Here is a 41,705-nt window from a genome sequence, read left to right on the forward strand (position 1 = left end):
TAAAAAACTGTCACGGGCCGTTGCCCGCCTGCGCGCGGTAGAAACAGCCCGTGCTATCCTCGTATCTCGGAGGGTAGCGGCCGTCAGCTTATTGGAGGCACTAGTCCCCGTTAAAAAACGTGGTCCATGGGTGCATGCGAACTTGAGAGTGGTGACGCCGTTCCTGCGGCGATCCCGATTAGGAAGATGACGATTGGCATAGCCCAGACCCTCCTGCCCACAATCGGATGGAGGATTTGCGATGCCCAAGAGGACGACCGGTGACCGCCCGGAATTGAATCCCGTCAATGTTGGCGCAGCCGCCATCGACATTGGATCAAAAATACACATGGCAGCGGTCGACCCGATCTGCACCGACACTCCGGTACGTGCGTTCGGCACATTTACGCAGGACCTGCATGATTTGGCAGACTGGTTCAAAGCCTGCGGCGTGACTAGCGTCGCGATGGAATCCACCGGGGTCTATTGGATCCCAGCCTACGAGATTCTCGAGCAGCGCGGGTTCGAGGTCATTTTGGTCAATGCGCGTTACGCCAAGAACGTGCCTGGGCGCAAGACAGACGTCAGCGATGCCGCATGGCTGCGCCAGCTCCATTCCTATGGTCTGTTGCGCGGGAGCTTCCGCCCTGATGCCGAGATCGCAACCCTGCGGGCTTATTTGCGTCAGCGCGAGCGGCTAGTGGAATACGCTGCCGCTCACATCCAGCACATGCAAAAGGCCCTGATGGAAATGAATCTGCAACTTCATCACGTTGTCTCTGACATCACCGGTGCGACCGGGATGCGAATTATCCGAGCGATTGTCGCGGGCGAACGCAATCCCGACGTGTTGGCGACCTACCGTGATGTACGCTGCCATTCCTCGATTGAGACGATCCGCGCCGCACTGGTGGGCAATGATCGGGATGAACACGTCTTCGCGCTCACCCAGTCGCTGGAACTCTATGACACCTACCAGGCCAAGATGCTCGACTGCGATCGCAAGCTGGAATCCTTGATAACGGCGCTGACGGACAAAGGGGCCAAGCCAGTCGGCAAGCTCCCCAGACCGCGGGTAAAGACCAAGCAGGTCAATACACCATCGTTCGATGTGAGGGCCGCTCTATACGGCGTCCTCGGCGTCGATCTGACCGAGATCCATGGGCTAGGTCCATCACTTGCATTGAAGCTCATTGGCGAGTGCGGCACCGATTTGAGGGCTTGGCCGACCGCCAAGCACTTCACCTCCTGGCTGTGCCTGGCACCGGGCAACAAAATCTCGGGCGGCAAGGTGCTCTCTTCGCGTACTCGGAGATCATCCAGTCGGGCAGCTGCGCTGTTGCGGCTGGCGGCCACCACCATCGGACGGAGCGATACGGCGCTCGGCGCATTTTATCGTCGGTTGTCCTCTCGTGCGGGTAAAGCGAAGGCCGTGACGGCGACCGCTCGCAAAATTGCGGTCCTGTTCTACAACACCGTCCGGCATGGCATATCCTACAGAGATCCGGGTGCCGACCACTATGAGGAACAATATCGTAGCCGCGTCCTCGCCAATCTGAAGCGGCGCGCCAAATCGCTGGGCTTCGTTTTGCAAGCTGTTCCCTGCGGCCCTGAGGTGGCTGTTTCTTAGGAAGGCCGCAGCCTTCTTCGCGAAGGAAGCGACATGAAGTTCGCCTTCATCGCGAAGCACCGGGCGATCTGGCCGGTGGCATGGCTATGCGATGCGCTTGGGGTTTCGCGGTCGGGCTTCCATGCCTGGCTGAACCGCTCTCCCAGCGCCAGATCCCGCAGCGACGAAGAGCTCGGCGGCAAGGTCAAGGCCAGCTTCATGGCGAGTGATCGCACCTATGGGGCGCGCCGAGTATGGCGTGATCTGCTTGCCGATGGGGCGGACTGTGGCCTCCATCAAATCGAACGGCTGATGCGCCTGCAAGGCTTGCGGGCGCGGCCGCGACGCCGGCGCTTGCCAAAGGACAGCGGCGATCGGCAGCTCGAGACCGTGCCGGCGAACCTCCTTGACCGGCAGTTCGCCGCAGCGCGGCCGAACCAGAAGTGGATCGCCGATTTTACGTATCTCTGGACGGCCGAGGGTTGGCTCTATGTCGCAGCGGTGATCGACCTGTTCTCACGCCGGGTGGTGGGCTGGTCGATGAGCGCCGCCATGACGGCACAGCTCGTAACAGACGCACTTCTGATGGCAGTCTGGCGGCGGGGTAAGCCGGATGCGCTGTTGCACCACTCGGACCAGGGCAGCCAGTACACAAGCGAGCAGTTCCAGCGCCTAATGGCCGACCACGGCATCGTCTGCAGCATGAGCCGTTCCGGCAACGTCTGGGACAATGCGGCGATGGAGAGCTTCTTCTCGTCGCTCAAGACCGAACGGACGGAGAGCAAAACCTACAGGACCAGAGATGAGGCGCGAGCCGATGTGTTCGACTACATCGAGAGATTTTACAACACGACCCGCAGGCATTCGACCATCGGCTATCTCAGCCCGGTTGAGTTCGAGCGCAAGGTGGGATTAGCTTAACTGGGTGTCCATCAAACCGGCAGCAGCTCATTCGTCGCGTGGCTCGAAGAGGCGTGCGAGACGGGGCGGATCAAGCTTCCGAAGGGTGCGCCCGCGTTTTGGGAGGCGACGGACGCGTACAGCAACGCGGTCTGGCGTGGCGAGGGCAAGCCGGTTGCCGATCCGCTCAAGGCCGCACAGGCTGACATACTCGAAATCGAGAACGGGCTCTCAACGCTCGAAGCGAAGCTGGGGGAACGCGGGTACGATTGGCCCGTACGTCGCACGCGGCTACCGCTATTGCCGCTAATCTAAGGAACGATCCAATGAACGACAAAACGGCCATCCCCCACAAGCATGATCACGACATGGAGTTGACCACAGACAGGGGCTCTATGTCCCGCGTCAAGGCGCGACAATTGGGCTACCGCATTACTGATGACGCTGACAGCTCGGAAGGTGCGTCCTGTACGTTATGGGGATCAACTATGCCGACTATGCCCCCCAGGGCAATGTCAGCCCGGACGCAATCGATGCATCGCTCCGTCGTCGATATGGCAAGGGCCTCTCTGAGGCGGGCAAGACGCGGCTAACTGAGACGTTCGGGGATGAGAGCCGGAACGTGCTCGGCAACCGGGAGGACTTCACGGCGGCCGTTCGCGAGGCCGTTGAAGCGAGCGGCGAGAAGCTGTCAAAGATGGACCAAAAGCATTTGGTCGACACGGCGCTCCGTCAATACGACCTAGCTAAAGGTTCGTTGAACGGCGGTGCTCTCTTTGACGCAATCCTGCAACGTGCCAGCGCACGGGATATCCAAGCTATCCTGGGAGACAAGCAGGGCGGCAGGGCGTCGCTGTTGCTGGGGGCCAAGGATCAATACGCCGAATACCTCGAAAAGCTCAACCACGGCGAAGGCTTCGCGCAGAAGATTGCCGAAGAGCGCATGCAGGGCTTAGCGGCGGCGGTTGACAGGCTCAGCGCTTCAATCGACAGCGCCGAAAAGCAAATGGTCAAGGCCAACGAAGGTTGGCTGACGCCGCTCGCCGATGCAGGCGCGAAGCTGGCAGGCTTCGCTGCTGGTCTCTCAGACGCTCAGAAGCAGGCTGTCAGCGTCTCAGCGGGGCTTGCCTCTCTGTCCGGCCTAGCGGCAGCGGGCGCAACCATCGCCTCCGTTATATCGAGCTTCACGGGCCTCGCAGCAAGCGCCAACGTGGCGTCTGCGGCTTTGACCCGGATGGCTGCCGGGGGCGCGGTGGGAACGGCTGCCAGCGCGGCAGGAGGCGTTGCCGCTGGTGCGGCGGGCTCCCGTGCTGCCTCGGTACTGGGAGCCGCATCCAAGGGGCTCGGTTGGCTCTCGCTGGGGGCGCTATTCGGTCCCACGCTGTGGGACGAGATCGGCAAAGAGGCTGCCGGTACTGACGATGCCAAGGGCGGGGGCGCCGCGAACTATCGGCGAAACCTAGCCCGGCTCCGCGCATCACGAGGAGGCGAGTTTGAAGACCTTATCGCCGACGACTCAGGGCCGTTTGATCGCTATCAGCCTGCAAGCCCGTGGAAGCGGCAGCGCGGGGCAACTAGCGAGTACCTTCGCCAGCTTGGCGCGTCGGACGATGGGGCGGGCAGTTCGTCCGGTTGGCAGGATTCAATTCGCAACGTCGGTCAGTCGTCCGGCTTCAAGGATGTCAGCGTGTCGGGCACGATGACGGGTTCGGCCGAAGTGCATAGCAATGTGCAGGTCGAGCTCAACCCGTCCGCATACTTTCAACGGCTCGTTCAGCGCGCCGAGAACGTGGCGAACATGGGCCTCAATGGCAAGCTTGGTACTAGCATGCAAGGCCCCGGCGACAACAATACAAAGCCGTCTCAGGCACTACCGGTGCGCGACAACCACTAGACGGAACAATGGCCCATTCGATATGCTGTCCGGTTGTTAGTTGAACACTCCAATACTTAAAGGAGAAAAGCCAAATGACAGATTCGACAATTGATCTCGGCCAGATCACGACCAGGGCCAAGACACTATGGGCGGTCGGCACCGCTGCCGTAAGCATCATTACCGCGCTCGTCTCGACCGCGATCTACGTTCACGATCTCATTGGAAGGATCGATAGCCTGGAAAAGAAAGTCGATCGTATGGCGCAACAACTTTCAGTCGTCAGCCCCGTGACATCAAGACCGGTAGACCATTGGAATGGAACAGAAGATCAAAAATGCGAGCCCGGCAGCGTCATGGTCGGCGCGCGTATCGGCTCGGGACTAAACGGAACGATCTTCTGCACCAAGGTGCAACCCGCGGTCACTCCATAGCCGCTAGAATACAACAGGAAACTGATGCTTTTTCCAAATACGAACACCTGGCGCGCGGGCATGCAGGACGTGTCCGCCGCAATTGACGAGAGCATGGGGGAGTTGGTGGAGGTGACGCCTTACGTCGGAACGCCGCTGCCCAACTTCCCCGCGGTGCCTGATCCGTCCAAGGCGGTGACGGTCACCGCGGTTTTCACGAACAGAGCAAAGTCAATTATCATGGGCGAGAACAGTGGGCGGATCTCTTCCGGTCACTCTGTCTGCCCAATCGTCAGCACGTCCGAGCCGATCTTCACATTTGGCTATGGGGTCCTCACGTTCCCACTTAGGCAGGGCTACCGAATTAGGCGGCTTTGCAATCAGGCTTTGTATGAGGTCAAGGACGTGCAGCCCGATGGCGTCTCGCGGATCGAAGTGACGGTCGTGCAACTCGGCAGGGCGAGGGAAGATCAATGATAGAGCGCATCCAATACGCGCCTCGCCAAGGCGCGACTTATGAGCCGTCGCTAGACATCTTGGTCCCCGCGCTCGCGAAGCTCCGCGAGTGCGAGGGTACCTTGAGCGCGCTTGTCCTTCTCGACGGCCTACCCGAAATGATCTTGCCCGGCCTTGCCTATGTGGCGTCGCGGCGACGGTATGTGCCGCATGCAGCTGTGCAGGCGGTGGTCACTTACTGCGGTCCACTATTCTTAGAGCGTTGCTTGGGACGGTCGCGGGCAAGAGCGCTGTTGAAGTGCTATCCCAAGAGGGCTGCGCTTTCAGGGCTCGTGAGGTACGACGCCTAACCGTTGAGCGCGCGGACTAACCGCCGCGCGACCTCTTCAACACCGAGAGACCATTGAGCGGCGACGCGATCTGCCAAGATCATAGAATAGCGGTACACATCATCTCGACTGACATCGTGCCATACAGGTAAAATAAGCTTCTGCTTTTCAACGACTTCTCTGGTGAAGACGGAATCGTATTCGCGCTTCGTCCAGCCTTCATTGCTTAAAAAATTGGGCGTCAATATCAAGACGCACTTTGGACACTCTTTAAGGCCCGCTTCGATGCTTTCGCGAAGGCTATCACCCACTTTCAGCGAGAAGTCATCGTACCAAACGGGGCACATAAACTTCTGAAGCTGAATCGCGAGCCGTCCCGCGATGAGGTCCTTGTCTCTGCTGTCGTGAGAGTTGAAAGCCAGTGGCTTTTCGAGTTTGTTGCGCATGTCCCTATAATCGATGCTTCGAAACGTTAGGTGATGGCCGACGCGCTGAGCCTCACGGATCATTTGCTCCTTCCATTCGGGGCGAACTGGCTTTTCCGAATAAAAGGTGATCCTGCCCGTAAACGTCAGGTCAGTGCCGTGGGTCTGCTCACCTTCGAAACCACCGATCACGCCCACCTTCGTACGCGGCCAATCCAATATCTCTTCGATCTTGTTGAGCAGTAGCATCTCCGAGCAATCAACGCCCGTTATGTCGGGTACATAAAACCAAACAAACTTGGCATTTGTCTCGAAGTCCATGCACAGAGTTGCTGTGATCTCCGGAGCCAAAACGGTCCCATCAGCATGTTTCAAGGACCATTGTTCGTTGGTTCGCAAATAGTTCGATCCATCCTTCAAGAAGTACTCGTGCAAAGATGCCATGTTACGAGCCGGGTCTTAGCCGGAATACGTGTTGAATCGCCCGTGCTTCACGCCTCGAACATACCCGCGCGAGACGCGCTCTTCCATCTCGCGCTCTAAGAACTCGGTTGCAATCAACAGCGCCTTCACGGCTTCGCGCGCGTCGCCGCCGCAAGCTGCTATGGCCTGATCGGCCGCGGCATCCAGCGCCTCAGCGTTGGATTGCAGCTTGAGCGGGGGTGGCTTCTGGGCGGCACTGGTCATATGGAATGCGATGCGCGGAAAGAGGCCAACCGCGGTTCCCTATTGACCGAATCTTAACTTGTTCGTAGTTTGTTCCGAACCGAAAAGGTGCCGGTGGGGTGATGACACTGTGAATACGGGGGAAAGCCGTCTTTCGTCTCGAAGCGGCCTCGGCGTATGGTCGCTCGATGTCCAAGGAACTTTTAAACCCCCAGAACGCGTTCATTTTTCGGATTTGCCATAAGAGCAACGTCGAAAAGGTTTTGAACGATGGCGGGTGCATATGCGCGAACGACGCCCAGAACTCGAAATATGCGGAGATAGGCAACCAAGAGCTTATCTCCAAGCGGAAGGCGCACCCGGTGCCGTGCGGGCCGGGTGGAACCCTTGGCGACTACGTGCCGTTCTACTTCACGCCCTACAGCCCGATGCTTTACAACATCAAGACAGGGTACAACGGCATTCCGAAGAAGCCCATCGAGGACATCGTAATCCTGATCACGTCACTTCACTATCTGACGCAGAAGGGTGTTCCATTCGTCTTCACTGACAGACACGCATACCTGAAGCTGGCTCAGTTCTCGAACGATCTAAGCAACCTGAGTTGGATAATTTGGCCAGTCTTGCAAGTGAGAGACTTCAAGAAGGACGATATGGACAAGTTCGAGAAATACCAAGCGGAGGCTTTGGTGCATAAAAAATTGCCCCTGAACGCGCTTATGGGCATCGCTTGCTTTAACGACGCGGTAAAGACCGAAGTCGAGCAGTTGTGCGATTCGAAAGGTCACAAGTTGCAGATCGTCACTCGCCGCAATTGGTTCCTTTGACATGATCCGCTTTACGCAAGGCAATCTTCTAGATGCGGACGCCGAGGCGCTCGTCAACACCGTCAACACGGTGGGCGTCATGGGCAAGGGTGTCGCTTTGATGTTCAAGGAAGCTTATCCGGAGAATTTCAACGCGTACGAAGCGGCGTGTCGGTCGGAGGAAGTACAGATCGGCAAAGTGTTCGTTACCGAACGGCGTGAAATGTTCGGACCCAAATGGATTGTGAACTTTCCAACGAAAGCCCATTGGCGCTTCCCGTCAAGAATTGAGTGGATCGTCCAGGGGCTGGAAGACCTAAAGCGTGTCATCAAGGAAAAGGGCATCAAGTCGGTTGCTCTGCCGCCCTTGGGTGCAGGCAATGGCGGATTGGCTTGGAATGATGTCCGCCCCAAGATCGAAGCCGCTCTCGGTGAGCTGAACGATGTAGACGTGATCGTGTACGAGCCGACAGCCAAGTACCAAAATGTGGCGAAGAGAACGGGCGTTGAGAAGCTGACCGCCACCCGTGCGCTTATTGCTGAGTTGGTTCGGCGATATTCGATCTTGGGATTCGACTGCACTCTTCTCGAAATACAGAAGCTTGGTTATTTCCTAGAGCGCTTTGTGGTGAAGTTGAATCTCGACAACCAGATGAACTTCAAGTTCGCTGCGAACAAGTTTGGGCCGTACTCGGAAAATCTCAAGCATCTTTTGAACGGGCTGGACGGAAGCTACTTGCACTGTGACAAGCGCTTAGGTGACGCGGGTCCTTTCGACGTTATTCACTTCGATGACTCGAAGAAGGACAAGGTGGCTGCTTACCTTACATCTCCCGATGTCAAAGCGTTTCGTACCGCGCTTGAAAAGACCTCGGAGCTGATTGACGGATTCGAATCTCCCCTGGGCATGGAGCTTCTTGCGACAGTTGATTGGCTCGTCAATGAAGGTGCGGTCGAACCGAACGTGCGTGCGATCCGCGAGAGGCTCGCAACTTGGCCCGGAGGAAAGGCTGCGGGTGAACGAAAACTTAGACTGTTCGAAGATCGTACAATTGAGATTGCACTGTCATCGCTTGCGGACGTTGGGCTAATACCGGCTCCCCCGAAGTAAGCGCGTCTTTTTCTCGATTGAAGTGCCTTCGATGAACGAGGTCTACGACCCGCGCTGCATCGCGAATCTGATGCTTGATGAGAGTGCTCGGATTGGTCAGCCTTTGACCAATTTGGCGCTTCAGAAACTTTTGTATTTCGCGCATGCGATGTTTCTAATCGAGCAAGGTAGGCCGTTGGTCTCCGGCTACTTCGAGGCGTGGGAGTTTGGACCCGTTCATCCGGCCGCCTATCAGTCTTTCAAGAGCGCAGGCGCAGCGCCGATCACGTTTAGGGCTACGAAGCTAAATGTGGTCAAGGGTACGCGCGAACCGATTGCGTCGCCCACTGATCCAGAGATCGTTCGGCACATTAGTCGCATCATCCAGTCGTACGGCCGAATGACGCCGGGAAGACTGGTGGATATCTCGCACGCGAAGGGGGCTCCTTGGCACTTTGTGGTGGACAAAGGTAGAACATCTTTGGCATTTGGGATGCGGATTCCCGATGAGGTGATTCGGGAGCGTTTCAAACACCACAAGGTATCAGTCGGTAGCCAACCTTCCGCCGGAGAGCCCAGTGAAGATGCGCCCTTTGCCTGAAATTGATCTCGCCCGTATTGCGCCTCTGTCGAGAGACGAAAAGCGGCGAGCACTACAGCAAGTCAAGCTAGGCCGTCCGCCTTATTCGTATGCTCCCATTCGAGCGACGATATCCGATGTCTTGAATGTACAGTCCGATCTCATTGGGCCAATGCCTGCCACGCCCTGGGAAAAGATCAAGCAGACGATTGAGAAAAAGTCGCGGTCCGACGCGGAAGAACAAGCCAACCTTCGCGTAGCAGAGGGCTTGTTCGATTTCGTGCAAGCCCGGCAGATCGTCGGGCGGCGCCTAGATGTCTTCCCGCTTCAGTTGGGAATTGGCACGAAGGTTGTCTACTGGCAGTCGGTGGTACTGACCCTGAACGACCGTGCGATCATTCCGTTTTTGGACCCGCGGCGAGCAAAGGGTCTTACCGCTAATGGCCGCCGCTTCGTTTTCTCGGTGATGCACGAGCGCATTAGAGCGGCTGACCCAGACTACGCCGACGTAGCGTTAGCTGTTGTGCAGTTCACCCGCACAGACGAGGGGCCACGTACGCCCGTGGTCTTCACGGATGAGAAGATCGAATTGTTCACCTTCGAAGAACTCGATCAAATGGTCCGCGAAACCTACGAGCTGTGGACGGAAATTCTCGAAGAGCGCACAGCGGATAACCGTCGTCGTAGTGCCGATGGCGGCGGGCTTTTCTCCTAGTCCCGTCAGCTCGGCCATAACCTCGAAAGCTCGCGGTTATTCGTGCTCTAAACCCAAACTGGAGGCTCCGTGGTGGGCTGGCTGCCGCGCGAAAGATGCTTCTGCGGGCGGCATAGATTGACCGCACGTTCGCTCAAAAGCGCAAGCACATAGTGTTTTCGTGCCCACCAATAGGGCGTTTCCCACGCATCTTTGTCAGTACCGCGATTCATTTGCTCGAATTCGATCCATAGTTTCTTGAAGAGCGGACGGACCATCCTCAAATATATGCCTCGTTTTAGTCTCCTGTTCAAAAATCTGCCCTTCACGCTAACTTCCCAATAGAAGGTGAACGCAAATGCGTCGTCTGGATTGAGGAACGTCGCACAGTACTGCTTCAGTCCTTGATCAATATTGTCGAGCCCGCGTATTACGACGTAAATGGCCGCCACTAATGCCAGAAGCGTTTTTGTATCGCTCATAACGCCCGTGTTGCTTGTAACGGCTGCACGGAACGTCTCTATGACCGTATATATGCCAATGACGACTTCGGCGAAGCCATAGATAGATCGTTGAAATACTCTCAGGACGAAGAGCGCCCATGCAGCTGGCAAAGCAAAGAGCGCGAACCAGTAAGGTTCAGTCGTCGGATAGGCATTGATGAGAAGTCGACTAGTCAAGACTACAACAATGGCAATGATCAATAGCCAGAGCAGCGGCCACAATATGTCTAGGAGTTTATCGCAGGTTGTTCGCTCCACCTTGGTCATGGCCTGCCACCGTAATCGGTTCAATTCGGCTGTCATTGATCCTAACACATGAAACGAAAATTGGCCGCGCACCCGCTTCCAGTTCAGACGAGTTGCCCGACTTGCACTTCAATGGCCAAGACCGCTTCTCGTTTTTCCTCGAACATGTGCCAGCGGGCGTAGACGCCCGTTACGCCCTTGTCGTTGTGGTTCAACAGCGCCTTCACATAATCTACAGGCAGACGTGCCGCCTGCACGATTGTCGCGGCCGTTCGCCGAAGGTCGTGGGGCGTGAAGGCTGCGAGTTCTTTATCTTCCAACAGGCGGCGGACGGCTTGGCTCATTGAGTGGCGCGCGAGCACTCCGACGCTTTCGAAGCGGCTGGCGAATACGGGCCTGTCGTCTTTGTCTTCTCCGTCTTCCGGCTTGCCGATCTCTAAGGCCGCTTCGATCAGTTTGACCGCGGTCGGGGAGAGGGGGACCGTATGCTCCGCCTTCTTGTTCTTCGTCCTGACAGCCGGAATGATCCAATGCGGTTTGTCGCCTTCGAGCCCGTGAAGCTCGGAACGCATCATGCCAGCTACCTCACCCGGGCGTTGGGCTGTCAGCAACACGACTTTCAGTGCCAAGCGCGTCCCTTCCGTGATGCCCGCTTCCTCATCGTTGAGGATCGCAAAGAACGCCTTCAGTTCGTCGAGCGTTAGGACGCGGTCCTTCTCGACTTCCTTGCCGCCGACTTTTTTCATGCCGTGTAGGAAGTTCTCAGTCAGAATCTCGCGGTCGTTGGCGTAGGTCATTCCTCAGCGAGCTTTCCGCGCGCGAGAAAGATGTCCCGATCTAAGTTCAAGTCGTGATGCAGCGCGCCAGTATGGTGTTACAGCTGGCGTGAGCCGCGTCGATCCGTCGCGGCTAGGATCGGACCAAATCGTCTGGATCCGAAGCGCTTTTCAATCTGGCTGTGGTTTCGGTTAGAGCAGAGAGCGCGGCTTGCATTTGATTGGGCTGCGAACTGAGCGTCGTTCGAAAATACTGTCGCTGCTGCTCTGTGGCGCGATCGAGCGACGATCCATAGATCGCTGCAATAGCAATTTCCTTTGCTAGGCGCGTATAGCTCTGCCACATGAGATAGAACATCAGCGGGGGGACTTGGCGGTTCGCGAGCATCTCGTAGCAGCGCGGTCCCGCATTTTCGATCGCCCACCACTGCTGCGCGAGCACCACGAAATGGCGGAAGTCTCGGCCCGTTCGCCTGAACTTGTCAGGGTCGACGCCGGCGAGGAATGCGCAGTGATCGAGCCAATTTAGGCCGGCAATGATCGCGGTCGGATAATCGTCAAAAGGAACGCCCCTGAAGTCGACGACAGTTTCCTCGTGCGGAAGCTGCCTGAGAAAGGCATCCATCATTTCGGCCTGGCGCACGGCGCTAACCAAAAGCTCTACGTCGCGCCTCGGCACCATCATGACGTAGCGGCAGGCCTCAAGCCGAGTGTGCTCCCAAATTGCCCGAACATTTCCATCGGCATCGTTCAGCGTGCGGTTACACGCCGGATAGACTAGCCGCCCTTCATCCGTCTCTTTCAGGTACCATGGAAGCAGCTTATCGAGAGCTGACAGCAGCGCCAGAGGTTCGAAGAGGTTGCCTAGAGCCCCTTCGGCCGAAGGCAAGGCCGGCTTCTTTGATCGTCCCCATCCCAACATCGTAGGCGCCCCCGGTCACGCTCCATCGACGCCGATTACAGCGGAGCTTGCCGGAGGACGCAAGGCCGCCGATTTCTAGCCGCTGATTGGTCTAGGGGCGGCCCGAATTGGTTAGCGGATTGTTAACTGGTGTTCGGCAGGCTTGCGGTCACTGGAGCGCATCGCTGCCTAATTCGTCGCGCGATGGTCGCTTACCCGCCACACCCTTGTCGTTGTGGTTTAGAAGGGCCTTGACGTAGTCGACCGGCAGACGTGCTGATTGCACGATTGTCGCTGCCGTTCGCCGAAGGCCCTGAGGCGTGAAGGCCGCCAGTTCTATGTTTTCCAGTAGGTGGCGGACGGGTGCGAGGTCTTGCCAAGCTCTTGGTGTCACGCCAGCGCGTCGGCGGCGAAGGCGTCGGCGTCGTCCTAGTTATTGAACGTGTCCTCGGTGACGGTGCCCCACTTTTGTTCAATCCGTTTCAGTTTCCACAGACATTGTTCGCGATTCCTCGCTGAGGCTAGCCAACGGACCAGTCCCAATGCCGAATGAATGAGCCCGTTCGTTTGGCCGAATTCCTCGAAAAGTCCGCTGGCTAACAGGCAAAAGCTGAGATCAAAAAGGAATTGGAAAAAACGAAGCCTTCCCGCCGCGATGAGTGTTACCGATCTCGACGCGTGAATCCGGCGCAATAGCGCCTAAGATCGCGTAATTTAGGCGCGGGCTGCCGCCTGCGCCGCGAGTCTGCAGCGCCAGGGGCATGATATGCTGATATCGTAACCAGTCTTTCGACTGTCGATGATCGGCGAGTAGGCCGATAGACCGCGCAGAGCAAGCCGAAGGACAAAGAACGCAAACAACCGCCTGCCCGCGCTTGTCACGGCATGCCCATCGAGCCCAGTCTCTCCGTCAATCTCGTGTAACAAACCCAAATTAGAGGCTACGAATGGTCAGCATCTCGCCGAGCCATCGTTTCGATCGTGCTGATCAGAAATGCCGAAATGACAACGGATTGATTGGCAATCTGATGCTTGCTCCAGTCGTTGCGCTGCGGCTCATGTTGCCAATTTTTGGTCGGCTTCGGCCAAGCCTGCGAACCAAGATTGCCATGCTTGGAATAGGGGGCGTGCTCGTCACAGGGACGACTTGCATTCTTGGGCTCAATTATGTTGCAGAGGTTCAGCGGGAGGCAGACCAGAGCATTCACCTTCGGGCTCACTTGGCGGCGATTTCAGAAGCGTTTCTTGAGTCACAGCAGCTTGCACTGGAGTTTTTGCGCAGCCACGATGAAGCGTTGATCGCGCGCCAATCAGGCGGCATGAGGAAGGAGCTGGCCAGCCTAGACCAGATCGAGGCGTATGTTGCTTCCTTGTTGGAGAGCGATCCTCTGAAAGATGTGTCTTTCCTGCGTGCCGGAATCGGCCTTTATGAAACACGTTTCAACAATATCGTTTCGGCGCAGCGCGTGCTCGGGTTCACTGAGAATGATGGCTTGCAGGGCAAGCTGCGAAATGCCGTGCATCACGTTGAATCCTACCTTACGCAGATCAATCAGCCGCAGCTAACTGTGTTGATGCTGATGATGCGACGACACGAAAAGGATTTCATGCTGCGGCGTGATGAGAAGTACGGGGCTGAGCTGGATAAGCGCGCCGCCGAGTTCGAGACCGCCCTTGCTGCTTTGGAGTTGGCGTCAGCCGCCAAATCAGAACTGAACAAGCTTATCGAGTCCTACCGATCGAGCTTCGTGGCGTTCCTGGTCGCGCAACAAGCATTGGACGAGCAGGTCGATGATCTCGGACAGATCTACGGTCGAAATCGTCCCCTGCTGTTGAAAGCGATTGCGGCGGCTGATGCCAGCGCTGCCGCTGCGGAAGAGCGCGCGTCGCGAATCCGCCATATGCTGGCTTGGGGAATTGGGCTTGCCACGCTCGTCATCGGGTTCGTTGCCATCGTTGTCGGGCAGACAATGGCCGGGCTGATCACACGCATGACCAAAGCGATGCGCCAACTGGCGGCCGGCCAGTTCGAGGTGACTCTACCCGGACTTAGCCGTTCTGACGAGATCGGCGAAATGGCGCAGGCCATGGAATCGTTCAAGCTCAAATTGAGTGAGAAGGCTCAGGCCGAGTTTGCAGCGAATCTGGAACAGGACCGCTTGGCGGGGATGCGGCGGAAGGCGGAGCTTGAGAAGCTTGCCAGGACATTTGAAGATGCGGTAAGCGGCGTCCTCGACACACTCTCATCCGCCTCGACCGAGCTGGAGGCTTCCGCTCGCAGCCTGGCGGATACGGCGCACGATACACAGGAAGTCTCTGACAAGGTAGCTTTAGCCTCGGAGGAAAGCTCAGGCGGAGTTCGGGTTGTCGCTGCACGTACCGCCGAGTTGATGGCGTCTGCAATGGAAGTTGGACGCCAGGTCGAGCAATCTGCAGAAATCGCCAGGGGAGCGGAGCGTCAAGCCGAAGAAACAGACCGAAGGGTAAAACACCTATCCGCCACGGTGCTAAAGGTTGGTGGCGTGGTCGAGTTGATCGCCGCAATTGCCAGGCAAACAAACCTTTTGGCTCTTAACGCAACGATCGAGGCTGCGCGTGCGGGCAAGGCCGGCAGCGGCTTTGCCGTTGTGGCGTACGAGGTAAAGTCGCTGGCAAGGCAGACTACCAAGGCGACCTCGGACATCGCAGGACAAATCGCAGATATTCAGGCGGCCACCGAGGAGTCGGTTACTGCGATCGCGGAGATCGGCAGCAACATCAGTAGGATCTCGCAAATCGCGTCCACGATTGCTGCTGCCATAGAAGAGCAGGGTACAGCAACTCGGCACATTGCGGAGAATATTCAACATGCGGCAGAAATGTCGTCGCAGGTAGCAACCAACATCCGGCAGGTTGCAGGGAGCGCCTCGAGTACAGGGGCCTCATCCTCCCACATGCTGACATCTGCGAATGCGCTGGCCCAAAGCAGCCACCGTCTCAAACTCGAGGTCGATGGCTTTCTCGCTGGAGTCAGGTCGTGACCATCTAAATTTCCTAAGGAAAATTAGATGATGTGGTGTAATTATTTGCTCTGATTGAGGGTCTGAGAATGCCTGCCTATGTTGCGTCGTATGATTTGAAGGAGACCAAGCCTGATCCACACCCAACCTTTTTGAAGCAAGCAGCGGCGCAGGGCTGGAAACTGTGGATCCTTAGCTCAAACAACGTTCGGTATCGGCTTCCAAACACAACGCTGATCGGCACATTTGATAATTTGGCCGTTGCCGAGGCCAGGCTCGAAGCAGCCCGCTTGGCAACAGAGAACGAAATGGGCCGCAACGTCACGACGAGCAAGTGGATTGTTGCGGAATACGGACCCACCCGATTCAATTCAGACGAGCGGCAAAGCGCGTAAGATCGTCGGAGCGTACATCCAATCCTCGCACTTTGCTTCGTCGGCCTGGAGCTTGCGTCAGGGCCGGGATGTGAGAATAGCGTGGGGTTTAAGCGAGTTCGCTAACCACCTGCGGCGATGACGGCGCGGGGAAGGCAGCATTGTGGAGCGGCCGAATCGGCCTGCTCTGGATGCACCTTTCGACAACGCATCTTATCTTCTCTTGGTCTGTCGCGAAGAGCTTGGTGAGGTGTCGCAACGTTCCTTGCTCATCTCCTCTCTCCTTTGTGTGGCCCAGCGGCCGTTCCGGCGAGCGGGACACAGGCACCGCGCCCGTTAGGTTAGCGCCGGCGCGAGGGCTGCCCTTTCGACGGACGGAAATCCGCGTCAGATGAGCCGATTGCATGGCCAGCGGATGTTTAGGAGAGATCAACGCACACATGAGCAGACAGAAGCACTGACTTAGAGAATAGGGATCCCTCCGTCGGCCATGCTTGTCCCGCGCTCGGGCTCTATTTCAGTCAGCTTCTCGAAAGTTAACCCTGGTAGTTCGATCCTTTTCGACGATCTCGTGAAGGTAAGGCTAGCGTGGACACAAACAACGTTGATCCATTCGATGTGTCAGGCCGGCTGGAGGCTCATCACGCCGTGTTGCAGCATGAGCAAGCGCGACAGGCCGGGCAAGATGACTTTGAGCAGCGCTTGGCCGAGGGGCGCCAGGCCAATGCCGCTCTGGCCGTGGGCGCAACTCAAGACCCCCGCTATCCTCATCTAACAGAAAAAGACCGAACCCTCATCGACGCGGCCGCCGAGCACTTTGCGAGGAACTTACAATCAAACACGGTCGGCACTTATACTTGGGCTCTTCGCGTACTTGGAAATCATCTTGGGTCTCGCAGCCAGACGATTGACGCGCTGGATCACGAATCGTTGGTCTGGCACGCTAATGCGTTCTTTCCGGCTGATGGATCAATGGTTACCGCATTGAATGCGCTTCGCAAGTACCGTGAGCCCAGGGCTTCAGACGGCTGTCGACGTTATATTCCTTCTGTAGAGGATGCTAGCCTGATCGAGGCAGCCATCCGCGCAGCTGCTGGACGTCGAAGATGGACGCCTATTACCGCCGAGAACAATGAGAAGCTTCTTCGCAGATTGGCGAAAAGTCTCGAGTCTCGGGGGCGAGCAATTGCTGCGTGCGATCACAATTCGCTGGTCGCTTACGTGAAAGAGTACTTCGGGGATGACGTGAAAATGCCCTCCGTGTTGGAGGTGCTTCGCGAGTACCGTGAGCCCGATATTTTAGCTGCTCGTGTCCCTCGTCGAGAGGATGAATATATTCCATCAACGGAGGACAAGAATCTCATCGATACTGCGATTCTTGCCAGCGGGCGACCCGAGCATACCGTCAAACACTATACCGACAAACTTTACAGGTTCGCTGGAGTGCTCAAAGATGAGGGCCAAGGAATTGCTAAGTTAGATCACGAGTCTCTGATCAGGCGGGCGAAACGCCTATCCTCAAAAAACAAGAATCTAATCACCGGGTTGAACATCATCCGCGATTACCGCAACGCGCAAGGCTCCGCCGCGGACAGCTATCAACACGCGGAGGCTCTGACCGTGCAGTCACCGGTGCCAAGTGTCAACTCAGAGGAGCTTCTGCGGCGGCTGGATGATCAACCCATCCCCTCACGGTCAATTTGCGTTTCTGCGGAACTTCGGACTACCTCGGATCAAACTGGCCTGCTGCCAGCCGAAAGTTTGGACACAGCAGAGCTTTTGGAGATTCTTGCTTCACCCACGCATTCGCGGGCGGACAGCGTTGATCAGCCAAGCCCAGCGTTACCCTTATCGGTCCAGGCTGTCTCTCCCGAGGAGATTTGGCGGATAGCGGATAAAGCAAATCAGCTACCAACTGAAAGTTTAGACACAGCGGAACTCTTGGAAATATTGGCTTCACCCACCCATTCGCCGGCGGACAGTGTTAATCAAGTAAATCCTTCTCCGCTGTGGGACATCGGGGCATCGACCTCCGATCCGGCATATCTCCCGGTTCACGCGCCGCTTGCGGTGCCGAATCTAAATTTGTACCTTCCCCAGGGCTGGCAGCACGGCGACCAGTGGGCGACGGAGGATTTCATTCACGGGATGCGCTTGCATAACGTGCTGCCGAGCGTGGCTGAGCCGCAGACAAATCTCACCATTCAAGGCGTGAACTACACGGCCACTATCGGGAGTCCAGGAAGAGAGCGTGCGATTTTCCTCCGCCGAAGCTGAATAGGGCACAGCCATCGTTGACGTTCATGCTACCGTTTCCATGGCTCGTATCGATAAGGACTCCAATTCCGCAGCCGCGAATGGTTATAGCTGCGTAGGTGTCGCGATCGTAACAGTTCAGCTGGTACTCTCTATCTCGCCTTGACCAGCGCCAATAATCCCGATTACTGCCGGACAGGACTTTCGCGGTGTACCCCTGCCAGGCTCAAGGTCATTGATGTCGAGCTTGCCCTCATTACGGCTGCGTTTCCACAAACATGGCTCTTGAGCTCGTCATTGGTCATATTCACCACGAAAAATTGGTGCCTTCGCCCGTCATCGCTCCCTTTTTGCCTCCTTCTCTTTTCGCATCATCAAACCTCTGGCTCTCCTCCGCGTGTACGGCTACGCCAGATTCGTCGGAGTTTGCTGGCAAGATGCTGTAGTCTCAACTCTCTGATTTGGTGGGCTAACAGTCACACCCATCGCGCACTCCGCTGATAGATTTCGCACATCTCATAACGGCGACATTACTTCGTGGCGACGTGAGCGGCATTTGTGATGGGGACAATGCGTATGGCTGTGCATGGGCGCAGAATGCGAGATGCGAAAGTGTTTCGGCGGCTGGAGCAGAGTTACTTGCTACAGGCTGAGCACTCGACGGGAGAGCTCGAACGAGACAGCTTACTCAATCTCGCGCGAAGTTTCGGATATGCGGCCGAGCAAATCGAGAGACGCGCACTGGTTAGCAAGGCATTGGTGTTCTGCGCTCTTGCCGCGATCGTACTATTTGCAGTCTTCTATATTCCTTAATTGCGCCGCCGCTGCCGTGCCGAAGGCTCGCCCTATTGCAGGCGCCAGGTGGGGCGCTGCTCAGTGGTGAGGACGGAACGCTTTTGCGTAACTTACCGGGCGTTGCTTTGACGCGATAGTGGTCGCGGCTGCGAAGCCAGTAGCGGCGGACAAAAATTGCGCGCAGATAGGTTCCTGTGTCTACGGATGTGTTCTGCGGCACACCAGGCGCGGCATATCTTCTGGCAAGCTCGGTAAATTTCCGGCTCTTGTGGATGCGGCCCGAGCCGGAATGCATCAACGTAGTCCGGATCATGAAGAGTTCCCAGGACTGACACCACCATGTCTGGGACGTTTTCAGTGGGCAAGATAAACTGGTTATCGGGTGCGCTCTCCAATCCGGTCCGGATCTCGTTGAGCCTATCCTCCACCTTCCTTGAGGGCTTAATCATTCCGGCCGCATTTGCGATAAGAGCCCCAGGGTTGGATAAGGCCGGTGTCATGTGTAAGGTTAGCCAGGTCGCGGAAGCCTCCTTCGTCGCCGCTCTCCAGCCGATGTGAAGCCCATGCTTTCATAGAATGCGACCAGCCTCTCAGCGTCGGGACGGTCGGCGATTGGAAGAGATACCTCGATCATGGGCCAGCCCCGCGCCCGCGCCTCGCGGTCCACCGCAGAGAGAAGCCGTCTCCCATTTTGAGCCGAGCGATAGCGCGAATCGACCCAGAGCTCCTGCAGGATGCCATAGTGGCCGGACGCCCTTACCGCGGTGACCTGCGAGACGACCGCAATGCCAATCACTTCGGCGGTCAGCACATCCTCCATGATCAAGGCGAAGCCAAGCCGTGAATCCGTCGCGATTTGCCCAGCGACGCTGACCGCTGCTTGCGGATCGAATTGCGGCCCCGGTCCTCGGAGCTCCGTGAGAAGCGTATCGACACATTGTGCGATCGTGTTCCGGTCCTCGAATGTCGCCAAGCGGAGACGATGTACCGAATCGGGTACCGCCTCGTCGGCAACATCGTCACCCGCTCCATGGATCTCGACGCTATGATCCGGGTTGCCGGTGATAGCCTCGACAATCGCACGGATCGGCTGGCCTGCCTTGAGGAGAATCTCTTCAAGGCAACGGATGCCCCATGAAAATGGGCGATGGATTGATGTCTTAAGCACACGCCCAAGACGAATTTCGCTCTGGCACTGTGTTACACAAGACAATGGCTTCCCTACCATTCACCTCTCCGACCATCTGGGCAATGTTGAATGTAAAGGAGTCGAAGTTGTCGATCAGGATCACCGATCTCTCAAAGCCTCTCTCGGTTGCTGCCATCTTCATTGCCTGTTACGGGCTAATCCCATCGAAAGGAGAACTCTCAGCTGCGCTGAGGGGCAGCGGAATGACCGAGCGTTGCTGTAGATGCCGTGCTTTTCTGGGCTTCTCTGGGATTTTCCATCGGTCGAGAAGGGCGCGAGCTCTTACTCGGCAGGATCGAGCCTGAGGACGCTCTATTTCTGCCGAGGGCACGTCAGCGCATCGTCCGCTTTTCGAGAGCGGACTTTGGTTGCTGCGAGATTCTTTGCACAGAGGTTGGGTCAGCCCAACATTCGTGAACCGATTGTCCCCCTATCTTTCATCTCGATCAATCACTAGCGTTGGTAGTTGACGGCGGCGCAAAGTTACCGGCCTAAGATTCCGCCATGTTGAACAGGCAGCCATCGGCACCCTCGTCGTGTCCGGCGAATTACAATCTCATTCGGCGGGAATGTTGGTGGAGAGTTCTCCTCGATCGCCTCCCTGCGCGGACGGTCTCGACGATATCCGCACCTGCCCAATCGGCGTGCGATTTCGCCGATCCGGAAGATTTCCCACAGGGCACCCGCCACTCCGACGACTATGATCTAGTCGTAAACGAAGATCAGGCAACGGTCGTGTGCGTCTTCCGAAATTCCGTCACTGATGAGGAACGGCTGCGTAACCTCGTCTTGCTTGTATTGCAAGAATGATATGGGCCATCGACGCAGCATGAAGAGGATATTTCGTGCGGACTGGCTCCGCGTCCGACATTTCGCAGAGCACAGGATCGCAAAGAAAATGCGCTCTTGACCCCGTGATCGCGATTAGGTTGGCGCCTCAAGCGGGCGAGTGCTGGGGGCTTTTGCCAGCGGGCGCCGCCGCGCTGGGTTGGATGCGTTCGGCAGGCTTGGTTTGCTCTGCTTTCGGCAACCGTTTGATCTTGATTGCCAGCGCTCTCAGCTGGCTGTTGATGTGCGAGGCGTGAGCCCGATACCCTGGGGTCGACGGTCACCGCGTTGCCGGGATCTTCCCGGTAATGGCAGGATGAGAAAGGTCGTCCAGCCGGCAGACCGGCGCGCACCCGCCGCGCGATTGGTCCGTATGTCGCTGACGAGCTGGAAGGTCTTGTTCGATGATTGCGCGATCATTGGATGTTTCTGTGCGCGCGCCGCTAACTTTGGAGAGACAGCTTTCTTTTTTCTCTTCACCGTTGACAAATTTCTCTCGCCTTCCTTAGGAAGCGACGACCCTAGGTGTGGGTAAGTCGACCGATCGGACTTTAGATGAGCCATATTTCGGACCCGCCTTTCGCGCGCGTTACCATTCCAGTGCTGCAGCGGTGGAAGGGGGAGGGGCGGCGTGTCGTAATGACCACCGCTTACGATGCGGTGACGGCACGCATCGCCGACCCCGTCGTCGACATCATCCTTGTGGGCGATAGCGTTGGCAATGTCTGCCTCGGATTCGATAATACGTTGCCCGTCAGCATGGCGATGATGAACCATCACCTCGAAGCCGTGGCGCGCACAAAGCCTCATGCCTTGCTTGTAGCCGACATGCCCTTTCTAAGCTTCCACCTCAGTCCCGAGGAGACGATCCGCAACGCGGGAGGCTTTCTGCAGCGAGGGGCCGACGCCGTGAAGCTCGAGGGCGGGGCCAAGCGCGTTGAAATCGTACGTGCTTTGGTTGATTGTGAGATTCCCGTGATGGGCCATCTCGGCCTGACGCCGCAGAGCGTCAATGTTATGGGTGGTTTCAAGGTGCAGGGCCGGAACGCCGACAATGCCTTGCGCCTGCTCGACGACGCCCACTGTCTGCAGGAGGCCGGATGCTTCGCTCTCGTCCTGGAGGGTATCCCGGCCGAGCTCGCCGCCCGAGCGACCAAGTCACTGACAATACCGACGATTGGAATCGGAGCGGGCCCCAACTGTTCCGGCCAGGTGCTTGTATTCCACGATGTGCTTGGCTTAACTGAAAGTCATCGGCCAAAATTCGTTCGCACCTATGTCGAGGGTTTTCCGCTATTGCAGGAGGCGCTGTCACGCTGGGCCGCAGATGTCCGGAACGGTGCATTCCCGACGCCACAAGAATCCTATCGACTTCCGGAAGGGTTGAGCGATGCGATCGCAAACTGGGTGCCTTCCAATCCAACCTGATGTAAAGCTTAAACATGCAAACAATTACGACGGTATCTGAGCTTCGTAGCACTCTTGCAAAAGCTCGTGACAAACGTGTCGGCTTTGTACCGACAATGGGCTATCTGCACGACGGCCACATGGCGTTGATCGAGGCGAGTCGTGCGCGATGCGACCTCACCGTCGTAAGTATCTTCGTCAATCCCACTCAGTTCGGGCCAACCGAGGACCTCAGCACTTATCCGCGCGACTTTTTACGCGATGAGAAGCTGTGCCGCGAGGCCGGTGTCGCGATCGTCTTCGCTCCAGATGCGCGCGAGGTCTATCCGGCTCAGTTTGAGACCTTCCTCGAACCCGGCGAACTCGCAAAATCATTGTGCGGGGCGTTCAGGCCCGGACACTTTCGCGGTGTCGCAACCGTCGTCTGCAAGCTGTTCAACATGGTGCAGCCGGATATCGCATTTTTCGGACAGAAGGATTTCCAGCAATGTGCCATCGTGCGTCGGATGGTAGTTGATCTCAATCTCCCGATCGAGATCGTCACCGTGCCAACAGTTCGGGAGCCGGACAGACTCGCCATGAGCAGCCGCAATCGATACCTCAATAAAGAAGAGCGCCAGCGAGCTCTTGCGATCAGTCGCGGTCTATTCGCTGCGGAGGCCGAATTTCGTGCAGGCGAGCGCCAATGCGAGAAGCTTATCGCAATCGCTAGGCAGCATTTGGATGGAGTCGACCGTCTGCAGTACATCGAGATCGTCGATTCCGACACGCTTGAGCCGGCCCTAAGTCCCTTGCGTCATCCTGCAGCCCTGTGTGCTGCGGCCTACGTCGGCTCGACGCGGCTGATCGATAACCTAATTCTTAGGCCGGAAACGAACGCGGAATACGCGATCAAGCTCTAGCGACTACATCGAGCGGGCGACGGTGCGTAGTAAAAAGGCATGACCCTCTAGGCGCGACGCTTACTGCTGAGCACGACCGCGACGTCACAAGCGCATAGAAACAACGGCCGATCGAGCGACCGCCATCCTGCCTCTGCCCGGTACGACCGGTCTCGTCGTGTGGTGGCTGTGCGTTGCCGGCCGCCCGCGCAACCCACCTTTTCTGAAGGGAGTGCGATATCGAAACGCAGATACTAAAATATCATGCGACATGCCGTCCGCCTTCTTAAAGTAACGCAGCACGTCAGCTCGCAAACGCAAAGGTCACACCTCAGCCCGCAGTGGCCATGTTGATCGAGCAGGTCGAGACGGGAACCGCTTGCCTTTTGGCAGTGCGGATCGGTGCTAACGGTCCGCAGCGCTGCCAAATGCGCGTCATCGGATCAATGCAGCCAGAGTTCGTCAGAAATTGGCGGCAGAGCGCAGGATTTAGGCTTTAGACGGTTGTTGATTGCACTAATCAAGATTGAACTAGGCTTATTGTGAGCAGCCTTGGCGAAGCCCTTTAATGGAGCGTTGCTTCGTCAAATCGGTGCACATCAAGTGATTTGCGCGGTGTCTGAACAAGCCGGACGAGCTGGACGCCGGCCGAAGTCGTACGTCGCATGCGTAGCTGCGCCGAAGGAAAAGTCAGGTGACGCCAACAGGAGGCGGGAATGCGAAACAGCTTCCATAGTTCGGAGCATGGTTCAGCAAAGTGCTGTGCGATCTGTGGTGGAAGATTCGGTCTGATCCGCTACTATTACTGGCGAACGGCTCTTTGTTCCAAGAAATGCATCGACCGGTTCAAGGCACGGCGGGAGGCCGATCAAAAATGGCTTCGCTGGTTGCGAGCCGCCTAATACCGCCGGGTATCAGACAGATCTTGAAGAAGATTGCATTGCGTTTCTTCATTTTGGATCTGTGTCTCGAGTGACCAACCGGGACATAGTCAGTTGTGACTGCGAGTCCAGATATATTCGTCGCATTCGGCCCGGCGCTTTCGCATGTGATCTGCGGTCGCCCGAGATCGGTGCCCTTTGGAAACTCGAATCGCGGGCAAAATCTTAAGGCCGGACGGAGCACATAACGGGCCTATGCTATGAAAATTCATCCTGGTGAATCACCGGACGCCGCACGGCGAGCGAACCTGCACGATTTGTTCTCGGCCGTTAGGTCCTGGCTACCTGCGAGATGTAGTAACGCGGAGAGAATATTGCGGCTACCATTGTTACCGATGCTGTCACTTAGCCAACGTCGCCTTCCTTTACCGCAACACGCGTGCCTTCCCTGGGCGCGATACGCAAGATCTCGTTCCTGTTGGGCTCGCAGCCTTGCTGACTGCCGCGTCATGCTGGCTTCAGGTTGGGGTCGCCACAATGTCGTGGGTCAACAGCGCGGCGCATTCCGGCGAGCCTTCTAGGTCTGAAAGACCTCCGTCGGCTTAAGCTCTTAAGGTTTCGTTCAGAGCGCGCTTCACGGCGGTGGTGAGCGCTGATTGAAGTGATTGGGAGCTTGCGCGATGGTGGACGGCGACCGGGCGGCAGTTAAGGCAAGACTTCCCCGGCAATACGATCCCCGTTGATTTGAGCTCGCTTTTGCGGTCTGCGTGGCATGAGCGGTCCTTCCTTTTTGAAGACATAAATTACGTGTATAAATTAGTGTTCGCAATGTAAGATAGTCCTTTCAATTCTTCAGTGAGGATTTTCCATGAAAACACGCGTCTGGATCGCGCTGGGCTGTGCAGTGCTCTTTGCGGCGCCCGCCAAGGCCTGGAATAATTTCGGACATATGGAGGCAGCTGCGCTGGCCTGGAATCAGCTAACGCCCGCCGCCAAGCAGGAAGCCACGCGCCTTTTAAAGCTCAATCCTCAATACGATGGCTGGATCCAGGGCGTGCCGGTGAGCCAGCGCGACCAAGTCGCCTTCGTCAAGGCGGCGACCTGGCCGGACCAGATCAAATCGCTCAGCGACTATCACAACGATGGTGACAGAAACGGCGATGTTGCGCCGCAGACACCCGAAGCGTCCCAAAATATCGGCTATGCCGATCACTTCCGCCACAAGTACTGGCACTTCATTGACGAACCGTTCTCGACAGATGGTACCCCATTGCAGCAGCCGCAATCGCCCAACGCGCAGACTCAAGTCGCTGTCTTCAAGAAGACGCTTACGGATAAGACGGTATCGGACGACATACGCTCATACGATATTTCCTGGCTGCTGCATCTTATAGGTGACCTGCACCAACCGCTGCATGCGACCTCCCGCTTCACGCACGCCGAGCAGGATGGCGATGCCGGCGGGAACGACGTGAAGATCAGTTGCACCAAATGTGGAAGCTCCAGAGAGCTCCATGCCTTTTGGGATGGGTTGTTGGGATCGACCAGCGCGCCACCACAAGATGCCATCGACGCCGCGGCCGATCTTCGTACCGTGGATGCCGGATCAACGGACGAGAATGACTGGATTCAGGAGAGCTTCGAGATCGCCAAGACGTCAGTGTACGCGCCGCCGATCCGCAGCGGCGACGGCCCGTACAAGCTCACGCAGGCTTATCAATCGAGGGCCCACAGGATCGCCAACCAGCGGATTGCGCTCGCCGGCGCCAGGATTGCGGCGATCCTGAACGATGCATTCAAGTGAGCGTCTGTCTGGGCTCGTCATAAGTTGTTGCGTACGATGGTCCGGCGTGAACGTTTCTAAATGCTATTCGTGTTTCACGGCTCCTTGCCGGATCATTTCGAGTAAAAACGAGCATGCCAGGACGGATCATTGTTCCATTTAGATGTGTGCCAGCGTTTTCGGAACGAAAGCCGCCAATGATACAGTGAAGGTTTTCCTGCCATTTGGCAGCTGCTCTGCATTGGTCGCCCGCGTTGGGTGGGGCCGTCGCTTCTAGGCGGGGGCCCCTTGCCGCGAAGGCCCCGGTTACGCGAAACATCGGCACCTTCGCGCCCGCTACCAGAATGGGCGCGGTTGGCGCATGGCGACAAGAAGCTTTGCTCGTTAGTGTTATCAATCAAGGTTTTTCGCCGCGCAATGCTCCGCGCGCTGTCGTGATCTGCTAGATTGATCTTTTGGGAGCGTTGTTTGTTTGGGTGATATATGTCGTATTCGGTTGAGTTGATCGTCAACGGCTATGTCAGACTAAACGATCGTGCCGCGCTGGAGAGGCTTCTTGCACATCGGCGGGAGCTGCTGAGGCAACTAACGAGTGTCACCGGCATCGATCCAAGTCGAGCCGTCGAGCAAGTCAGCCAAGAAATCGCAATCATCGAAGCTGGGCTTGCGACGATCGCGCCAGAGTGAGGAAGGTTGATCGTTCAGTGGAGCCGAGCTACTTGGTGTCGTCGTCGGTCCATGGCCTCCACGCCCAGAAGGGTCAACTCAGCAACGACTAGCGCGAGCAAAGTGGTCCAGAGACAGTCGCAGAAACCGGCGGACAGCAGCTTACGCGCACGATAACGCCTTTCGACCAAATGAAGCGCCGCGCCGAGTATATTGGCGCGACGTCTTCGCCTTGGGTGGACCCGGACAGGGCAATGTCCGGTGCGCTGAGCCTAGACGCCGCGCTGCGCCACAGCAATCAAACCCTTGCATTAAGCTTGATGTCGCTGCTGCAGGTTAATTCTGGAACCGCCATTTTGCGCAGACATTGGCTGACGTTTCAGCGAGGGCGCGACGCTGAGGCCCGGCAACAGGATCCAGAGCAATTCATTGTTGGAAAACCAGCCGCTCTACATTCAGATCGCGCAGGGCTTTAGTCTCGCGTTCTCACTTGCGAGCCTGCTTAGGTCGATCAAGAAGGTCGAGCGCAGTGTTTACCTGCTGAAGCTGACGCTCAATCTCCTGGCGCTGCTCAACGTCTTGGGTCAAATCAAGTTGCTCAATGAGCTTCTGCTTTCGGGCGAGCAGATTTTGAATGACTGTCGACATCTGACCTCCGTTACAGCTCTCAGGCCGATCGCGGGATGCTGCCTGTCACCCTGATCCAGCGCCTCTTTCGGCCGCCATAGAGCGGGTCGCGATGCTTAGGGGTAACTTCATGGGCCTCAATGCGCTCGGATCGCGACCGCCGCCAAGCGCAGCAGCCGCGCCGCAAGTAAACCGTAGGCAAGATCGGGCCGACGCCGGACGATCCCGTTTGTAGAAGAACGACACTATCTGCCTAGAGAAGGTGGCGGCGTCTCCTTTGTGCGCGTTGGCAAGATCGGATACTCGATGTTGGGTAGGCGCCCGCTCAGTGAATGTAGAAACGCAACAATATCGTTGTTCTCCGTCTCGCTGAGCCTGGCGCCGAGCTGGACTTCGCTCATAATTCCTACGGCTTCCTTGAGAGTCCAAACCTGACCCGAATGGAAGTAGGGAGCCCGCAAGGCAACATTGCGCAAGGGGGCGACACGGAACACGTATTGGTCGCTGAAGGCCTTGGTGAGCGCGAACCGTCCCTTGTCGGCCGCAGGAAGCAATTTGATATCAGGCTTTTTGATTACACCAAACGGGAACAAATCCTGTCCCCCAATATTGATTCCGCTATGGCAGGAGGCGCACCCTTTGTTCATGAACAGCCGCAATCCCGCCTTTTGTTGGTCGTTCGGAGCGTTGGCATCGCCATTCAGGTACTGGTCGAACGGAGCCGCCGGTCGTGAGAGTAGCTTCAAAAGCCTCGAGCGCCTTCGCGAAATTGTCGAAGGTGACCGGCGGTATATCACGCGGGAAGGCTTGCTTGAATTTACCGACATAATCTTCCATCGAATTCAACGTGCTCGTCACGTGATCCGGAGTCGCATTCATTTCGGCACTCGCCTGAACGGGACCCTTGGCTTGTGTTTTGTGATCCGTCGCGCGTCCGTCCCAGAACTGCGCGACATTGAACACCGCATTGTAGGCGGTTGGTGCCCGACGCGCCCCCTTTTGCCAGCCGTGACCAACGGATGTGGGACCGGCGTCGACCCCGCCGGTGCCGAGATTATGGCGCGTATTGCAGCTAATGACTCCACTCGCCGAGAGCCGAGGGTCGAAAAACAGCATCTTGCCGAGCTCGGCTTTCTCGGTCGTGACAGGATTGTCTTTTACCGCGGGAATAGCAGATGGGATCGGTTTGAAAATCTGTTTGGCTGCCACCATCAAATCATCGTTCGCGATATCATGGGATGATGAGACGAGCACGAGAATGGTAGCAATAGACAACTTGCGCATCATGTGAGACTTCCGGCTCTTTCGACGCCGCTACCGAACAATACTTCTTCAGGGCGGCACTCACTACATGATGCCTGCAACCATGCAGAAACTGAGCCAATTATCGCGCTGCAAGTTTTCCTGCTAGATGTCCGCTTCGTGACACATTGGCAGTAGCTCGACACAAGTACGTCGGCCTCGCACGAAGGATGTAGTTTTGCCGCTCTTCGAGAAGGCAGAACCGTATCTCTAACGGCACGTCAATTGCATCACACCGCGACATCACAGGCACCTGTCTCGCGAGGTCAGATGAAGGTTGCGCAATTGGATCCCAATCAATGTCACAGACGCTACAGTATGAAATGGATCCCGCTGCTTGAAGTTTTGCAGATCCGTCGCGCTGCCAAGGCGCGCTCCCAATCGCTTGGGACTCTGTCCCGTCTGGAAGGCAGGGGCTTTGCCTGTCACGCCGAGATGAGGCCTCGCGGAGCTCGATATGGCTTCGAGGCGCGCGAATAAACTTAAGCTAACCGTCGGCCTGGATGGATTGGTGGCGCGTCATGAGCTTCTGCACCACGACATCTTAGGTGACTTGCTACATTCCATGGCACGCCCTGCCCGCAAGCAGAAAGCGTAACGGGGTGCCAAGGAGAGCGGATGAAAAGGTTTCTCATGTCTAAAGCGAAACGACTTGAAATAATCAACCGGCCACCACCTTACAGCTCAGTTGGCCTGCATACGCGCCGTCATTGGAATAGCCCTGGGTATTGGAGAGAGCGAGGTGTAAGTGAGCGCTGCCTGGCAGCGGGCTGTTCGGTGGCCGCCTACGGGGCCGAGGTGCCTGATGGCAGTCACCTGGTTCGGTCTCACGGCCCTTCTTCGACCGACAATCCGACAATTGCAAGGAGAACGACGAGGCATGAATTTCGACCCTGGTCCAGTGCGCTCTTGGGCGGCGCGGCATCGCTGTTCGTCGTTGCGAGCGCGTTGGCGCAAGGTCGCCTCACCGAGCCAGCCTCACGCGTCGTGTTGTGTGCCGAACACAGGAATAAGGATTGTCCAATTGATCTGCAAAGGGCAAGCTCGATGGAGAGCGGTAAGTTCTTCCCGGCAATCAAGGGAGGGCTGTTAGACTTGACCGCGCCGACCGATGTGCAGAATGCGGCGCCACCAGAGGACGGCCACATCGCCGGCAGCAGCGTACGCGGTGATGTGCCCTTGCTCAATGAGCAGACGCCGACGCGCTGGGAGAAGATTGTTCTGCGCCCCGGCGCGAAGCAGAAGTTCAAGTGGGAATACGGGGCGGTTCACCTGACGAGGCGTTGGAACTACTTCATCACACGGATGGGGTGGAATCCGTCCTCGCCGCTCACGCGCGCGCAGTTCGAAGCGAAGCCATTCTGCACGGTTCAGAATCCCGGCCAGCCCTTTTGGGATCCGAATGCCAACCTTATTCCCCCGGAGCCCACCGAGCACATGTGCGACCTGCCAAAGCGCACGGGCTATCAGGTTATTTTGGCTGTGTGGGAAATCGCCAGTAGCCCAATGGCGTTCTATCAGATCGTCGATGCGACGTTCGAGGAACGCAAGTCGTCGAGCGCCAATGGCTCCGATTGACGGGGCGGAGTGTCGCCCGCCGAAATGAAGCGGGCACTTGGCTGACCGAGCGCTGATCCACCACAAACAGGTGGCCGACTGCGGGTCACCTTTCTGTGGGCGATGAAGTCATGTAACGTGCGCCTCAATTCAAAGTAGGGCTCTCAAGACTCGGTGCGTCGTCTGAAAGCCTTATTCACGATCTCTGGGCTGCGGGTACTGGCCGAATAGGCCACCGCGTATTCCAAAGTAGGCCGTTGGCCAGATAGTATAGCTCAAGGAGTCTTTGAATCTCGATTCCCGCCGGAAATGCTACCTTCCCAATGGCCAACGACCTCTTAGAGCGAATGACCCGGAACCTCAGGGGGGACTGGACCATTAAGGATGTGGAAACGGTTTGCGCGGAACATAACGTGTCCTGCAAGCCGCCAACGGAACGGGGCGTGGATCACACTATAAGGTGTCACACCCGCGTATTGATCACATTCAAACCCTTCCCTCTAAAAGGCCCATAAGCCTGTATATATACGCAGATTAGTGAAGTTCCTCGAAGTGGTCAGGGGGATCAAGTGAGTATCTCGACTGAATACGCTGTGACAATCCGACCGCTTCGTGTTGCCGATGGGGGCGGTTTTATCGCTCTGGTTCCCGATCTTCCCGGATGCATGTCCGACGGCCAGACGCCCGAAGAGGCGATGGCAAACGCTCAGGACGCTATCGCATGCTGGATTGAGGCCGCCCATGAAATGGGACGCCCGATTCCGCAGCCAACTCCGGAAGAACCAGTTCAGATGCTCAAATTCGGCTGATTAGCCATAGAAAAAGCCCGCCGGTTGGCGGGCTTTTTCTAGGCCAGTGCGAAATCCAATTTAGGCCACTGGGGGTTAAAACAGGCCAGTGCCCACGCTGCGCGACCGTCGGATTTCCGTCTTCCCGCGCAGAGAGGTCGAAGCGGCGCTCGCGCTACAGCTCCCGGGGCCCGATGAGATCGAGCATCCCGCGCGCGTCGGCGCGCGCGTTTCCGCAGACCTGAAGAGGCAAGCCGTCGAAGCGGGCTCGCGGCGCACTAGGTGGGAAAGCGCCTCGGGATCCACCACAAGAACGTCGCCAAATGGGTCGAACACTTCGCCAAGACCGGTCGGATCGAGCCCGCCGGCAAACTCGATCCCTACGCCGAACGCATCGCTGCGATGACCGAGGCGGATCCGGCGCGCAGCACCAACCGTCTTTGGGCGGAGTTCAAGGAGAAGGAAGGGTGCGAGGTAGCCTACAGCAGGTTCTCCCGTTTCCTCGCGGAGATCGGGTTTTCGCGCGACCCTGCGACGAAATTGCTTCAGCGGAACCGCCCACTGAGCGACGAGGGCGGATGATCGCGATCACCGCGATCGGCGTGGTCGCGATCGGCAGCGCGATCGACATCATGACCGGCACCATGATCGGCATCGGCATGGTCGGCGGGGATCATGCCGGTGCCGTGATACGCCATGCCGCCGATGCCGAGATCAGCGGCAGCAGCAGCGGCAGATCGGGACGGGAGCCGCAGCAGGCGGGCGTCGACATGTCGACGAAGCCGCTGTCACTGCGTCGGCGCGGCGGTCGGTCTCGCTATAGAGACGCGCGCGAGAAGACCATCCTTGCCGCCCGTGAGTCCGTACTCGTCTGCCGGCTCCCCGTCGAGTTTGGCCGCTTCCGCTACTCCCTTCGAGAGCATGGCGAATGTGTCGTCAGAAAGACGCAGAGCGCCAACGCCGAGGCGACGTCGCCATCTCGCTCCGCGTTCCCAAGCCTCCATCCACGCGAAACCCAGGTCGCTGTTGCGCTTGACGGCATCGAATGCCTGAATGAGTGCGCCCGCCTGGTTGATATCCTTCTTGGCCTTGTCCGCAAAGAACACGTTTCGTTTGGTGGCGACGATCAACTTGTGGATGGCGTAGCGCTCCGGCGCCGGCACAAGAACCGGCACGCCGGCGTCGTGCAAGACCACGGAGCGGATCGGCTCATGGATCAGGTAGTCCAGGAATCGCAACACCTGCGCCCCTACGGACGGCCCCAACGACGGCATCGGCGTCAGCCTGGAGGAGTAGTCCTCGTCGCCGCGGTTTGGCGTAAGGAACTCGACCTTGAAGCCGGTGGCGTTGGCGAAACCGCTGAATAGCTTGGTTTCGTCGGGAGAGAACGAGGGCGCAAACGTCGGATCCACCTTTTTCAAGATGTCTTCGATGTCCGGCATGCTTTCATCGATGGAGATCGAGATGCCGTAGAATTTTGCGATGTCCATGTCCTCGGTCGTGACGAGTTCGTCGGGGAGCCTGACGCCGAGGACGCCACTATACGTCTGATAGGCCATCGAACCGACGAGCGTGGCGCGAAGTCGAAAAAGTCCCGCGCGCGCGAGTTCATTGACGACGAGACCTTCCATGTGAGGAGGGGCGGGATAGCCAGCCCGCCTCAACTTGGCCGCGAGCTCGCGACGAGCGCGATAGCCGATTTTGGTGCGCTGAAATGCTTCGGCGCGCTTGGCGATCTCCGGATCGTCGGCTGGTCCCACGTATTTGAGGGCCGTCTTCGTTGGTCCCTCGCCGCCGGACGGCTGATAGGCCTTGTAGTAATAGTAGTCGCGATTGGCCCGCTTCTGTTTGAGAAAGGTCCCGTTCTCCGGGAAATTCTCGTCGAAGTCCGCGTCAGTCGCTTTCTGAACCAGGTCGGAGAACATCACCTGGTCGATGTTTGAAAACTGCTTCATAGGTCTTTGTTACCATTTTGGCGAAGTGGTAACAAATGTTTTGTATCCATTCTGCCGAAATGGTAACAAGGCTTGTTGCCACTTTGGCAGAATGGTAACAACAACAAATTCAACGGCTTGCGATGAAATTGTTCCGCTGGAACTGGAACCGTCTCCAGCCTGCGTTGACACCTTGCGACTTTCGGGGGCTCGACAGTGCCCGGCCCAGAAGGCTATATAAGAACATACTAAGAACCATTCCTCCGGTTGTACCCTTTCGAACTCGCTCTCAATAACCAATATTCTCCGGCACATCATGAGTATAAGGGGCCGACCCGCAGTCGGCCCGAGGAGGAGTGTCCATTGTCCTTGTTCCGTCATTTGCATGACGACGCGTTTCTGGCCTTTTCGCGTGATCACAAGCACCTGTACGCGGCGTGTCTGCTCGACCTCCACGAACGCTTCTTTTCGGGCGCACCAGCGTTCCCGACGCCGCAGCAGGTTGTCCACGCCATCTACGACGTCATGCGGGCCAATCCCGCACTGTGGAGCGAGGGCGATGATTTCGGCAACCTGCCGGAAATGATCTCGGCCGGTCGCCGCCGCATCCGCAAGGCGGATGTCGCGCTCGCCTCCGAGAAGGGCGACAAAGCGCTCGGTCTGGCACGGCAGCTTTACGCACGGCTGCTCGCCTGGGGATGGCTCGAAGAAGAGGAATATGGCCTTCGGGTCACCGTGGATATGGCGATGGGACCTCTCCTGATCATCCAGCGGCTGGCGAGCCTCAACAAGGATCTCTCGCAGCGGTTCGGCGGCTTGATCGTGCAGATCCGCCTGAACCTGGAAGCGGTCGAAAAGCTGAGGCCCGAGATCACCGACCGCAAGCAGCGCGAAGCCGCGCTCGCCGTCCGCGAGGCGCGCAACCAGGCTGACCAGTTCACCAAGAGCCTGCGGGCCATTCTGGCCGACCTGAAGCGAATCCGACGGACCGTCATGGACTCGAAGACAGTGGCTACCCGGTTGGAGGCCTTCTTCGAGGAGTTCGTCGATCAGCTCCTGCTGAAGGACTTCGAGTCCATCCTCACCGTCAACCATCCGTACCGCTTCCGTGACGCAATCGTCGATCTTGCGCGGAGGATCTCCTACACCCCGGACACCATGCAGGTCCTTGCCGAGGAGTACACCGCATCCAGCATGGCAGCGGACGTCGAGGATGGGCGGATGGCTGCGGCGGACGACCTGCTCGCCATCGAAAACATCTTCGAACAGATCGGTGAAATGTTCGAACGGATCGAGGCCTTCCGCAGGCAGCTCGAAGCTCGGGTCCGCAACACGATCAAGTACGCCGAGCGAGGCGGGCAGGGACTCGTCGGCCGGGCCGGCGACCTCGTCCGTCGACTCGACGCCCTGCTGCGGGACGGCAGGCACGAGAAGGCGACCGTCGAATGGAGCATCGAGCCGCTACGGTCGCCCTGGTCGGAGCACCATCAGGCGCCGGCCAGGCAACCGCGCCGCCCCGTCGAGACAAGGGAACTCGCCGGGCCGCCCTCGGACCCGCTCTACGAGCTGCGGAAGAAGCTCCGTCTCGAATACATCGCTCGCATCGCACCCCGCCCCGAGGACGTCAGACGATTCCTCGAGGGCCAGGTGCCGCCATTCGCGACCAAAGAAGCCCGCTTCATCGAAATCGATTCCGTGGACGACTTCCTCGCCTTCGATTGCGCCCGCCGATACGCACTGACGGGCGAGGTCCCGGCGCTGATCGCGGCCGGGTTCGATCTGGAGCCGTGTCCGGATACGCCGCCACACGACAGCGAATGGCTAAGGTGCGCGAACTTCGTGGTCAAGCGATCCGGCCCACACCGAAACGCGAGGGCGGCCCATGCTCAGTGAGTTCGAAAACATCGAGCGCTCCTCCGGCGCGGAGAAGGCGGCCGACCTCCGCAAAGCGCTACACTTCCTGCTGCGGCGGCAGTTCGTGTTCGCGGGAGATCCCCGGACTGGGACTGTCTACAACATGCTCATGGACGGTCGCTTCCGCGACGTGGTCGACGGGTTCTTCGACAGTTGCGGATACCGTGTCCATCGCGATCCGGAGGCGCAGTGGGCCGGCATTGTCGCCATGGACGAGGACGTGCCGCTGCCTCGGATGAAGCTCGACGGAACCATCGTCATGCTGGTGCTGGCAGCAAATTGGCAGCAGGAGGTGAACGTCGGAGCGGTCGAAGACCGTGCCGTCGTGGTCGCCACCTTGAATGACCTGTTCGACCGCTACCGCGAGATGGCCCAACATGGCGGCGGAGGCGCGATCTCGGCCGCCCGCTTCCGCGACATCCTGCGCGAGGCCGCCCAGCGCAGCCTGGTCGAGATCGGCGACTTCGACGACGAACAGCAGGACTGCGAGATCAGGATACGCCCGATGATCAAGCTGATCAGCGGCGGCGACGCCCTCCAACGGCTCGAGCGCTATGTCCGCAGCGAGGAGGCCCGGTTTCCGCAGCCCGCGGGACACGAGGCATGATGCAGCTACGCCACGTCACAATGGTGAATTGGCACCTATTCGACATCGCCGATATCGACGTGACTGGACACGTCGGGGTCCTTGGCGAGAACCGGTCCGGCAAATCCACGATCCTCGACATGGCGCAGGTCGTTCTCACCGGCGGAAGCCGGCGGTTCCTGCGCCTGAACGCAGTCGCCGGCGACAGCGGAAAGTCGCGCAGCGGCTCGAAGCGCAGCGTCGTCGACTACTGCCTCGGGACGCTCGGCGAAGACCAGCGCCGGCGCGACGAGGCGCGCACCTACATCGCGCTAGGCTTCGAAGACACGGAAGGCGCTCGGCCGCCGGTCACGATCGGTATGGCGCTCGAGGCGCGCAAGTCCGACAGCAGGGAGACCGTGCTGGCGCTGTTCGTCGTCATCGGGGCCGTTCTGAGCTCCAAGGATTTCATCGAACAGCGAGGACAGTCGCAGTTCCCGGCGCAGTGGGAAGAAGTGCGCGCCCGGGTCGTCGCGATGGTCGGCGACGGCAACTTCGTTAATCACCGCGACCGGGCCGGCGACTACGTCCGCGAGTACATGCGTCATCTCCTGCCGCATTCGCCCTACGGCGAGCAGAACGCCAGCGCGCTGCAGAAATCGATCGTCAACGCCATGACGCTCGATCACAACCAGACGGCCACGCAATTCGTGCGGAACTACATCCTCGAGGAAAGTTCGATCGGCATCAAAGAGCTGCGCGAGTCGATCCAGACCTACCGCAACATCAGCGAGACCATCAGGAAGATGCGCCTCAGACTCGAAGCCCTGAGGGCGCTTCGGGTCGTCCTCGCAGCTCTGGAAGAGGCGCTCGAGACCAAGTTCAGGGAGGAGTGGATCGCCAAACGCGCGGCCTGGCTCGCCGCCCGAGCGACGAACTTGGACTTCAAGACCAAACGGCGTACCGAGATGGCGCGCCGGGATGCCGCGGCAACCGAACTCGAATCTATCGACGAGGACGTCAGGGCCATCGATAACGAGATCGAACGCCTCACCGCCGCAATTGCCGAGCACGATGCCAAGACCGGAAGAAAGTCGCTGCAGCAGACGGCCGATGTGGCCGCGCAGGCGGCGCACCGCGCCTCGGCGGACTTCAAGGCGCGCTTGGACAACATCCATCGCCTGCATCCGCTCCGGGCGATGTGTGCGGACGCTTTCGAGGACTTCGTCCCTGCGCTGGAGCGGCTTCTGACCGTCGCCACCGGGGTCGACATCGCGCTCGCCTCCGACGAGCTTTCCGCGGCCGAGAAATCCTTCGCGGTCAGCGGCGCGAAATGGCTACCGAAGATCGACGAAGCGCGTCAGATGATCATTGCGGACCTTTCCGGGCTCCGAGGCCGGCGCGACGAGGTGCTCGAACGCATCCGACAGCATGCCTCCGGAGGGGCGCGGGCCTATCTCGGCGATGACACCGAACTGCTCTGCCGCAGGCTCCGGCAGAAGGGAATGGCCCCGCGCGTGCTCTGCGACATGATCGAAGTCGCCGAACCCGAATGGGCGGGAGCCGCCGAGGCGCTCCTCGGCCGCGACCGGGAGGCCGTATTCGTGGACAGAGCGGTCATCAGCGCTGCCACGGCGATTTTCAAGGAAGGCCGCCGCGAGTTCCGCCACGCATCCCTGGTGAGCCTGAACAAGCTCGAGCAGTTTAGGGCCAAGCCTGAACGCGGCACTTTCCCGTCCATTTTCCGGAGCCAGGATCCGGACGCGATGGCGTTCATCATGCGCCGCTATGGCACGGTCCGTCTCGCCGACACACTCGACCAATTCAACAGGCCCGGCAGGGCCATCATGAAGGACGGCCTCTATGACGACGGACTCGTCAGGACCCATCGCTGGATCGAAGCCTCGCAGCACAAGATCGGAAAGGCGGCCCAAGCGAACGCCCTGCGCGCCCTGCAGGATCGGGCCGAGGAACTAGACCGGATCCTGACCGACAAGAGCAAGGAGGCCCAGGCCGCGGAGCAGGCCTTTGCCGCTCTGAAGAACATCTGCGATGGACAAGACGATCTGAATGCTTGCGCCGCAGCCTTCGCGGCCGCGCAGACCGAGATCGCCGAAGCACAGGCCATGCTCGATGCGCTCGACGGCGTGGGCGACGGCGGGCTTGGCGACAAGAAGAGAGCGCAGCAGAAGCTAAAGGACAAGAGGCTCGGCGAGAGAAAGACCCAGCAGAGAGTGTTTGGCGAGCATGACGGCGAGGTCAGATCGGCGGAGAGGAGGCTCGGAGAGGGCGAGAACGTGCCCGGCTCCGAGCTGAACCTCCGGGTCGCTCGGTCGATCTACCGCAAGACGTTTCCGCTCTATTCCGCCGCGAAGGGCAGGGTCGTCTACCGCGAGCGCCTCGATGCCGTGGCCCAAAAAGGCTTCGCGGAGAAACACCGCGCCATCGCCGACAAGGCGCTAAAGGATGCGGACAATTCGGACACCGAGCGCTCTCGGATCGAGCGACGGGTCCGCGAGCTCCTTTACGATTACTTCGACCAGTTCGGGATGAGCTCGCAAGTCGGCGCGGAAAGCGAGCCGCTACGGGAGGTGAAGCCTTGGATGGAGCAGCTCATCTCGGATATCGAATCCAACGAGCTACACCAGTACGAACGGCAGGCGCGGGAAGCGGCGGAAAAGGCGTCCACCCTTCTGCGCGGCGAGTTCATCAACGCGCTCACGGCCCGGATCGGCAAGATGGAGCGGGAGCTGCAGTCGTTGAACCGTAGCCTTTACGCACATCCCTTCCACAACGAGCGATATTCGTTCCACCGCACGCAGGTGGTGGAATTCCAGCCCATCCTGAAGATCATCGAGATCGCCAAGACGTCTCCGGAGGCGCTTGACATGCTGTTTCGGGGCGACGTGCCCGACGACTTTCCGCACAAGGATACGATCCTTGCGCTCGAGGCGCTGCTCGAGGACCCCGACAAGGACTTTACCCAGTTCGAGGACTACCGCAACTTCTATACCTTCGAAATCCACATGGAGGATGTCGCAACCGGCCGCTCGACCCGCTGGGAGCAGCGGCGCGGCACCGGATCCGGCGCCGAACAGCAGGTGCCCATCTACGTCGCCATCGGCGCTTCGCTGGCCGCCGTCTACGGCAGCGCCGAGCGTCGTGCCGGCAAGCCCGCCGGCTTCGCCCTCGCCATGTTCGACGAGGCCTTCTCCAAGATGGACGGCAAGAACCAGCGGCAGATGATGAGCTTCTACAAGAACCTCGGCCTTCAGTTCGTGATAGCGGCGCCGTTCGAGAAGCGGGTCGCCGTGCTCGAGCACATGGATACCATCGTGGAGGTGGATCGGATCGGCGAACAGTCCAGGGCCACCGTGGTTGAGCTGAAAGAGAAGGCCAAGCGCGAACTGATGGCAATCGATCCGGACCTGATGTCCGAAGATGAACTCGCCACCCGTCTGGCCGCCGAGTAGCCATGGCGCGGCGCTTCACGGACGCGAACGGGCTGCTGAACGACCTGGTCGACCGCTTCGAGGCCGGAGCCGCAAGTCCAATCGCCCACCCGGACTATGCCGCGTTCCCATCGGTGGTCGTGGCGGACGCCTTCCTGAAACAGATCAGGGACGTCGAAAGTGCCGGCGCGGTCTTTCTTGGCTGGGGCCGCGGCGCCAAGCGGGACCAAGTCGCACACGTGCGGCTGGCCTCGGCGGAGATCCTATACCGATACCTCGGTCGCACCCCGGCGTCGCGGATTGCGGAGGACGCCGCCGCGCGGCTTGTCGCCGGATCGGCGCTGCACGGCCAGCTGAAGAACAGCGCTTCTCAAATCGCCGAGTTATGGGGGCGGGGCAAGACGTGGCACGGATTCGCTTCGTCCGACGTCGACACGCTGCGCCACGCGTTCGTTCTCGCCCAAGCGATTCTAGACAACAAGCATCTCGATGTCGACTACAAGACCTTCTCGCGACGGACAGTGGGGCACAGCAAGACGCTTGAACGCATCGAGGGTGCCGTGGTCCGGCTCCTGAGCGGCATCATGCAATTTCCGCCGGGCGCGCGGCCCCGCGAGGCACTGCGGGCAATCGGACTGGAGCGCTTCGCACCGCCGCTGCTGATCGCGGGCAAGATCGACCTCCAAGGGGCCGATCTGTCCACAATCGCTCCGCTCTATCTCGGGATCGCACCCAAGGAGGCAGATCGCGTCCGCTTCCGGGAGCCGCCAGCCTACGTTTTGACGATCGAAAACTTCGCAAGCTTCAACAGGCACATCGCCGAGGCCGACCCCGGTCGACTGGGAATGACGATGTACGTCGGCGGATATCCCTCGCTCGCCACCCAACAGGCCTTGCGGACGATCGGAGGAATGGTGTCCGAACAGACCCCGATCTTTCATTGGTCGGACATCGATCCGGACGGCACCTGGATCTTCCACACGATCGAGCGCGCCATCGGACGGCCGATCCGTCCGCACCTGATGAGCGTCGAAATCGCCGAGCGCTCGGGACAGGTGCCGTCCAAAAAGTCCGCCCCCGCTCGATGCCCACCGGACTCTGGTATCGCAGCGCTGGCAGCGTACCTGGCCGAAGATGGCGCAAAGACGCTCGAGCAGGAGGAGCTTGACCCGATCTTGCCCGGAGTCGCCACACTCACGTCGGCGCAAACTAGGCGAGACTAACATTTTTCAGATAACCTTCGGGTAGCTTGGCGCGAAGATCGCGGGCGTCACGCCATGCGGGACGCCTCCTGTAGAGATTTTCCGCATCCAGATGCTTGCCTGATCATTGTTGCGAAGCGCCGGCCATTGCACGGCCTCCGTAAAGGCCGGTAGCGGCAGCGGAAGATCAACGATCCGCAGCCGCATCGTCGTTGCGAAAAGCCGAGCCAGCCGTGAATGCATGGTCGCGATCCTCTCGGTGCCCAGCAGCCGCGGTGGGATCATGCTGAAGCTCGGCAGGGCAACCTCGATACGCCGCTTGTGGCCATGCTCGAGCAGGAGCCACGCCTCGATCGAAGGCTTTCCCGTTGGTCCGAACTGCGCCGCAACGTGCCCCATCGACATGTACCGTTCGAAAGCGAGCTTGCGTGAAAGCTGCTTGTTCATGTGACAGCCCACGCACACAAGCGTAGCGTCAAACAGCTTTGCCTTGGGGTGCGCGTTTGACATGTACATTTCCGGAAAGATCAGGAAATCCACCTCGCCGCGCCGCAGCGGCTCGACCGGTTGATCGTCAAGCGGAACCAGCTCGAACGTGATGCCAGGGGCCTCGCGCCCGACACGCGCAATCACGGTCCGGAAGAACACCAACGCCATGAAGTCAGACAGTACGACCCGGAAGCGCTGATCCGATTTGGCCGGGTCGAAAGTGTCACCCCCGGCAATCGAGAGCTGGATGCAGCAGCGTGGCGAACTGGAACGCGTAATTGAAGAAGCTCAGGCTGAAAAGCAAGGCTGCCACAGTCGGTGGCCTGTCCTTTTCAATCTTCATTTCAACCGGCTGATCGTTCCCCGTCGTAGAACTTGGGTTACGTTCATGGCGAACGTTTTGAACCATCGAAGACGGTGAGCCGCAGGCCACCTCTTTTCTGGCTCGTATCTTCTCCAAGAGTGCGAGTAATAGCGCATCAAGATGCAAGCTGTCATCACCGCATCCGGCACCGCCGTTAGAGCGGTTCACAGATTTATTGAATCGGGAGGGATTCCGGATCTGGGGCGAATATGATTCAAGATGCTGGCTGGGCTGGAGGCCAGCATCCGATGGTCCGACCAATTTCCAACGATTTGCGTAAGCGCGCAGTATCCGCTGTTGCCAAAGGTGAGAGCTGCCGATCTGTGGCGGAACGGTTTGGCGTTGCGGTCTCCTCAGTTGTGAAGTGGTCACAGCGTTATCGAGCGACCGGCTCGGTAACGCCTGGCAAGATGGGTGGCCACCGCAAGCCCGTGCTTGATCCGCACCGCGCCTTCATCGTCGAGCGGATCACCGAGAGGCCGCACCTGACGCTGCACGGTCTGAAGGCGGAACTGGCAGCCCGTGGCGTCAAGGTCTCACACAATGCGGTCTGGCTGTTCCTGCGCCGGGAAGGGTTGCGGTTCAAAAAAAACACTGTTCGCCCTCGAACAGGCTCGCGCCGACGTCTCTCGTAGGCGCCTGCGTTGGCGATCTTGGCAGGCCGGGCTCGATCCGGGCCGGCTCGTCTTTATCGATGAGACCTGGATCAAGACCAACATGGCCCCTTTGCGAGGCTGGGGACCCAAAGGGGCGCGTCTGCGCGGCTTTGCTCCGCACGGTCACTGGCGTACCCTCACATTCCTCGGTGCGCTCCGCCATGACCAACTCACGGCACCCTGCATCTTCGACGGCCCCATCAATGGCGAATGCTTCCGCGCTTACGTGAAGCACCTCCTCCTGCCGACCTTGCGCGAGGGCGATATCGTCATTCTCGACAATCTCGGAAGCCACAAGTCGAACGCTGTCAGACAGATGATCAAGGCGGCTGGCGCCAGGCTCTGGTACCTGCCGCCATACTCGCCCGACCTCAACCCGATCGAACAAGCCTTCTCCAAGATCAAACACTGGATGCGGCAAGCTCAGAAGCGCACCATCGAGGACACCTGGCGCCATATCGGTCACCTCGTCCAGGACATCCAGCCTCGCGAATGCGCCAACTACTTCGCAAACTCAGGCTATGCTTCAATCAAAATGTGAAACGCTCTA

Annotated in this window: 33 protein-coding genes and 3 pseudogenes; 25 read left to right on the forward strand and 11 right to left on the reverse strand. The window is 58.5% G+C overall.

Annotation, left to right across the window (positions count from 1 at the left end; translation table 11 throughout):
* Positions 1 to 241 precede the first annotated feature (241 nt).
* From AOQ71_RS04240 to AOQ71_RS04260, 5 genes and pseudogenes are all read left to right on the forward strand, one after another.
* The gene (locus AOQ71_RS04240; protein WP_057740990.1) at positions 242 to 1,609 is read left to right on the forward strand and encodes an IS110 family RNA-guided transposase; all 1,368 of its coding nucleotides are present in this window, start codon (positions 242 to 244) and stop codon (positions 1,607 to 1,609) included.
* Positions 1,610 to 2,509: pseudogene (locus tag AOQ71_RS04245) on the forward strand (IS3 family transposase); the annotation flags it as partial.
* Between the two features lie 454 nt (positions 2,510 to 2,963).
* The gene (locus tag AOQ71_RS04250; RefSeq protein ID WP_057742307.1) at positions 2,964 to 4,382 is read left to right on the forward strand and encodes a hypothetical protein; all 1,419 of its coding nucleotides are present in this window, start codon (positions 2,964 to 2,966) and stop codon (positions 4,380 to 4,382) included.
* A 74-nt stretch (positions 4,383 to 4,456) separates the two neighbouring features.
* Positions 4,457 to 4,795: a hypothetical protein gene (locus AOQ71_RS04255; RefSeq protein WP_057742311.1), complete on the forward strand. Its 339-nt coding sequence runs from the start codon at positions 4,457 to 4,459 to the stop codon at positions 4,793 to 4,795.
* 24 nt (positions 4,796 to 4,819) lie between these two features.
* Positions 4,820 to 5,251, forward strand: coding sequence for a hypothetical protein (locus AOQ71_RS04260; RefSeq protein WP_157083363.1), 432 nt, complete (start codon positions 4,820 to 4,822; stop codon positions 5,249 to 5,251).
* Positions 5,252 to 5,576: 325 nt separating this feature from the next.
* Here AOQ71_RS04260 and AOQ71_RS04270 read toward each other — a convergent pair whose 3' ends face one another.
* Complete coding sequence (locus AOQ71_RS04270) at positions 5,577 to 6,404, reverse strand: toll/interleukin-1 receptor domain-containing protein (RefSeq protein WP_162268314.1); 828 nt, start codon at positions 6,402 to 6,404, stop codon at positions 5,577 to 5,579.
* A gap of 39 nt (positions 6,405 to 6,443) precedes the next feature.
* Positions 6,444 to 6,671 carry a hypothetical protein gene (locus tag AOQ71_RS04275; RefSeq protein ID WP_057742329.1) on the reverse strand — a complete coding sequence of 76 codons (228 nt, stop codon included), beginning with the start codon at positions 6,669 to 6,671 and terminating at the stop codon, positions 6,444 to 6,446.
* A 167-nt stretch (positions 6,672 to 6,838) separates the two neighbouring features.
* Here AOQ71_RS04275 and darT point away from each other — a divergent pair, with 167 nt between their 5' ends.
* The 4 genes from darT to socB are packed head-to-tail and all read left to right on the forward strand — an operon-like array spanning position 6,839 to position 9,841.
* Positions 6,839 to 7,477, forward strand: coding sequence for a type II toxin-antitoxin system toxin DNA ADP-ribosyl transferase DarT (gene darT, locus AOQ71_RS04280; protein WP_057742332.1), 639 nt, complete (start codon positions 6,839 to 6,841; stop codon positions 7,475 to 7,477).
* A 1-nt stretch (position 7,478) separates the two neighbouring features.
* The gene (gene darG / locus AOQ71_RS04285; RefSeq protein WP_057742335.1) at positions 7,479 to 8,567 is read left to right on the forward strand and encodes a type II toxin-antitoxin system antitoxin DNA ADP-ribosyl glycohydrolase DarG; all 1,089 of its coding nucleotides are present in this window, start codon (positions 7,479 to 7,481) and stop codon (positions 8,565 to 8,567) included.
* A 31-nt stretch (positions 8,568 to 8,598) separates the two neighbouring features.
* On the forward strand, positions 8,599 to 9,147 hold the full coding sequence (socA, locus tag AOQ71_RS04290) for a type VI toxin-antitoxin system SocA family antitoxin (protein WP_057742338.1): 549 nt from the start codon (positions 8,599 to 8,601) through the stop codon (positions 9,145 to 9,147).
* Complete coding sequence (gene socB, locus AOQ71_RS04295; RefSeq protein WP_063958185.1) at positions 9,125 to 9,841, forward strand: type VI toxin-antitoxin system SocB family DNA replication inhibitor toxin; 717 nt, start codon at positions 9,125 to 9,127, stop codon at positions 9,839 to 9,841. Before socA ends, socB begins: the two co-directional genes overlap by 23 nt.
* A gap of 47 nt (positions 9,842 to 9,888) precedes the next feature.
* On the opposite strand, the gene AOQ71_RS04300 is transcribed toward socB, so the two are convergent.
* From AOQ71_RS04300 to AOQ71_RS04310, 3 genes are all read right to left on the reverse strand, one after another.
* Complete coding sequence (locus AOQ71_RS04300) at positions 9,889 to 10,590, reverse strand: hypothetical protein (protein WP_157083364.1); 702 nt, start codon at positions 10,588 to 10,590, stop codon at positions 9,889 to 9,891.
* Positions 10,591 to 10,673: 83 nt separating this feature from the next.
* Complete coding sequence (locus tag AOQ71_RS42520; protein ID WP_245316697.1) at positions 10,674 to 11,366, reverse strand: site-specific integrase; 693 nt, start codon at positions 11,364 to 11,366, stop codon at positions 10,674 to 10,676.
* A 112-nt stretch (positions 11,367 to 11,478) separates the two neighbouring features.
* A complete protein-coding gene (locus tag AOQ71_RS04310) occupies positions 11,479 to 12,234 on the reverse strand; it encodes a hypothetical protein (protein WP_157083365.1) in 756 nt (251 codons plus the stop codon).
* Between the two features lie 959 nt (positions 12,235 to 13,193).
* Here AOQ71_RS04310 and AOQ71_RS04315 point away from each other — a divergent pair.
* The 3 genes from AOQ71_RS04315 (at position 13,194) to AOQ71_RS44745 (ending at position 17,896) form a co-directional block, all read left to right on the forward strand.
* On the forward strand, positions 13,194 to 15,266 hold the full coding sequence (locus AOQ71_RS04315; protein ID WP_083513925.1) for a methyl-accepting chemotaxis protein: 2,073 nt from the start codon (positions 13,194 to 13,196) through the stop codon (positions 15,264 to 15,266).
* 68 nt (positions 15,267 to 15,334) lie between these two features.
* A complete protein-coding gene (locus AOQ71_RS04320) occupies positions 15,335 to 15,640 on the forward strand; it encodes a hypothetical protein (protein WP_057742353.1) in 306 nt (101 codons plus the stop codon).
* Between the two features lie 567 nt (positions 15,641 to 16,207).
* On the forward strand, positions 16,208 to 17,896 hold the full coding sequence (locus AOQ71_RS44745; RefSeq protein ID WP_157083366.1) for a hypothetical protein: 1,689 nt from the start codon (positions 16,208 to 16,210) through the stop codon (positions 17,894 to 17,896).
* A 1,282-nt stretch (positions 17,897 to 19,178) separates the two neighbouring features.
* Here the strand turns inward: AOQ71_RS44745 and AOQ71_RS42525 are convergent.
* Complete coding sequence (locus tag AOQ71_RS42525) at positions 19,179 to 19,898, reverse strand: GNAT family N-acetyltransferase (protein WP_083513926.1); 720 nt, start codon at positions 19,896 to 19,898, stop codon at positions 19,179 to 19,181.
* A 1,344-nt stretch (positions 19,899 to 21,242) separates the two neighbouring features.
* Here AOQ71_RS42525 and panB point away from each other — a divergent pair.
* The 5 genes from panB (at position 21,243) to AOQ71_RS44750 (ending at position 26,781) form a co-directional block, all read left to right on the forward strand.
* Complete coding sequence (panB, locus tag AOQ71_RS04340; RefSeq protein WP_057742364.1) at positions 21,243 to 22,115, forward strand: 3-methyl-2-oxobutanoate hydroxymethyltransferase; 873 nt, start codon at positions 21,243 to 21,245, stop codon at positions 22,113 to 22,115.
* Between the two features lie 14 nt (positions 22,116 to 22,129).
* On the forward strand, positions 22,130 to 22,996 hold the full coding sequence (panC, locus tag AOQ71_RS04345) for a pantoate--beta-alanine ligase (protein WP_057742367.1): 867 nt from the start codon (positions 22,130 to 22,132) through the stop codon (positions 22,994 to 22,996).
* 1,728 nt (positions 22,997 to 24,724) lie between these two features.
* On the forward strand, positions 24,725 to 25,660 hold the full coding sequence (locus AOQ71_RS04350; protein WP_057742370.1) for a S1/P1 nuclease: 936 nt from the start codon (positions 24,725 to 24,727) through the stop codon (positions 25,658 to 25,660).
* A gap of 462 nt (positions 25,661 to 26,122) precedes the next feature.
* Positions 26,123 to 26,326 carry a hypothetical protein gene (locus AOQ71_RS04355; RefSeq protein WP_057742374.1) on the forward strand — a complete coding sequence of 68 codons (204 nt, stop codon included), beginning with the start codon at positions 26,123 to 26,125 and terminating at the stop codon, positions 26,324 to 26,326.
* A gap of 233 nt (positions 26,327 to 26,559) precedes the next feature.
* Positions 26,560 to 26,781, forward strand: coding sequence for a hypothetical protein (locus AOQ71_RS44750; protein WP_157083367.1), 222 nt, complete (start codon positions 26,560 to 26,562; stop codon positions 26,779 to 26,781).
* Between the two features lie 10 nt (positions 26,782 to 26,791).
* Here the strand turns inward: AOQ71_RS44750 and AOQ71_RS46220 are convergent, their stop codons facing one another.
* Both AOQ71_RS46220 and AOQ71_RS04365 read right to left on the reverse strand, forming a co-directional pair.
* Positions 26,792 to 26,953, reverse strand: a complete 162-nt coding sequence (locus tag AOQ71_RS46220; protein WP_167353962.1) for a hypothetical protein — start codon at positions 26,951 to 26,953, stop codon at positions 26,792 to 26,794.
* A gap of 224 nt (positions 26,954 to 27,177) precedes the next feature.
* Positions 27,178 to 28,216 (reverse strand): annotated as a pseudogene (locus tag AOQ71_RS04365) (cytochrome-c peroxidase).
* A 927-nt stretch (positions 28,217 to 29,143) separates the two neighbouring features.
* On the opposite strand from AOQ71_RS04365, the gene AOQ71_RS04370 reads away from it, so the two are divergent.
* The 3 genes from AOQ71_RS04370 (at position 29,144) to AOQ71_RS04380 (ending at position 31,161) form a co-directional block, all read left to right on the forward strand.
* Complete coding sequence (locus tag AOQ71_RS04370; RefSeq protein WP_057742382.1) at positions 29,144 to 29,812, forward strand: lytic polysaccharide monooxygenase; 669 nt, start codon at positions 29,144 to 29,146, stop codon at positions 29,810 to 29,812.
* Between the two features lie 548 nt (positions 29,813 to 30,360).
* Positions 30,361 to 30,600 carry a type II toxin-antitoxin system HicB family antitoxin gene (locus AOQ71_RS04375; RefSeq protein WP_057742385.1) on the forward strand — a complete coding sequence of 80 codons (240 nt, stop codon included), beginning with the start codon at positions 30,361 to 30,363 and terminating at the stop codon, positions 30,598 to 30,600.
* Positions 30,601 to 30,861: 261 nt separating this feature from the next.
* Complete coding sequence (locus AOQ71_RS04380) at positions 30,862 to 31,161, forward strand: hypothetical protein (RefSeq protein ID WP_057742389.1); 300 nt, start codon at positions 30,862 to 30,864, stop codon at positions 31,159 to 31,161.
* Between the two features lie 206 nt (positions 31,162 to 31,367).
* Here AOQ71_RS04380 and AOQ71_RS04385 read toward each other — a convergent pair whose 3' ends face one another.
* Positions 31,368 to 32,504, reverse strand: coding sequence for a nucleotidyltransferase family protein (locus tag AOQ71_RS04385; protein WP_162268315.1), 1,137 nt, complete (start codon positions 32,502 to 32,504; stop codon positions 31,368 to 31,370).
* A gap of 390 nt (positions 32,505 to 32,894) precedes the next feature.
* Between AOQ71_RS04385 and AOQ71_RS04390 the strand changes: the two genes are divergently transcribed.
* Genes AOQ71_RS04390 through AOQ71_RS04405 form a run of 4 tightly spaced genes read left to right on the forward strand, consistent with a single transcriptional unit; the run spans position 32,895 to position 39,667 of the window.
* The gene (locus tag AOQ71_RS04390) at positions 32,895 to 34,406 is read left to right on the forward strand and encodes a Wadjet anti-phage system protein JetA family protein (RefSeq protein ID WP_245316699.1); all 1,512 of its coding nucleotides are present in this window, start codon (positions 32,895 to 32,897) and stop codon (positions 34,404 to 34,406) included.
* Complete coding sequence (locus tag AOQ71_RS04395; RefSeq protein WP_057742400.1) at positions 34,396 to 35,034, forward strand: DUF4194 domain-containing protein; 639 nt, start codon at positions 34,396 to 34,398, stop codon at positions 35,032 to 35,034. Before AOQ71_RS04390 ends, AOQ71_RS04395 begins: the two co-directional genes overlap by 11 nt.
* Positions 35,031 to 38,465 carry an SbcC/MukB-like Walker B domain-containing protein gene (locus AOQ71_RS04400; protein ID WP_057742405.1) on the forward strand — a complete coding sequence of 1,145 codons (3,435 nt, stop codon included), beginning with the start codon at positions 35,031 to 35,033 and terminating at the stop codon, positions 38,463 to 38,465. The genes AOQ71_RS04395 and AOQ71_RS04400 overlap by 4 nt, the downstream gene beginning before the upstream one ends.
* Positions 38,466 to 38,467: 2 nt before the next feature.
* Positions 38,468 to 39,667 (forward strand): Wadjet anti-phage system protein JetD domain-containing protein, encoded by a 1,200-nt coding sequence (locus AOQ71_RS04405; RefSeq protein ID WP_057742408.1) that lies wholly within the window; start codon positions 38,468 to 38,470, stop codon positions 39,665 to 39,667.
* 47 nt (positions 39,668 to 39,714) lie between these two features.
* Here AOQ71_RS04405 and AOQ71_RS04410 read toward each other — a convergent pair.
* Positions 39,715 to 40,384, reverse strand: a pseudogene (locus AOQ71_RS04410) (LysR substrate-binding domain-containing protein); the annotation flags it as partial.
* On the reverse strand, positions 40,359 to 40,667 hold the full coding sequence (locus AOQ71_RS44755; RefSeq protein ID WP_157083368.1) for a hypothetical protein: 309 nt from the start codon (positions 40,665 to 40,667) through the stop codon (positions 40,359 to 40,361). The pseudogene AOQ71_RS04410 and the gene AOQ71_RS44755, both read right to left, overlap by 26 nt.
* 80 nt (positions 40,668 to 40,747) lie before the next feature.
* Here AOQ71_RS44755 and AOQ71_RS42540 point away from each other — a divergent pair.
* Positions 40,748 to 41,696, forward strand: a protein-coding gene (locus AOQ71_RS42540; RefSeq protein WP_157083369.1) for an IS630 family transposase whose coding sequence is annotated in 2 segments (ribosomal slippage) — positions 40,748 to 41,083 and positions 41,085 to 41,696 — 948 coding nt in all. Because the reading frame shifts where the segments join, the coding sequence is not laid out codon by codon here.
* Positions 41,697 to 41,705 lie beyond the last annotated feature (9 nt).

The organism is Bradyrhizobium manausense (genome assembly GCF_001440035.1).
Taxonomy (GTDB): domain Bacteria; phylum Pseudomonadota; class Alphaproteobacteria; order Rhizobiales; family Xanthobacteraceae; genus Bradyrhizobium; species Bradyrhizobium manausense.

Excerpts from the sequence above, each read along its gene's own strand:
- AOQ71_RS04240 (WP_057740990.1), top strand. The coding sequence starts at position 242 with ATGCCCAAGAGGACGACCGGTGACCGCCCGGAATTGAATCCCGTCAAT.
- AOQ71_RS04250 (WP_057742307.1), top strand. The coding sequence starts at position 2,964 with ATGGGGATCAACTATGCCGACTATGCCCCCCAGGGCAATGTCAGCCCG.
- AOQ71_RS04255 (WP_057742311.1), top strand. The coding sequence starts at position 4,457 with ATGACAGATTCGACAATTGATCTCGGCCAGATCACGACCAGGGCCAAG.
- AOQ71_RS04260 (WP_157083363.1), top strand. The coding sequence starts at position 4,820 with ATGCTTTTTCCAAATACGAACACCTGGCGCGCGGGCATGCAGGACGTG.
- AOQ71_RS04275 (WP_057742329.1), bottom strand. The coding sequence starts at position 6,671 with ATGACCAGTGCCGCCCAGAAGCCACCCCCGCTCAAGCTGCAATCCAAC.
- darT (WP_057742332.1), top strand. The coding sequence starts at position 6,839 with ATGTCCAAGGAACTTTTAAACCCCCAGAACGCGTTCATTTTTCGGATT.
- darG (WP_057742335.1), top strand. The coding sequence starts at position 7,479 with ATGATCCGCTTTACGCAAGGCAATCTTCTAGATGCGGACGCCGAGGCG.
- socA (WP_057742338.1), top strand. The coding sequence starts at position 8,599 with ATGAACGAGGTCTACGACCCGCGCTGCATCGCGAATCTGATGCTTGAT.
- AOQ71_RS04300 (WP_157083364.1), bottom strand. The coding sequence starts at position 10,590 with ATGACCAAGGTGGAGCGAACAACCTGCGATAAACTCCTAGACATATTG.
- AOQ71_RS42520 (WP_245316697.1), bottom strand. The coding sequence starts at position 11,366 with ATGACCTACGCCAACGACCGCGAGATTCTGACTGAGAACTTCCTACAC.
- AOQ71_RS04315 (WP_083513925.1), top strand. The coding sequence starts at position 13,194 with ATGGTCAGCATCTCGCCGAGCCATCGTTTCGATCGTGCTGATCAGAAA.
- AOQ71_RS04320 (WP_057742353.1), top strand. The coding sequence starts at position 15,335 with ATGCCTGCCTATGTTGCGTCGTATGATTTGAAGGAGACCAAGCCTGAT.
- AOQ71_RS42525 (WP_083513926.1), bottom strand. The coding sequence starts at position 19,898 with ATGGTAGGGAAGCCATTGTCTTGTGTAACACAGTGCCAGAGCGAAATT.
- panB (WP_057742364.1), top strand. The coding sequence starts at position 21,243 with ATGAGCCATATTTCGGACCCGCCTTTCGCGCGCGTTACCATTCCAGTG.
- panC (WP_057742367.1), top strand. The coding sequence starts at position 22,130 with ATGCAAACAATTACGACGGTATCTGAGCTTCGTAGCACTCTTGCAAAA.
- AOQ71_RS04350 (WP_057742370.1), top strand. The coding sequence starts at position 24,725 with ATGAAAACACGCGTCTGGATCGCGCTGGGCTGTGCAGTGCTCTTTGCG.
- AOQ71_RS04355 (WP_057742374.1), top strand. The coding sequence starts at position 26,123 with ATGTCGTATTCGGTTGAGTTGATCGTCAACGGCTATGTCAGACTAAAC.
- AOQ71_RS44750 (WP_157083367.1), top strand. The coding sequence starts at position 26,560 with ATGTCCGGTGCGCTGAGCCTAGACGCCGCGCTGCGCCACAGCAATCAA.
- AOQ71_RS46220 (WP_167353962.1), bottom strand. The coding sequence starts at position 26,953 with ATGTCGACAGTCATTCAAAATCTGCTCGCCCGAAAGCAGAAGCTCATT.
- AOQ71_RS04385 (WP_162268315.1), bottom strand. The coding sequence starts at position 32,504 with ATGTTCTCCGACCTGGTTCAGAAAGCGACTGACGCGGACTTCGACGAG.
- AOQ71_RS04395 (WP_057742400.1), top strand. The coding sequence starts at position 34,396 with ATGCTCAGTGAGTTCGAAAACATCGAGCGCTCCTCCGGCGCGGAGAAG.
- AOQ71_RS04400 (WP_057742405.1), top strand. The coding sequence starts at position 35,031 with ATGATGCAGCTACGCCACGTCACAATGGTGAATTGGCACCTATTCGAC.
- AOQ71_RS04405 (WP_057742408.1), top strand. The coding sequence starts at position 38,468 with ATGGCGCGGCGCTTCACGGACGCGAACGGGCTGCTGAACGACCTGGTC.